Here is a 57070-nt window from a genome sequence, read left to right as displayed (position 1 = left end):
AAGGCCGAGGCCAAGGCCGCCGACGTCGCCGCCGGCCGCATCGGCGCCGCCGACCGCGCCCAGCGCCGCCTGGAGGCCGCCATCGTCTGGCGCGAAGTCGCCCGCCGCTCCGGCGACGCCTTGGCCCTGCGCAAGGCCGCCGCCACCGCCGAGGCCGCCGCCGATCTCTTCGACCGTAACCGCCGCCCCGACGGCTGGGCCCGCGCCCGCTGTGAGCAGGCCTTCTGCGCCATGCTGGGCGCCGAGCTGTTCGGCGATGACGGACTGAACGCTGCCGCCGATCTCGCCTTCCGCGAAGCCCGCGCCGCCGCGCGCGGTGGCCTCGCCCTGCCGCTCGCCGATGTCGGCATCGCCGCCCTCGAAGGCCGCTCGCGCATGGCCACGGGCGACGCCCAGGCCGCCCGCGTCGTGGCCGCCCGCTTCACCCAGCCGATCCAGGGCCTGATGGTGCTCACCAAACGCTGCCGCGCCGCCCGCCTGCTGGCCGTGGAGGCCCGCCTGGTGCGCGCCGACCTGCTGATGGGCTGGGGCGCGCGCCTGAAGGACCGCGACCTGCTGCAACAGGCGCTCGACGACGCCGACGCCGCGGTCGACGGCCTGGACGCCGCCTACGAACCCCTGACCTGGGCCCGCGCCGCGGCCCTGCGCGGCCAGGTCCTGGCCCTGCTGGGTGACGCCGCCGGCCAGATCGAGACCGTCGCCGAGGCAGTCAATGCGCTGGCTGATGTGCTGGGCGAACTCAATCGCGAGCACAGCCCCATGGACTGGGCCCGCCTGCAGACCGCGCTCGCCGAAAGCCTCCAGGCGCTTGGCGAAGCCGGCGCCAGCGAGCGCGCCTACGAACAGGCCGTCACCTGCTACGACCGCGCCGCCATGGTGCTGAAGGAGATTCCGGCGCTCGCCCTGCGCGCCGTCGCCGCCTCGAACCGCGCCCTGTGCCTGGCCCGCTCGGCCGAGCTTTCCGGCGACCTCAATGTGCTGGACGCCGCCGAGACCGCCTTCCGCATCGAGCTGACCGCCATGTCGCCGGGCCGCGATCCCACCGCCTGGGCCCTGCTGCAGGTGAACCTGGCGCGTCTGTACGAGGCCCGCCTGGACATCACCGGCCGCGACCGGGGCGAACGCGCCGCGGCCGCCCACGCCCTCACCGCCGCCCTCGATGTCTTCGCCGAGCAGGGCCTGCGCTCGCTGACCATCATCGCCGCCGACGCCCTGGACCGCCTGACCCACACGAGCCCGCGCCCGGCCTACTAGGGATGGCCCGATGTGGAGATCCGTTGGGATAGACTCCAGAAGGTACGAATTCGGCTTCTCAACCCTTGGGTGAGTGTGCAGGATGCCCCGCTCAAAGACGGGGGCGTCGGGATGCGATCATTAGGTTTTCTCGCCGTTCTGGCCGCATTGGCTTGCGGCTATGGGTCCCCGGGCTTCGCGGCTCCCGACGTGATCACGCCGCCGGATTGGCTGCGGAAGCCTACCCCCGAACAGCTCCTGGCGGTTTGGCCGACCAAGGACTTGGGGCAGGTGCGCACCGGCAAGGGCGTGATTAGCTGCTCCGTCTCGATCCAGGGCGCTCTGTTCGACTGCCGGGTCGTCTCCGAGGAGCCGGTCGGGTCCGGGTTTGGCGCCGCGGCTCTCGCGGTGGCGCCCCAATTGTTGCTGAAGCCCGGCCTGCGGAATGGAAAGCCGGAGGTGACGTCGGACGTGCACATTCCTGTCAACTTCGGAGGTCGGCCTACCTCGTATCTAGGTAACGACGCCAAGACGTTGACCCGCCCGGTCCTGACGAACGTCATTTGGACCGAGGCGCCGACCTATGCCCAGGTCGTCGCCGCCTTCCCGGCCAAGGCCCGGATCGCCAAGACCGGCGGGAACGTGGTCCTTGACTGTTCCTTCAAGTCCGACGGCCGCTTGACCGGCTGCGAGCTCTTGGGCGAAACTCCAAAGGGTCTTGATCTTGGCCGGGCCGCCAAAACGCTCATGCCGCTTTTCATGGGTCCAACTCTGCGGAGCGACGGGGCCAGCACCCTTCGCGCGGGGGTGCAGATTCCAATCACCTTCCCCATCGAGATGACCTCTGCGACCCATCCCGTGACGGGCAAGCCCCGTTGGACCGCAGCCCCGAGTGCCGAGGCGTTGCTGGCGGCGATACCCGCGACGGCGGCGACTGCAGGTGTTCGCACCGCCCGGGTGGTGATGTCTTGCACCATCGCTCAGGGCGGCGGCCTTGAAGGCTGCAAGGTCTCCAGTGAGGACCCGGTCGGACTTGGGTTTGGGGCCGCCACCCTGGGGCTGGTTAAGGATATCCGCGTGAGCATCTGGACGGCTGAGGGCCTGCCGACCATCGGCGGTTCGATTAATGTTCCGATCCGCTACGATATCCCGCAGGCCTCGCCGCCCAAACCCTAGGCGGCCGCCACGTCGCCGGTCTGGCGGCGCATGCGCCAGAAGCGGATGGTCCGCTGAGCGGCTTCGCGGGGCAGGTTTTCGTAGAGTTCGCCATATTCGCGGGCCCGACCCATGGCGTTGGAATCGCGGTCCAGGATCAGGACGGCGAAGGTCAGGTACAGCGACCGATCAAATCCGGCTGCCTTGCAGACGATGGACAGGGCGTCCAGTTCGCGGCGTTCCAGGATCCGCCGGGCGGTGTGGAAATCGATGTCGGCCAGTTCCGAGAGCGCCACCAGGAACTTGGTGGTCTCGCGGTTGCGCAGGAAGCCCGCCAGCACTGGCGGGGTGATGGCGCCCCGCAGACGCAGGATGCGGACGGCCTTCTCGGCCTCGATATAGTCGCCGGGCAGGGCGCCGTCGCGGGCGGCCAGGGTCTTGCGGCCGGCAGCCAGGGCCTGGTCCAGTTCGTCGGGATCGATGTCGCGGTTACGCTCCAGGATCTGGTCGCGCAGCCGGGCCTCCACCACGAAGTACATCTCGTTGAGCAGGTCGGCGGGCATCGCCTTGCGGGCGACGACGGCGGCATGCAGGGCCGGGTTCTCGGTGGCGCGGTCGATGACCATCTCGTGGGTCTCACGCGACATCTCGGCGCCCTGGTTGGCCAGCAGGGTCCCGAGCGTCTCGTCGTCACCGCGTTCCACGATGGCCTCGGAGAGCGCTTCGGAGACAACGGGGCGCTGGCTGATGGCGCGCAGGTGGTCCTGGCCCCGGGTGCGGGCCACCGACAGCAGGTCGTCCTCGGTGAGCGCGGTGGAGCCTTCCAGCAGCGGCCGGGCCACATCGATGGAGGCGTCGCGGGCCAGGCTGCGGATCAGGCCGGCGGGGGCCGGATCGACGCTGGCCATGCGTTGGGCGAGTTCGGCGCGAACCGCCACCTCCATCTCGCCGGCGAGCTGGGTCAGGACGTCGTCGAACAGGGAAAGCTCGCCGGGCGCGCGGGGCTCATCGGTGGTGAAGAACAGGTCGGTGACGCCGCGCAGCAGTTCGCGCCGCCGGGAGCTGGAGGGCTCCTGGGCCAGCTCGATCAGGTCGTGAAGCTTGGTGCGCGTCATCGGGATCTCAGAACGGGCGGCCGTCGTCGGCCTTGCTGTCGTCGTCATTGTCGTCGGTCTTCTTCACCGGCGGATCAGGCGGGCCGATGAACACGTAGCGGTCGCCGCCTTCCACCTGCGGGATGGCGTCCGGCTCCAGGCCGTAGGCCCGGTGCATCGAGTAGAGCTTGGAGCCTTCCCCGGTCCGGCGGGTCACGGCCGAGGCGTCGGCCACCTTCTGGCTGGCGGGGACGGCGGCCTGTTCGGGCAGGGGCGGGGGGCCGCCATAGAGGCTGGAGGGCGGCGGCGCATAGACCGGCGGCGACGGCGGGGCCTGGTCCAGGGAGGGCGCGGGCGCGCTCGCGCGCGGCGCCTGATAGGGCGCCTGGGGCACGAAGGGGGTGTAGGCCGGCGGCTGGTAGGTCACGCGGCGGCTCTCGCCGGGCGGCGGGGGCAGGTCACGGTCCTGGGAGGCCTCCTGGCGGCCGCGGGTGAACTGGCCGGCCAGGGCCATGGGCTCGGGGCGGGCGATCATGCCCGGCTGGCCGCCGGTCGCCGCGCGCTTGTTGGCCCAGCCCAGCATCGGGCCGGTGGGCGCGGGGGCCGGTTGCTGGACGGCCGGAGGCTCATAGTATCGGTCCCGGTCATCCTCATGGGAGCCGGGGGTGACCGCACGGACGACGGCGGCGATGGCGAGGCCTAGGCGCATCATGCGACGACGCTAGTCGCGGTCGCTTAACCCTGAGCTAACGACCTAACTTAACGCCCGCGCCACCAGGCCAGGCCGATCTTCTCGGCGCGCTCAAGCAGGGCGTGCAGCACGACCCCCATCAGACCCAGCACGACGAGGGCGGCGATCATGCGGGCGGTCTGCAATTTGTTGCCGGCGTCCAGGATACGCCAGGCCAGGCCGCGCACCCCGCCCGACCCCGCGCCGAACTCCGCGACGACGGCCCCGATGACCGCCAGTCCGGCGCCAACCTTATGACCTTCCAGGAGAAATGGGACGGCCGAGGGCAGGCGCAGGCGCAGAACCCGCTGCAACCGGCTGGCCCCGTACAGATCAAACAGCCGCTCCAGATCGGGGTCGGCGGCCTTCAGACCCGTCACCGCGCCGGAGAAGATCGGGAAGAAGGCCACCAGGACGGCGAGCGCAATGATCGCCCGTTCGGGGTGGTCGATCCCCGCCCAGATCAGCACCAGAGGGGCGATGGCCACCACCGGCGTCACCTGGAGAACCGAGGCCAATGGCCGCACCGCGCGATCGATCAGCGGGCTGAGCCCCACCAGCAGGGCGACGGCCTGGGCCGCGAGGCTGGCGATCACCAGCGAGATCAGCGCCACCGACAGGGTGTTCCAGGCGGCCTGCATCAGGCTGCCGGTGTCGGTGGCCAGGGCCACGGCGACATCGGACGGGGCGGGCAGGAAATAGGCCGGAACCCCCGTCACCCGGCAGGCGATCTCCCACCCGGCCAGCAGCAGGGCGATCAGGGCGAAGGGCGCCAGGGCGTCGATCACGCGGTTCACGCCGCCATCTCCGAGCCCTTGAGCAGCAGGTCCGACACCGCCTCGGCGGCTTCGCGGAACTCCGGTGTGGCGCGGTAGCCGATCAGGCGGGGCAGGTCGCCTGCGACCGTGACCTCGCCGGCGACGCGGCCCGGCCCTCGGGTCAGAACGGCGACGCGCGCGGCCATGTAGGCGGCCTCCTCGACATTGTGGGTCACGAAGATGATGGCCGGCTTCGTCTCGCGCCACAGCTTCAGCACGTCGTCGGCCAGGGACCGCCGGGTGATCTCGTCCAGCGCCGCGAAGGGTTCGTCCAGCAGCAGCAGGCGCGGCTCGGTCACCAGGGCGCGGGCCAGCGAGGCGCGCATGGCCATGCCGCCCGACAGCTGGGCGGGGCGGGCCTCCTCGGCGCCGGCCAGGCCCACGCGGGCCAGGGCCGCCGCGGCCCGCGCCCGGGCGAGGGGCTTGGGCACGCCTGACAGCTCCAGGGGCAGGGCGACATTGGCCACCGCCGTCATCCAGGGCGCCAGGGTCGGGGCCTGGAACACCACCGAGGTTTCGCCCCGCCCGGCGGTGCGGGTGACGGTCCCTCGCGTCGGCTGTTCCAGACCGGCCAGCAGCCGCAGGGCGGTGGACTTGCCGCAGCCGGACGGCCCCACCAGGGCCACGATCTCTCCGGGCGCGATGCTCAGGCTGAAAGGCCCCAGCGCGCGGCCGCGCTTGGCGTAATCGACTTCAACGGCCTCTAGGGCGACGACAGGCGGCACGTGGGCTTACTTAACCGCCGGGGTCACGAACTGCAGGGTGTAGGCCTTCTTGTAGTCCAGGGTCTTGGGATAGACCCCTTGCTCGGAGGCGATCTTGAAGAACTCCGCCCAGCGGGCGTCGCTCATCGTGCCGATCCCGGCGGTCTTGGCCTCGCCGCCGTCGACGATGCCGTAGGACTTCATCTTCTCGCGGGCCTGGTCCAGCACATCCTGGCTCATCTCCGGATTGTCCTTGCGGATCAGGGCGTCGGCGGGCTTGGCGTCGCCGTAGAGATAGTCGTGCCAGCCCTTGGCCGAGGCCTCGACGAAGGCCTTCACCGCCGCCGGATTTGAGTCGATCAGGCTTTGGGGGACCATGATCATGGTGGCGTAGGAGGGATAGCCGTTGTCGGCCAGCAGGAAGACCTTGGCCTTCAGCTTGGCTTCCTTCTCCAGGGTATAGGGCTCGCTGGTCACATAGCCCTGCTGGGCCACGCGCTTGTCGGCCAGGAACGGCGCGGAGTTGAAGGTGTATTTGCGGATCTGGTCGTCGGTGAAGCCGTACTTCGACTTCAGCCATACCCAGAAGGCGGTGACCGAGGCGTCCGACAGCAGGATGGGGTGGCCCTTCAGGTCGCCGATGGTCTCGATCCCCTGATCGGGGTGGGCGATCAGCACCTGCGGGTCTTTCTGCATCATGGCGGCGACGGCCTTCACCGGCACGCCCTCCTGAGCCATGTTCAACGCGATGAAGCTGTTGGAGCCCATGCCGGCCTGGACCGCGCCCGAGGCCAGCAGTTGCGGCACGTTCACGCCGGGGCCGCCCTGGACGATCTTCACATCCAGGCCGCGCTTGGCGTACTCGCCGTTGGCGACCGCCTCATAGAACCCGCCATGCTCGGCCTGGGCGCGCCAGTCGGTGGCGAACTTGATGACTGTGGGCGCGCCGGCGGCCGGCGCCTCGGCCTTCTTGGCCGGCGAGCAGGCGACGGCGAGAACCGCGAGGGCGGCGAACGCGAGGGTGCGAAGGGCGTGCATGATCTCTCCCCAACTTGGATCGCCGCGAGCCTAGGCGCTGGCGGCTCAGCTTCCAAGATGGGGCGATAAAGTTAGAAGCTGGAACACGCCCAAACCCCACACATCGTCATCCTCGGGCTTGTCCCGAGGATCCATGATCTCCGTCTTGCCGCAGATCGCGCGACGTCGCCGCTGAGGACCCTCTCGACCACGGAGTCTATGGATCCTCGGGACAAGCCCGAGGATGACGGTCAGGGGCGTGAGCTGAGCTTGACCTTAAGCCGCGGCTTCCCGCGCGTGGTCCAGCCACTTGGCCAGCACCGCGTGCAGGGCCTCGATCTGGATCGGCTTGCCGACGGCGTCGACCATGCCGGCCTTCAGGCAGCGCTCTTCCATCTCGGGCATGACGTCGGCGCTCATGGCGATGATCGGTATGGTGGCGCAGGCGCCGCCCAGGCCACGGATCAGCCGGGTGGCTTCCAGCCCATCCATGCGCGGCATGTGCACGTCCATCAGGATCAGGTCGCAGGTCCCGTCGCGGGCGGCGGCCACGGCCTCCTCGCCGTTCTCGGCCAGCACCACCTCGCAGCCCAGCAGGGTCAGGACGGTGGCCCCCAGCTCGCGGTTCACCGGGTGGTCATCCACCAGCAGCACCTTGGCCCCCAGCTCGCCGATCTTGCGCATGCCCGGGGCGGGCGCCGCCTCGGCCTGCGCGTGGGGCGCGTCGATCTCGAACCAGAACACCGAGCCGAAGCCCGCGGCGCTGTCGAGGCCGATGCGACCGCCCATCAGCTCGGTCAGGCCCTTGCAGATGGCCAGGCCCAGGCCCGTGCCGCCATGGCTGCGGCTGACCGTGGAGTCGGCCTGGCTGAAGCGTTTGAACAGTTTTGTCGCCTGCTCGGTGGGGATGCCGATCCCGGTGTCGGTGACCACGAAGCGCAGGGTGGAGACGCCGCCCTCGACGGTGACGTCAAGGTCCAGCCGCACCCGGCCGCGCTCGGTGAACTTCAGAGCGTTGGACAGCAGGTTCAGCAGGATCTGGCGCACCCGCTGGTCGTCGATCATCACCTGGCGCTCGGCTTCGCCGCTGGTGTGGAACTGCAGGTCCAGCCCCTTGCGGCGGGCCACCTCGGCGACGATGGCGAGCGTGTCCTGGGCCACGGCGCGCGGCTCGACGGAGCGCGGCGACAGGTCCACCTCGCCGGCCTCCATCTTGGAGAAGTCGAGAATGTCGTTGACCACGGTGAGCAGGGAGGAGCCTGCCCTGTCGATCAGGGTCAGCTGGCGGCCGGCCCCCTCGGGCAGGTCGCTCCGCTTCATCAGCACCTCGGTGAAGCCGATGATGCTGTTCATCGGCGTGCGGATCTCGTGGCTCATGGTGGCCAGGAATTCCGACTTGGCCTTGCCGGCGGCCACGGCGCGGGCCTGGGCGGCGCGCGCCACCCGGGTGCGGCTGGCCCACAGGCGCTTCAGGCGCTTCTGGTCGGCGATGGCCAGGGCCGTGGCCAGGCTGGTGAAGAAGTTGACGCCGATCAGGAACTGGATGCCGCGGGTCTTTTCCAGCAGGCTCCAGGTGGCGCCGGTGTGGGTTTCCTGCGCGCCGAGCACCAGGCTCGATGAGATCGAGGCCAGCATCATGGCTGAGACCGCCGCGCCGCGCGGACCCAGGCGGAAGGCGATCAGGGCCATCATCGGGAAGATCACGATCGGGGTCGGGAACCGCACCGGCACGAAGGCCAGGACGCTGACCGCCGCCATCAGGCAGTAGAGGCCGAACTGCTCTGGCCATTCGCGGTGGAAGTCACGCACCGCGTCGGCGCGGGCGATCAGCAGCACGGCGGGCAGGGCGATCGCCATGCCCAGGCCGTGGGCGTAGAACCAGGTGCTCAGCACCACATTGAAGCTGCGGTCGAACAGGGTCAGCACGTCGGCCGCCACCACGGAGCTGGCGGCCGTGGCCGGGACGATGGCGAACAGCAGCAGTTGGGCCACGCGCTTGAGGCTGGTGAGCCGCATGGTCTGGCCGCAGGCCTTGCGGGCCAGCCAGGCGGCGGCGAAGGCCTCGGTGAAGTTCAGCACCGGGAAAATCAGGCCGAGGCTGAGCGGATTTCCCATGAGCAGGCCGCCCAGGAAGTTCGCCAGGAAGCAGACGGCGGCGGCCGGAGCGCTCCACCGCCAGGGCAGCAGCAGGAACATCGCCGCCAGCACCCCATTCGACAGCCAGATCGCGGCGACCCCCGACTCGCCCTTCGACAGGGCGAGGCTGAACAACGTGGCCGCGACGAAGGTCACGGTCAGGCTGACGGTCAGGATCAGATCGCGCGAAGGCTTGGCCAGCATCGAGGGTCCTTACGAAGCCGCGCGATGATGCCCTATTCAGATGGCGAAAGACTTAAGCTGTGCCAAGTCGGGACAGATTGCCGCACCAAAATGGGGAAAGCCCATAGCAAGAGGGCGGCGCGGCGGTTTCCCGCTGCGTCGCCCTCTCATCCAGATCCGTTGGGGGATCTGTGCCCAAAGGTCGGTTTGCGACTTCGAACGCGGGGTTACCCGCAGGTTTCCGTCGCCGACCGTTGTCCCGCGGAGATGAAGGTCCCGGCTTGCGCCGCTTCCCATCCTCCGAGAACCTTCTGCCCGCTTCGCCGAACCCGTTTCCGTGTCCGTCAGCGCCGCAGTCCCTCTCGACCCCTTGATCTTTCCCCCGAACCCTCTATCAAGCAAGCGCCGCGATCTGCCCCGGTGTGAGCGAGGCGCCCAATTTCCGGGGATAACCTGTGGATGATTTGGGGATTTCGCGGCGTTTTCCCTTTAGAATCAGCGCGTGAAGATATCCACAGCAAAGCTGCTTGGGTGCGAATCGCCGCCGCGCCTTCTCCCGTCATCCTCGGGCTTGTCCCGAGGACCCATAGACTCCGTGGTGCGGGGAGTACTCAGCGGCGAAGTTCACGTCCTCTGCGGAAATGCGGAGATCATGGATCCTCGGGACTAGCCCGAGGATGACGGCGTTTGGATAGGGCTATCGACCCGACCGCAAGGGAAGAAGAACACCCCTACCGGCCCGCCTCCAGCGCCTCGCGCATTTCTTCCAGCGCCATCCAGTCCTGCTCGGCCTTGGCCAGTTCGGCCTGGGCGTGCGCGTGGGACTTGGTCATCCGGTCAAAGCCTGAGGGATCGCGGGTGTAGAGGGCCGGATCGGCCATGTCGGCCTCCAGCTTGGCGATCTTGGCCGGCAGGGTGACCATCAGCCCTTCGGCCTCCTTCAGCCGGTGCTGATCCTTGAACGACAGCTTGGTGGTCTTCTTCGGCTCGGGCGGGGGCGGCGGCGCCTTGGCCGCGGCCTTGGGCGCCGACGGGGCCGGGGGGGCCTGCGCGATCGCGCTGAAATAGCCGGGGTTCTGCCGCAGGAAGTCCTGCCAGCCGCCCGGCGTCTCCACCACGTCGCCGCGTCCGTTCAAGGCGATGGTGGAGGTGGCCAGCCGGTCGATGAAGTCGCGGTCGTGGCTCACCAGGATCAGCGTGCCTTCGAAGTCGGCCAGCAGGTCCTCGAGCAGGTCCAGCGTGTCCATGTCCAGATCGTTGGTGGGCTCATCCAGGATCAGCAGGTTGGCGGGGGTGGCCAGGGCGCGCGCCAGCAGCAGGCGGTTGCGCTCGCCGCCGGACAGGCTGCGCACCGGCTGGCGGATCTGGGCGTCGGTGAACAGGAAGTCCTTGGCGTAGGCGTTCACGTGCTTGGGCAGGCCGCGCACCATCACCTGGTCGCCCCCCAGCGGGGTCAGCACGTCGCGCAGCATCATGTCGGGCTTGAGGTCGGCCCGGGCCTGGTCGATATAGGCGATCTCCAGGTTGGCTCCCAGCTTCACCGAGCCCTCGTCTGGCGGGATCTGCCCCAGCAGCATCTTCACCAGGGTGGTCTTGCCCGCCCCATTGGGGCCGACGATGGCCACCCGGTCGCCGCGCAGGATGCGGGTGGAGAAGCTCTTCAACAGGGTGCGCTCGCCGAAGCCCTTGGCGATCCCCTTGGCCTCGATCACCCGCTGGCCAGACAGGCCGGAGGAGGCGATGCCCATGTTCATGTCGCCGCGCACCTCGCGCAGGCGTTCGACCTTGACCTGCCGCAGGTCCATCAGGGCTCGCCTGCGGCCTTCGTTGCGGGCCCGGCGGCCGGTGACCCCGCGCTGCAGCCAGTGCTCTTCCTGCTCCAGCTTCTTGTCGATCTTCCGCCCTTCCTCGGCCTCGGCGGCCATGACCTGCTCGACCCACCCATCGAAGGCGGCGAAGCCCTTGTCCAGGCGGCGGACCTTGCGGTGCTCCAGCCAGAAGCTGCGCTTGGTGGTGCGCTCCAGGAAGGCGCGGTCGTGGCTGACGATGACCATGGCCGCGCGGCTGGAGGCGAGCTCGGCCTCCAGGGTCTCGATGGCCAGGATGTCCAGGTGGTTGGTGGGCTCGTCCAGCAGCAGCAGGTCAGGGTCCTCGGCGAAGGCGCGCGACAGCGCCACGCGGCGGATCTCGCCGCCGGACAGGCCCGAGGTCGACTTCTCCGGATCGATGCCGAAAATGTCCAGGGCCGCCTGAGCCTGGTACTCGGCCGCACCGCCGGCGATGCAGTGCTCCAGCAGGGTGGCGCCGACGATCTCCGGCTCCTGCGGAACATAGGCGATGCGGGTCGCCGGCTGCACGGCGCGTTCGCCGTCGTCGGGCTGGATCTGGCCGGCCAGCATCTTCAGCAGGGTGGTCTTGCCCGCCCCGTTGCGCCCCACCAGGCAGGCGCGCGAGCGCGGATCCACCGACAGGTCGACCCCGTCGAACAGCATTTTCGGCCCGTCGGCCAGACGGACATTCTTCAAGGCGAGGATGGGTGGCTTCATGCGGCGTCCGACATAGCGACGCGAGGCGCGGAAGCAAGGGCTAGAACCCAATACCGCTCATCCCGGCGAAGGCCGGGACCCAGATTCACCTCCGACCTTCGGTCAGAATCCCGATGTTCCTGTGGTTCGTGTGGTTCGTGGACTGGCGGAAGGGCCTCGACGCCGCTCGGTCCAAGGAAGGGAACCCCACGAACCACACGAACAGTGGATCATGCCCAACCCTAGGGGATGAATCTGGGTCCCGGCCTTCGCCGGGATGAGCGGTGGATTAGAACGGAATGTCCTCGACCACCGGCTTCTCCGCCTCGGGCTTCGGCGCCACCGGATCGGGCGGGATCGCGGCTTCGGCGTCGCGGGCGGCGGCGGAGAATTCGTCGGACAGGCCCTGGTAGAAGTCGTTGCGGGGATCGGCCTCCAGCTCGGGCTCGGGATCGGGCAGCAGCCAGTCGAAGTCGCGGATCGGCAGTTTCTCGTGGGCCACCACCATGAACTGCCGCCAGATGGCCGCCGACATGACGCCCCCGGTGATGCGGTTCATCGGCTTGTCGTCGTCGTTGCCCACCCAGACCCCGGCCACATAGTCGGGCGTGAAGCCGACGAACCAGGCGTCGCGCCAGTTCTGGCTGGTGCCGGTCTTGCCCGCCGCCGGACGGCCGAAGTTGGCCCGCGTGCCGGTGCCGCCCGTGATCACCTTCTTCATCATCTTCACCATCATGCTGGCGCGGGCGATGTCGTAGGCGGGCACAGGCGACGAGGTCTGGTGCAGGAAGACCGGCTGGCCGCCGACGGTCTTGATCTCGTCGACCATGTACGGCGTGATCCGGGCGCCGCCGGTCTGGAAGACCTGGAAGCCGGAGACCATCTCGATCAGCGGCACCTCGTAGGAGCCCAGGGCCACCGACAGGTTCGGATTGGCCGGGATGGTGGTGATGCCGAAGCGGCGGGTCAGCTCGCTGATCGCCGGGCCGCCGACCTCCTGGGCCAGCTTCACCGCCACGGTGTTGATGGAGTGGGCCAGGGCCGTCTCCACCGTCACCGCGCCGCGATAGCCGCCGCCATAGTTCTCGGGCTTCCAGTCGCCGAACTTCACCGGTCCGTCGATGCGCACGTCGGTGGGCATGACGCCCTTTTCCAGCGCCGCGGCATAGACGAAGGGCTTGAAGGACGAGCCGGGCTGGCGCCTGGCCTGGACCGCGCGGTTGAAGACGCTGGCGTTGTAGTCGAGGCCGCCCACCATGGTGCGGATCGCGCCTTCCGAGGAGAGGGCCACCATGCTGGCCTGCGACGCGCCGGCGGCCTTGCCCTCGGTGGCGATCACCTGCCGCAGGATGCCCGCGCCGGTGGCCTGCAGCTTGGGATCGATGGTCAGGCGCACCATCAGGTCGGGCGAGTTGGGGCCGACGAGTTTCAGAACTTCGTTGGTGGCGTAGTCGAGCGCGTAGCCCATGTCCCCGTCATTGGCCAAGGCGTTGGGGCTGATCAGCGGCGGCCGCGCGGCGGCGGCGGCGGCGTCCGCCGCGGTGACCCAGCCCTCGCCTTGCATGCGCTCCAGCACCAGGCGCTGGCGTTCCAGGGCGCCGGCCATGTTGCGGTTCAGCGCCATGCGCGACGGCGCCTTGGGCAGGCTGGCCAGCAGGGCGGCTTCCGACAGGGTCAGCTGGCTGGCGGGTTTGCCGAAATAGGTGCGGCTCGCGCCGTCGATGCCGAAGGTGTTGGCCCCGAAATAGATGCGGTTGAGGTAGAGCTCGAGGACCTCGTCCTTGCTGAGCATCTTCTCCAGGCGCTGGGCCATGACGGCCTCCTGGATCTTCCGCGTCATGGTCTGGTCCGGCGTCAGGAACAGGCCCTTGGCCAGCTGCTGCGACAGGGTCGAGCCGCCCTCCACCACCCGGCCGGCGGCGTAGTTGGCGCGTGCGGCGCGTACGATGGCCCAGGGGTCGACGGCGCCGTGCTGATAGAAGCGGCGGTCCTCGGCGGCCAGGAAGGCGCGCGGCACATAGTCGGGAAGCTGGGTCAGGGTGACCCGGTCGCCGTACTTCGGCCCGCGTGCGGCGATCAGCGCCCCGGTCTTGTCGAAGAACTTGATCGCCGGCGCCCGGTTGATCGCATAGAGCGCCTCGCGCTCGGGCAGGGGCGGGATGTCCTTCAGATAGACCTGCTGGACATAGACCGCGCCCCCCAGCACCAGCAGGGCCCCCACCGCGGCGATGACCGCCAGCGTGGTCCAAAGCCAGTTGAGGCTCTTGGCCTTGCGGGGGCCGCCGCCGCCGAAGGTGAAGCCGCCGCCACCGGAGCCGCCGCCGCCGCGCTTGGCTTTCGGCGGCTTCTCGGCCTTCACCTTGGCGGTCTTCGGCTTGGGCAGATCGGCCCGGAAGTGCTCGACCGGCTCATCCACCGGCGCGGGCTCGTGCGCCGGCTCAGCCGGCGACGGCTGGCCGGGCTTGGAGTCCGGGAACTTGTAGGGGTCGAGATTCCAGTCGGGCACTTGGTCAAACGAATAAGGGGCGGCAGGGACGCTTTTGGTTTAGGACGCCTCTAGCATGGCGACGAGACCTTACTGGGAAACGAAATCACTCCGCCAGATGACGGGGCCTGAGTGGGAGAGCCTATGTGACGGCTGCGGGCTTTGCTGTCTTGTTCGCTTCGAGGATGAAGATTCCGGAGAGATCATACCCACCCGCGTGCATTGTCGCCTGCTCGACGCCCAGACCTGCGCCTGCAGTAACTATGCTGGGCGAAAGAAACATGTCCCCGACTGCATAAAATTGACCCCGCAGAATGTCGACCAGCTCGCCTGGATGCCGCTCTCCTGCGCCTACCGCCGCATTAATGAGGGCCGCGGCCTGGCCGACTGGCACCCCTTGATCTCCGGCGATCCCGAGAGCGTCCACCGCGCCGGCGTCTCGGTGCGCGGCGAAACCATCAGCGAGGACGAACTCAAGGACCCCGAGGACGCCATGGCCTATGTCGCCTACGACCTCATGGAAGAGCGCGGCGACGACTAGATATCAAGACCGTCATCCCCGGTCTTGTCCCGGGGACCTATGATCTCCGTCTCGCCTCAGATCGCGCGGCCTGGGCCGGGGACAATTGCTGCGCCACGGAGATCATGGGTGGCCGAGACAAGCCCGGCCATGACGATCAGGAGGGGCGGGGCTTCAGGAGCCCGATCCACAGCGTCGATCCCAGGAACACCACAATCCCCGCCACCGGGCCGATGACGCCGAGCATAGTGGTTGGGGCAGGGCTTCTCCCGTCCAGCGCGCCCACCAGGAAGGCCACGCAGGCCAGGCCGGCGATCAGCAAGGCCGCCGGGATCGCCGCCAGGAACCGCGAACGTCCGGCGTCCTCCAGCCGCTTGGCCGCCAGGCACAGCCAGCAGAACAGGCAGAAGAGTCCGAGATAGAACCGCATCTGCAACGGATGCAGCCCGCCCGCCACATAGTTGGCGAGATCAACGGCGAAGAGCACCAGCAACAGCACCAGCAGGGCGCGCCAGAAGCTCAAGGCTCCGATGCGGCCGCGCGGCCAGAGGAAGAGTTTGACAATGCTCATGGCGCCCCGATCCAGATGGCGCGAGGCTAACGGCTCGCCGCCGCCGCACGCATGTGGCATTTATACCACATCGGCTCTTGCGCGCCGGTTCAAACAGCCTAATTGAGGGCTGCGCGTTATCCCTGCGAACAGGAAGGTTTTTCTCTCTTGGCTGGCGATCCCTATCAGGAACTCGGTGTGTCCCGCGGCGCGAGCGCCGACGAGCTCCGCAAGGCGTTCCGCAAGCTCGCCAAGAAGCATCACCCCGACACCAATCCGGGCGACAAGGCCTCGGAGGAGAAGTTCAAGCGCGTCAGCGCGGCCTTCGACATCGTCGGCGACGTCGACAAGCGCAAGAAGTTCGACGCCGGCGAGATCGACGCTGACGGCCGTGAGACCGCGCGAGGCTTTGGCGGTGGGGGCGGCGGTCCCTGGGGTCAGCAGGGCGCTGGCTTTGGCGGCGGTGGCGGCTGGAGTCCGCGCGGCCAGGCTGAAGGCCCCGACATCGACCTCTCCGACATTCTGGGCGAAATGCTGGGCCGGGGCGGGCGCGGCGCCCAGGGCGGGCAGGGCGGCGGCTTCGGCGGCTTCTCCCAGCGCGGCGGCGACGTGCGCGCCAAGCTTGAGATCGACCTCGAAGACACCATCCACGGCCCCAAGAAGCGCATCGCCTTCTCCGACGGCCGCACCATCGACGTCTCCATTCCCAAGGGCGCGGAAGAGGGCCAGACCCTGCGCCTGAAGGGCCAGGGCTCCCCCGGCCGCTCCGGCCCCGGCGACGCCTTCATCGAAATGACCATTCGCCCGCACCCGCTTTACCGGCGGGAGGGCGACAACCTGGTGATGGACCTGCCGGTCTCCATCCCCGACGCCATCCTGGGCGGCAAGGTCCAGGCGCCCACCCCCGACGGCCCGGTCAATGTCTCGGTCCCCAAGGGCGGCGGCTCTTCTCTGCGGCTCAAGGGCCGGGGCCTGTCGGACGCCAAGGGCAAGCGCGGCGACTTGCTGGCCCGCATCGTCCTGGTGCTGCCCGAGACCATCGATCCCGAGCTGGAAGCCTTCGCCGAGACCTGGCGCGCCGAGCGGCCCTACACGCCGCGCCGCCGTTAGCGCTGATCTAGCCGTCTGGCCGACCCGTGTTATTCTGGCGCGAGAAGGGGACGGTCTGATGCTCCACGACAGCAAGATCCAGCCGATGCTGGCGACCACGAACCCCGAGGCCGCCAAGCGGTTCTATGGCGACCTGCTGGGCCTGCGCCTCCTGGAGGAGGATCGGTTCGCCCTGACCTATGACGGGGCCGACGTCCCGCTCCGCCTGAGCAAGGTGTCCGCCTTCTCGCCACAGCCCTTCACGGCCCTGGGCTGGCGCGTGCCCGACGTCCGCGCGGCGGCCAAGGACCTCGCGGCCAAGGGCGTCGTCTTCGAGCGCTTCGAGGGCATGGACCAGGATGAGGTCGGCGTCTGGACCCCGCCGGGCGGCGCGGGCGGCGTCTGCTGGTTCAAGGACCCTGACGGCAACCTGCTGTCCCTGTCCCACTAGGCGGCCCGATGCGTGATCCCGCCGCCGCCCTGCAGGCGCACCTCGACGCCAAGCCCGGGGCGGTGGGCGCCCCGCTGCCCTCGGCCAAGGGCGTCCTGCTCTACAAGCTCATGGGTAAGATGTTCGCCATCCTGACCGTGCGCGGCGATCCCTCCGTCATCCTGAAATGCGACCCCCACCTCGTGGAGATCCTCAAGGAACAGTACCAGGGTGTCGGCCACCGCAGCCACCTCGACCGCCGCTTCTGGATCTGCGTGACCCTGGACTCCGACGTGCCGCCGCAGGAGATCGAGCGGCTGGTGGGCGGCTCCTACGACCTGGTCCGCGCGGGCCTGACCCGCAAGCAGAAGGCCGAGCTCGACGCGCTCTCCTGAGCGCCCGATCCCTGGGCGTATCCCGCGCGCGCCGTGGTTGCATCCCGCACGCGGTTGCCTCTAAACCTTCGGCCCTTGGCGGGAGCCATCGGGAGATGACAATGTGGGCGGTTCTCGCAACTCTGGCGTTCGCGCTTCAAACCCCGTCCGAAGGCGGCGCCGCCCCGGAGCCGGTGACGGCCGCCATGGCTCAGGCGAACAAGGCGCGGGTCGCGACGCGGCCGGTCTACAAGTCCGGCCCGTCGCCTGACATCCCGGAAGCCGTCCGCGCCACCGGGGCGCACGGCAAGGTCGTGGTCTCCGGCGTCATTGGCGCCGATGGCCGGTTCACGGAGACGAAGGTGGCTGTGAGCAGCCGCTCCAGCCTGCTGGACGCCGCGGCGCTGGAACAGGTCTCCGCCATGATTTTCGAACCGGCGCGCGATGCCGAAGGGGTGGCCTTGAGTCTGCCCGCCAGAACCCCGCTGGAGTTCACCAACGCCAAGTCGGAAGGCAAGGGCGGTGGCGTGCTTCGCTACGGCTGCAGTCAGTTCGCCCGCGATTACGACTGGTGGTATGCGACCTGGCCCGCCACGGAGCATGACGATTTCTACTATCTGGTCCTCGGCCTTTCGGCCCTCAGCACGGCGTCCGCGAGCGGGCGGTTCGACGTCGCTTCCTTCGGCAAGGGCTACGAAGGCTTCGAGCCGCGCTGGAAGGCGGCGGTGGAGGCTTGCCGTAAGGCCCCGCAGCGGCTGTTCATCGACGTGTTCAAACCGGAAGGCGACTTTCTGCGGCGCGGCGCGGCCGGCCGCTGAGACCCGCCCATTCGCCTCCCACACGTCTCGCACGTGACAGACCGCCGCACCGCCTGCATAAACCCCTTATTCAGGCTGGGTTCAGTCGCGGGCCTTTAAACCGTTGGGCATGAAGCGTTCCATCGCCATAGCCGTCCTTCTCCTGGCGCTCACCCCGGTGGCGTCCCAGGCGCAGGGCTATCCGGACTACGGGCGGCCGTCCTACGGCGTCCACGGGGACCAGGATGAGGCCCGCGCCGCCGTGCGCGGCGGCCGTCAGGTGCCGCTGTCGCAGGTGATCGCCAGGATCGCCGCGCGCACGCCTGGCCGCCAGCTCAACACCACCATGGGCGACTCTTCCGGCCGCCCGGCCTATTTCGTTCAGTGGCAGACCCCCGACGGCCGGGTGATGATCTTCATCGTCGACGCCGAGAGCGGCCAGATCCTGTCACGCGAAGGCGGATAAGAGGAACACCATGCGTATCCTGCTGGTCGAGGACGACCCCGATCTGTCGCGGCAGCTGAAGGCCGCCCTCGGCGACGCCGGCTACGCTGTCGACCACGCCCCCGACGGCGAGGAAGCCCAGTTCCTGGGGGAGACCGAGCCCTATGACGCGGTGATCCTCGACCTCGGTTTGCCCAAGGTCGACGGGGTCTCGGTGCTGGAGCGTTGGCGGCGCGGCGATGTCGCCACCCCGGTGCTGATCCTGACGGCCCGCGGCGCCTGGAGCGAGAAGGTGGCCGGCTTCGACGCCGGCGCCGACGACTACCTCACCAAGCCCTTCCACACCGAGGAGCTGCTGGCCCGCCTGCGCGCCCTGCTGCGCCGCTCGGCCGGCCACGCCGCCCCCAGCCTGTCGGTGGGCGGCCTGCGCCTGGACCCCCGCGCTGCGCGGGCCACCGTCAACGGCGAGCCCCTGCGGCTCACCTCGCTGGAGTACCGCCTGCTGCACTATCTGATGATGCACCAGGGCCGGGTGATCAGCCGCACCGAGCTGGTGGAGCACCTCTACGACCAGGACTTCGACCGCGACTCCAACACCATCGAGGTGTTCATCGGCCGGGTGCGCAAGAAGATCGGCGCTGAGCGCATCGATACCGTGCGCGGCCTGGGCTACCGCCTGACCGCGCCGCCGGAAGAGCTGGAGGCCGGAGCGGCCGGCTCGTGACCTTCGAGGGCCTTCGGCGGCAATTCGAGGTGCTGCGCCGGCCCTCCCTGGTCCGGCGGCTGGTGATCCTGGCCGCCGGCTGGTCGCTGGCGGTGCTGGTGGTGACGGCCCTGGTGCTGGCCATGCTGTTCCAGCAGGCGGCCATCAAGCGCTTCGACCAGGGCCTGGCCGAGCTGATCGACAACCTGACCGCCGGCACCACCATCGACGAGAAGGCCGAGATTCTCGCCCCGGCCCTCACCGACCTGCGGGCCCTGCGCGCCTATTCCGGCAAGTACTGGCAGATCAGCGAGCCGGTGAACGGCGTGCTGAAGTCCCGCGTCCGCTCCCGCTCCCTGTGGGACAGCGAGCTGAAGACCCCGCCGGACCTCGCCCTTCGCCTGGCCGCCGACCCTGGCAAGCCGATCTTCTACGACACTCGCGGCCCCCTGAACGAACCCCTGCGGGCCATGGCCACCCGGGCCGAGCTGCCCGGCGGCAAGGCGCCGGTGGTGTTCATGGCCGCCGAGGACCGCAGCCCCGTCGACCGCGACATCCGCAACTTCGTCACCGCCACGGCGCTGGCCTTCCTGCTGCTGGGCGTCGGCATGGTGGCCGCGGTGGTGATCCAGGTCCGGGTGGGCCTCACCCCGCTGTTCGCCCTGCGCCACGAGGTGGCCTATGTCCGGCGCGGCAAGCGTGAGCGGATCGAGGGCGCCTATCCCACCGAACTGAAGCCGCTCGCCGACGAGCTCAACGCGCTCATGGCCCACAACCAGGAGGTCGTGGAGCGTCAGCGCACCCACGTCGGCAACCTGGCCCACGCGCTGAAAACCCCGCTGTCTGTGATGCTCGCCGAATCTCAGGCCCAGCCCGGCCCGCTCGCCGAGGTGGTGACCCGCCAGTCGGAGGCCATGCGCCAGCAGGTCGACCACCACCTGCGTCGCGCGCGCGCGGCGGCCCGCACGCAAGGCTCTGGCGAACGAACTTCGGTGGCCGATGTGCTGGACGAATTGTCGCGCACTTTGGAGCGAATCTTCCAGGACAAGGGGGTCACCATCGACTGGGACGCCGAGGACGACCTCTATTTCCTGGGGGAACGGCAGGACCTGTTGGAGTTGGCCGGCAACGCCATGGAGAACGCTTCCAAGTGGTGCAAGTCCCGCGTCCGCGTCCGCACCGAAGTGATTTCCCCCGAGCGGCTAAGGCTTTCCGTCGAGGATGACGGCCCGGGCCTGACGCCGGAGGAACGCGAGGCGGCAATCCAGCGTGGCGCCCGGCTGGACGAAAGCGCCCCCGGTTCGGGCCTTGGCCTCAACATCATTGATGAGCTGGCCCGCGCCTATGGCGGGTCCCTGACCTTGGCCCAGGCCCGCCTTGGCGGCCTCGCCGTGATCCTGGAACTTCCCCGGGCCGAGGCTTGATTCCTCAGCCTTCGGAAAGCCTTAACCCGGCTGGAACCATGTTCTCCATGACGCGTGCCCCCGATCGCGTCTGGAGCGTTGCAATGCCCGGTCTGTCCGACCGCAAGATTGAAATTGTCCGCCATCTGGTGGAGTCCGCCCCCGACAAGGTCGTGGGCGGTCTGCAGAACGCGCTCGCCGCCGCGTCGGGTGACTCGGTGCTGGCCGGTGTCCGCCGTCTGGTGGAGACCGAGGTCGCCGACCGCCGCCTGCGCAACGCTGTCCTGTCGCCCATCGCGCCCCTGTGTGTGGCCGGGATCGACAAGGACCACATCAGCTTCCCGCCCCGTGTCCTGGCCCTGATCTGGCATGGCCTGAAGGCCAGCTGCCCGGCCGAGGTCGTCAGGGCCGAACGCGCGCTGGCCGACTACCGCCCCGACGAGAGCTCCGCCGAACCCTTCGACATCCTGGTGACCGCCGCCGCCGACGCCCTGCGCGAGCGCGAGCCGCGCGACTTCGGCGCCGCCGCCGACCTGGCCGACGCCAGCCGCGCGGGCGGCGCCGAGCTGCTGCTCTCCTGCCTGGCGCTCGCGCCCATCATCCGCGAGGCCACCCTGCGGCTGCCCGACTGGATCAGCCGCACCACCGAGGAGCGGGCCGCCGCCGCCCGCCTGGCCTATAAGGACGCCGTGGTCATCTCCGATGACGCCGGCCCCCGCTTCTTCGAGATGCTGGCCGCCCAGCTCGCCGAGCCCTGGACCATCCTGCGCATCGTCTCGGCGGTGATGGACCACCCGACCGAACACTATCTGGCGGCGTCGGAGTTCTCGGTCTTCGCCGAGCGGCTCATGGACGAGATCGACAAGAACCTCGGCAAGGTCGTCAGCTTCGACCTCTCCGGCGGGGCCCAGGCCGGCCGCGACGCCGGCGCCGTCGTCGAACTGATCACCCTGCAGATCGCCGAGATCGAGAACTCCGTCGAGCTCGGCAAGGAAGGCGGCTGGGGCGGCCGCGTCCAGAAGCAGAAGAAAAGCCTGGCCGGCGTCGTCGAGGGCCGCCTGCGGGAGTGCGACAAGGTCATCGGCGCGGCCCTGCCGTCCCACGCGGTGCGCGTCGCCCGCGCGATGAAGAGCCTGCCCCGTTTCACCGGCCCGCCGGAGGAGATCGCCGTCACCCGCGCCGTCACCCTGCTGACCTTCATCGAGTCTGTCCGCTCCAGCGCCAACTATGGCGGCTTCGCCTCCAGCCGAACCAAGACCGTGGAGAAGATCGGCGAAACCATCGACGATTACGTCGAGGAGGCGCTGTCCCTGATCCGCGAGGGCGAAGTCGCAGACCCGGAGATCGCGCGCGCCTTCCTCACCGTCGCCGCCGACTGCTCGACCCTGCTGCGCGACCCCCGCTCCGGCGACGTCATCCGCCGCCGCGCCACCGCGGCGCTGGGCGCGATCAAGCCGGCCGCGGATAGCGCGGCGGCTTAGTCCGGCCGACCGCGCGCCGCCCGGTCTCCGATACGCCTTGAGGCCGGCGCCCGGGCCGTTGAGTTCGCCGCCGGCGGGGCTAAGCTGCCCCCGACCTAGACCCTACGGAGACCACGACATGGCTGACCTCCAGCGCCTGCCGGCCAATGCGCCCATCGCGGCGGTGATGGCGGTTCTGGACCGTGACGGCGCCCTGATCCTGGAGGGGGTGATTTCGCCCGAGCAGGCCGCCGTACTGGCCGATGAGTTGCGGCCCTATGTGGCGGCGACCCAGCCGGGTCAGGACGCCTTCACCGGGTTCAAAACCACCCGGACCGGGGCCCTGGTGGCCCGCTCGCCGGGGTGCCGCACAGCCATCCTCGACCCCCGCATCCGGGCGATCTGCGATGCGGTGCTGCTGCCCAACTGCACGAGATACCAGCTGCACCTGGGCCAGCTCATCCGCATCATGCCCGGCCAGCCGGCCCAGCCGATCCACCGCGACCGCTGGGCCTGGGGCCAGTACCTGAAGGGCGTCGAGCCGCAGCTCAACACCATCTGGGCGCTCACCGATTTCACCGCCGAGAACGGGGCGACCCAGGTCGTTCCCGGCTCCATCGACTGGCCCGACAACCGCAAGGCGAGGCCCGAGGAGATCTGCCGGGCGACGATGAAGGCCGGCTCGGTGCTGGTCTATACGGGCACGGTGTTCCACGGCGGCGGGGCCAATACCGGCGACAGCGACCGCTGGGGCCTGAACATCACCTATGCCCTGGGCTGGCTGCGCCAGGAGGAGAACCAGTATCTCTCCTGCCCGCCGGAGATCGCGCGGACCCTGGACCCCGAGCTGCAGCAGCTGATCGGCTATGCCATGGGCTCCTACGCCCTGGGCTACTATAGCCCGCCCCTGCCCCCCGGCGAGGGCCCGGAAGTCGTGCCGCCGGACTACGCCCTCACCGGCGATGCGGCCGGGTCGCAGCTGGGATCGGCCGAGTTGCTGGGGGCGATCAACGCCCAGGTGCGCGGCGGCTGACGCGCCGCCTCAGCAGGTGGCCAGGAAGGCGTAGCGGTTGAGGCTGAAGAAGAATTCGTCGCGGGCGATCAGGGCCTGCTGATCGGCTCCCCAGGCCTCGACCTCCTCGGGGGCCAGACCGGCGCGTTCGGCGTTGGCGCGCACGAAGTTCGAGATGCTGCGCATCATGCCCCCGGCATAGCTGACCGGCTGCCAGCGGGTCGACAGCATGGGCAGGATCTCCACCCGGCGGACGGTGAAGCCGGCGGCGCGCAGCAGGGGGCCCAGCCGGGCCGGCAGGTGCGGATCGGCCAGGTGGGCGTCCCAGCAGGCCAGGACACGGGCCATGCGGGCCTCGTCGGAGGAATGCCAGACGAGACTGCGCCAGTCGGTGTCGAGGATTAGGGCCCGGCCGCCGGGAACCAGGACCCGGCGCAGCTCGGCCAGGGCGGCGGGCATGTCGGCGACATACTCATAGACCTGGGTGGAGACCGCCGCGTCGAAGCAGGCGTCGGGGCCGCCCAGGGCGGTGGCGTCGGCCTGGCGGCAGCTCGCCTGCGGGAAGGCCGCCAGCCGCTCGGCGGCGGCCGCCACCATGGCCGGCGACAGGTCCAGCCCCACCAGCGTCCCGCCTTCCCCCACCAGGCGGGCGAGGTCATAGGCCAGCAGGCCGGGGCCGACGCCCACATCCAGCACCCGCTCGCCGGCCTGGGGGGCCAGCAGGTCGAGCACCCGGGCCCGCTGGGCGATGACATCGGGGGTCAGGTAGATGGCTTCCAGCGCCTTGGCGGCGGCGGCGTCAAAGGTCAGTTGGGCCACGGGCGCCTCCAGGGATCGGCCCAGACCTACACGGGGTCTCGCCCCGGGCCCAGACCTCAGTCGACCTCGACGGAGGTGTCTCCGCTCTTGCGGTCGTAGCTGATCTTCGCCACCGAGATCTTGCAGAGGCTCAGGGCGTCCCACTCGGCGGACTCCCCGTTGTCATAGACCACCTTCAGATCCCAGAGGCAGGCGTCGGTGTCGCGGGAGAAGGTGATCTCCGTGCGATCGCCGTCCGCCAGCACGTCGCGGCCCAGGACGTCCTCCTCCCAGTCCTTGGCCCGGGTCGGGGAGACGAAGACCTGGTTGAGGGTGTAGCCGGTGGCGTTGACCAGGGTGAAATCCTGGTCGCCCGCGACCGCCGGACTCCCCAGGGCGAAGGCCGCGACGGCGGCCAGGACCAGACGCTCAATCCTCATACCCAGACCCCATGCTCCAAATCCCCTCGCCAAGCGCCCCGCGGCGGCCCGCCCAGAGCCTGGCCGCCATCAGGCTGAAGGCGCGCCGGTCGCCGCCATCCTGTTCATAGCCCAGGCAACCGTAGGGCAGGCATCCCTGTCAATCATGATCCGCGACCCCATTCCGGTGACAGAGCATTCAATACTCAACTTGATCAGTGAATGCGGTGACAGCATAGCAATTACATAATTAAGCTGGTCCCGATCCATGCAATCGATAACGCGTCACCGTAATCCGGGCGGTCCTACGCAACTCGTTGCTGCCCGACCGATCTTCCAACATGAACTTCCATCGGGACGGCGGTCAGGATGCATCCCGTTGTAGATGCCAGCAGCGCCGACCAAGGCGATGAGGAAAATAGCCAGTGCCGCGACCATGATGTTGACCAAGGCATGGCGTCCACGGGGGTATCGATCCATGACGTCAAGCTGAGGCCCGTTCGCAGGGGAGGGCAAGGTCTCCTTCCCACCCATCTGCGACCTCGACGGGGTCCGCTATCCGGCAATTTAGGACGGCTGTTTGCGGCGACGGCGCTTCGGGCTGACGACCCATAGCGGACGTTGAAGGCAAAGCTGACTAACGTCGCCTCACCTCGTTCACACGGGAGCGCTCACCGGCTCAAATGCCCTGATTTATACGCATGCAAGAAGGAGCAGGCCGATGCCTAGCGCAGGCGCGCCACCATCACCGCGGTCATCTTGGAGCCGGGTAGGATCGGCGCTTCCTGGATTGCCACCAGACGGAGGCTATGGGCTTTGCGGCCGCGCAACTGTTTCATCGCCTCGCCTATAGGGATCCCCTGGCGTGTGCCGTCGGGCCGCTGCTCGAAGACGAAACCACTCTGCTGCTGGGTCAGAGCCTGGGCGGCGCCCACGCCCAACATCGCTGCGGTCCGCGTCGGCATGTCATCTACCGACGGGTGGGCGGCTATCGCGCAGATATCTACGAGCCCTTCGGGTCGCTGGATCGTGCCGACCATCAGGACCCACAACTCCCCCTCGGCGACCTTCCACAGGGCCCGGGCGCTTGTGCCACCTGACTGGGCCATAGCCGCCTCCAACGAGGCCGGCGGCGAAACGAACCCGTCGGCCCTTGCCCGCGTCAAGGTCTGTTCAGCGTCAGGCGCGCCTAGGCAATAGTATTCCGTTCGCGACAGAAGGCCCTGGGCCATCTCGCCCTGCTCCTGGCTTGGCGTGCGAGACTGCGCCTCGGCTGCGCCCGCGCCCATCAACACGCTCGCGAGCGTCAGCCCTGCGAGAAAACCTGCCCGCCCCATGTCGCTCTCCCCCGATCCCAGGCGCCAGTTAGCGTGCGCCGGCTCACGGAGCAACGCCACGGGCGAGATCGGCCCGGGTTGGTGGGACTCTAAAGAACTCCAGAGATTGAGGGGGCAGCGCCCCAATGTCCGCTTCGTGGCAGGATGCCGAGGTCGCCTGCTGGCGCAGATTTGAAATTGACCGAGATCAGTTCGAACGCTCGCTTCCCACCCTTTGGAAAAGTCGGCGGGGTCCGGTTTCCGGCGATCTGGCGGAATGTCTGCTTCCGGCGGCCTTGCTCGGGACCGCTCGCGACCCCCTACGCGACTCTCTGAGCGCCTCCCAACGGCTCCGCATTGCGCTCGGTAAAGCTAAAGCGGACTATGCGCTGAAGCTTGTCGAAGTTGGGCTCGGTTATGGCTGCGAGGCTTCTCAAGGCAGTGTTTTGGGGAACATTCGCTGCCGCGATACTCCCGGTGCTCCTACTCATTTATACTTCCGTTTCAGACCACTGGAGATCACCAGACGCGCTCCCGCTTTATGCACAGCTCGGGATCGCCTTCCCCGTCTCGCTGGGCCTCGTTACGACCGCCACCTTACTCGTCGGAGTACCCGGCAGAATGGCCTTACGCCGCCTCGGCATGGAGAGCACAGCGTCTTACGTGATCATCGGCGGGCTGGGAGGAGCCGGCTTCGTCACGGTGCTGCTCGCGCTCATAGGGGCGGGCCTGCACATAGAAGTCCTGTCCATAGCCACGTTCAGCGGGGCGGTGACGGGCTACATGTGGGAGCATTCGCGTCCGGGCGGTGAGCGAATTGCGCAGATCGCCATCGGGATCGGTCGTCACGCTGTCACGCCACGGCGCGTGTCGAGGGCTGAGATCGCAACGCCGCGTTGGCCGCCAACCACGATTCCAGCCGGCGAAATCAGAATCCCGCCAGTCGCGTTCGTGATGACACTGTGCGTCATGGCGCTGACGATGATCGTCGCGGCCGGGGCGGAGGGCCTTTTCGATTGGCTTCCCCGCCAGGACTATTTCCCGCCCCACTACCGAACAACGCGCGTCCAGTGTCTCGCCGAGCGCCGCGTCGAGGCCACAGAACCGACCTTGATCGTCGATGATATTGAGGCGGAATGGTACCAGAAGTTTTGGCGCGCCGCTCAGGAGCCCTCGCTCTACCTAGCCTCTCGTACATCGCCGAAGACGACGTTGACCTATCGCTTCACTTGGCTTCGCACCTTCCACCAGCCGGTCATCGTTCGCGTGGACGAAACCGCCGACGGGGGCTGGAGGCTGCGGGCGAAGCAATTATCCGGACACGGCGGCTACAGTCCGGGCGGGGTGCAGAAAGTCGTTGATCGGCGGCTCTCGGACGCGGAGGCTGCCAAGCTTCGCCTCACAATGTCGGCGAGCCGCGTCTTTGAGCAGCCGCAGATTGGCTGCCAGGAAGGCACGGACGGCTCGCGCTGGCTGCTCGAGGCGAACGACCACGGCCGCTACCGCTATTTGAACCGATGGACTCCGGAGAGCGGCTCGGTCCGCGAGACCGGACTGATCATGCTCGGCTTCACGGGGTGGACGTTCGAACGGGTCTATTAGGTTACGGTGACAGTGCATTTAATTCCGCGAGGAGTTGGACGCACTGTCCCGGCAAAGGCCTGCGCGGGGGCCGACTCCTCAACCCCTGCTGCGCGACCCCCGCGCCGGCGACGTCATCCGCCGCCGCGCCCTTGTGGCGATGGGCGCGGCCAAGCCCGCCGCCGATAGTGCCGCTGCGTCGTCTTACGGACCTCGCGCTCGCGCGCGGTTTCGTCTAGACGCTCCCTCATGATCGCCTTTTGGGTGGCCGCCGGTCTGATCTCCGCCGCCGCGGCCGGCCTTGTCCTGCACGCCGCCGCGCAAGCCGCGCTGAACGCCGGGTCGCAAGACCCGACGCTGGCCCTCTATCGCCGCCAGCTCCGCGAGATCGACGATCTCGCCGATCGCGGCCTGATCGCCGATGGCGAGCGCAAGGGGGCCCATGCCGAGGCCGCGCGGCGCCTGCTGCACGCCGCCGACATGGAGGCCAAGCCCTGGAACGCCGACGCGGGTCTGCGCAAGCCGGTGCTCGTCGTTGCGGCCCTGGTCCCGCTCGTGGCGCTGGGGCTCTATCTGTGGGTCGGCTCGCCCGGCTATCCCGACCAGTCGTTCAAGTCGCGGCTGGCGACCTGGCGATCCTCCGACCCTGCGACCCTGTCGCCCCCTGAAATGGCCGCCGTCCTCCAGGCCATGACGGTGGAGCGGCCAAAGGACGTGGAGGGCTTCCACTACCTGGCCCTGGCCTATGCCGCCTCCGACAATCCGTCCGGGAGCGCGCGCGCCCTGCGCCACGCCATCGAGCTGGCGCCGAAACGCGCCGACCTCTGGGAGCTGCTGGGCGAGGCCCTGATCGCCCAGGGCGGCGGCGAGGTCACGCCCCAGGCGGCCGCGGCCTTCGAGCGGGCCCTGAAACTCGATCCCAAGGCCGTCGTGCCGCGCTTCCACCTGGCCCGGGCCCGCATCGCGGCCGGCGACAAGGCGGGCGGGATCGCCGCCTGGCGCGCCCTGCAGGCCGACCTGCCGGCCACCGATCCGCGCCGCGGCGCCCTGGCGTCGGCCATCTCCGAAGCCGAGAACGGCCCCGCGCCCTCGACCCGTCCGGCCCCGCCGCAGATGGACGCCATCCGCGGCATGGTGGCGGGCCTCGCGGCCAAGCTCGAAGCCGACCCCAGCGACGGCGCGGGCTGGGTGAAGCTGGTGAAGTCCTATGCCGTGCTCGGCGAGAGCGCCAAGCGCGACGCGGCGCTGGCCACCGCCCGCAAGCGGTTCGCCGCCGATCCTGATCTGCTCAAGGCGCTGACCGCAGCCGCCGCAACGGAGCCCATGCGATGAGCGGCTGGCTGCCCAAGTCCCCCAAGGCGCGTCGTCGCCTGACCCTGCTGGCGGCCATCGCCCCGGTGCTGGCCCTGGCCGTCGGCCTGACCCTGTGGGGCCTCTCGGACTCCATCTCGTTCTTCTACACCCCCAGCCAGGCCGCCGCCGCCAAGCCCCCGGCCGGCCGCACCGTCCAGCTGGGCGGCCTCGTCCAGACCGGCAGCGTGGTCAAGCATCCCGACGGCCGGGTGGAGTTCACGGTCCGCGACCAGACCGCCGCCGACAAGGTGGTGTTCCAGGGCGACCTGCCAGACCTGTTCCGCGAGGGCCAGGGGATCGTCGCCACCGGCGCCTATCGCGAAGACGGCGTCTTCCAGGCCAAGCAGGTGCTGGCCAAGCACGACGAACGCTACATGCCCCGTGAGGTCTCCAAGGCCCTGAAGGCCCAGGGCGAATGGCGCGGCGACGGCGAGACCCCCAGCTACGACACGCCCGCCAAGGCCCCCGTCACATGATCGCCGAGACCGGCGCCTTCGCCCTGATCCTCGCCCTGGTGCTGTCGGTGGCCCAGGTCTGCCTGTCCGTGGCCGGCCGCTGGCGGCGCTCATCGGTGCTGGCCGGCGCGGGGGCCGGCGCTGGGCTCGCGGCCTTCGCCAGCGTGGCGCTGGCCTTCGCCGCCCTCATGCACGCCTTCGTCACCTCCGATTTCTCGGTGGCCAATGTCGCGGCCAACTCCCACACCGAAAAGCCCATGCTCTACAAGGTGGCCGGGACCTGGGGCAGCCACGAGGGCTCCATGCTGCTCTGGTGCCTGGCGCTCACCGGCTTCGGCGCCGCGGTCGCGGGTTTCAAGCGCGGCCTGCCCCTGGGGCTGAAGGCGGTCACCGTGGCCACCCAGGGCGCGCTGGGCACGGTGTTCCTGGCCTACACCGTCTTCGCCTCCAACCCCTTCGCGCGCCTGGTGCAGATCCCCATCGAGGGCCGCTCCCTCAACCCGCTGCTGCAGGACCCGGCGCTGGCGATCCACCCGCCGTTTCTCTATGCGGGCTATGTCGGCATGTCGGTGGTCTTCTCGCTGGCCGTCGCCGCCCTGGTGGAGGGCCGCGCCGACGCCGCCTGGGCCCGCTGGGTGCGGCCCTGGACCCTGATGGCCTGGAGCCTGCTCACCGTCGGCATCACGCTCGGCGCCTTCTGGGCCTATTACGAACTGGGCTGGGGCGGCTGGTGGTTCTGGGACCCCGTCGAGAACGCCAGCTTCATGCCCTGGCTGATCGCCACGGCCCTGCTGCACTCGGCCATCGTGACGGAGAAGCGCGGGGCGCTGGCCGGCTGGACCATCTTCCTGGCGTTGTCGGCCTTCACCTTCTCCATGCTGGGCGCCTTCCTGGTGCGCTCGGGCGTGCTCACCAGCGTCCATGCCTTCGCCGTCGACCCGACCCGCGGCGTCCTGCTGCTGATGATCCTGGGGGTCACGGCGGGCGCGGGTTTCGCCCTTTTCGCCTGGCGCGCCCCGGCGCTCAGCCCCGGCGGCGTCTTCGCCCCCGTCAGCCGTGAGAGCGCGCTCGTGCTCAACAACATCCTGCTGGCGGCCGCCACCGTCACCGTGCTGCTGGGCACCCTCTATCCCCTGATCCGCGAGGCCGCGACGGGGGAGGCGATCTCGGTGGGCCCGCCCTTCTTCAACCTCACCTTCACCCCGCTGATGGCCGCCCTGCTGATCCTGCTGCCCGCCGGCCCCCTGCTGGCCTGGAAGCGGGCCGATGCGCTGGGCGCCGCCCAGCGCCTCTGGGTCGCGGCCCTGATCGCGGCGGGCGCAGGCCTGCTGGCCTTCGCCCTGGTCAGCCCCCGCAAGGCGCTGGCCAGCGCCGGTCTGGCGATGGGCGCCTGGCTGATCCTCGGCGCCCTGGTGGAGCTGGCCGAGCGGACCCGCGCCTTCCGGGGTTCCGCCGCCGAGACCTTCCGCCGCCTCACCGGCCTGCCGCGCGGCGCCTGGGGCATGACCTTCGCCCACCTGGGCCTCGGCGTCTTCGTCCTGGGCGCCTGTTTCGAGACCGGCTGGAAGTCGGAGGCCGCCGAGACCCTGTCGCTGGGTCAGACCCTCAATGTCGGCGCCTATGAACTGACCCTGGACAGGATCGAGGGCGTCGACGGCCCCAACTACGACGCCGAGCGCGCCACCATCACCGCCCGCAAGGCCGGCGCCGTGGCCTGCGTCGCCAGGCCCGAGCGCCGCTTCTACCCCAGCGGCGGCCAGACCACCTCGGAGGTGGCCATCTGCACCAAGGGGACGAGCCACCTCTACATCGTGCTGGGCGAGCGCCGCGACGGCGAGGTCTGGCTGGTGCGCGCCTACTGGAACCCCTGGGCCCTGCTGATCTTCCTGGGCCCCGCCATCATGGCGCTGGGCGGCCTCATCTCGCTCTCCGACCGCCGCCTGCGGCTGGCCGTGGGCCGCCGGGCGATCGCCGAATGAAGAAGCTGCTGCTCCTGCTGGCGGCGGTCTTCTGCATGGCCGCGGCCTCCGATCCCGCCGAGCGCCTGCCCGACCCTGGCCAGGAGGCCCGCGCCCGGGCGATCTTCGCCCAGGTCCGGTGTCTCGTTTGCCAGAACGAGTCCATCGACGACTCCCAGGCCGAGCTGGCGGGCGACCTGCGCCGCCTGGTCCGCGACCAGATCGCGGCCGGCAAGTCCGACGGCCAGGTGAAAACCTACCTCACCGACCGCTACGGCGAGTTCGTGCTGCTGAAGCCGGCCTTCTCGTGGGGCAATGGCGCCCTGTGGGGCGCGCCCTTCCTGGTGGTGACCCTCGGCCTACTGCTGTGGCTGAGGAACCTTCGCACCCCCCGCCCGGACGCTGAACTCTCCCAGGACGAGGCGGCCCGCGTCGCCGATCTCGCCGACAAGGACCAGACGTGACACGATTGCGCCCAACATCGGTCGCCTTGCTGCGCGCAGCGTGACCTAAACGTAACTTGCACGCAGGTTGCGCTCTAAGGCATCGAACCTAGGTTTGTTGGGACCCGACAGGGCCCACAGGGAAATTGAAGGCATTATGACCTCGAAGAAGAACGGCTATCTCTGGGGCGCCATCGCCGGCGTCAGCATCGCCACCGCCGCCGTGGCCGGCGCCGGTGTCGGCAGGCCCGACGCCACCCTCGACCGCTCGATGCTGCTGAAGGCGTCCACCGCGCCGATCTTCGCCCCGCCTCCTGGCGCGCCGCTGTCCTTCGCCGACATCTTCGAGCAGGTGTCGCCCGCGGTGGTCTCCATCAACGTCACCTCCAAAGTCGACGCCGCCTCCCTGCGCCGCCAGATCCCCGGCCTGCCCTTCGACATCGTCCCCCGCTCGCAGCCGGATGGCGCGGACGGCGAGGACGGCGACAAGGGCGGCACGACCGAAAAGGGCCAGCCCCGCCTGCCCACCCAGCAGTCCTCGGGCTCGGGCTTCTTCATCTCCTCCGACGGCTACATCGTCACCAACAACCACGTCGTGGAGAACGCTGACGAGATCAAGGTCGTGCTCAAGGACGAGCGCGAGCTGGACGCCGTCGTGGTCGGCCGCGACGAGGGCACCGACCTGGCCGTCCTCAAGGTCAAGGGCGACAAATTCCCCTTCGTGAACTTCGAGAACTCGGCCAAGCCCCGCGTGGGCGACTGGGTGATCACCGTCGGCAACCCCTTCGGTCTGGGCGGCACCGCCACGGCCGGGATCATCTCGGCCTATGGCCGTGACATCGGCGAGACCTTCGTCGACTACATCCAGATCGACGCCCCCATCAACCGGGGCAATTCCGGCGGCCCGACCTTCGACGTCTATGGCCGGGTGATCGGGGTCAACACCGCGATCTTCTCCCCCTCGGGCGGTTCGGTGGGCATCGGCTTCGCCATCCCCGCCGACGTGGCCGACGCCATCACCAAGCAGCTGATCGCCGGCGGCAAGATCACCCGGGGCTATATCGGCGCCTCGATCCAGAACTTCACCACCGAGATGGCGGAAGCCCAGGGCATGTCGGGCCAGAAGGGCGCCATCGTCGCCGACCTGGTCCCCGGCGGCCCCTCGGCCAAGGCCGGCCTGGTCCCCGGCGACGTGGTGGTGGCCGTCAACGGCGTCACCGTGAAGACCTCCTCGGAACTGACCCGCGAAGTCGCCAAGGCCCAGGCCGGCGACACCCTGCACGTCGAGGTTCTCCGCGACGGCAAGCGCAAGACCGTCGACATCCGCTCGGGCGTGCGCCCCACCGAGAAGGAGCTGGCCGCCAACGACAACACCGGCAGCCCGCGCAGCTCCGGCGGGACCGCCGGTCCCTCGGCCTCGCTGCCCGCCGTCCTCGGCCTCAAGCTCTCGCCCCTGGATGAGGCGGCCCGCACCCGCCTGAACATCGACACCCCCCTGCGCGGCGTGGTGGTGGACAGCGTCGACCAGTCCTCCGACGCCGCCCAGCGCGGTCTGCGCAAGGGTGACGTCATCACCGTGGCCGGCGGTCGCCCCGTCACCACGGCGTCTGAGTTCTCCAGCGCCGTCGAAGCCGCGAAAAAGGGCGGCCGTCCCAGCATCCTGATCGGTGTCTACCGCGCCGGCCGCACCACCTTCCTGCCGATCAAGGTTTCCGGCTAAGCTGCCGGGGATTCTTCAAGGGGTGAGGCAATGCGGATTCTGATCGTCGAGGACGACCTCGAGGCGGCCGAGGCCATGGACCGCGGCCTCACCGAGGGCGGCCACACCTGCGTCCGCGCCGCCGACGGGGAGGAGGGCCTCACGGTCGCCCGCGACGGTGAGTTCGACGTGATGATCGTCGACCGCATGATGCCCAAAATGGACGGAGTCACCCTGGTGGAGACCATCCGCCGCGAGGGTGACCAGACCCCGGTGCTGTTCCTCTCGGCGCTCGGCGAGATCAACGACCGCGTGGCGGGCCTCAAGGCCGGCGGCGACGACTACCTGGTCAAGCCCTACGCCTTCGCCGAGCTCAGCGCCCGGGTCGAGGCCCTGTCGCGCCGCCGCGAGACCGGCTCGGTCCAGACCCTGCTCCGCGTCGGCGAACTGGAGATGGACCTCATCGGCCGCGCCGTGCACCGCCAGGGCAAGGAGATCGACCTCCAGCCCCGGGAGTTCCAGCTACTGGAATTCCTCATGCGTCACGCCGGCCAGTCGGTGACCCGGACCATGCTGCTGGAGAAGGTCTGGGAATACCACTTCGACCCCCAGACCAACGTCATCGACGTCCACGTCTCGCGCCTGCGCTCCAAGATCGACAAGGGCTTCGACCGCGCCATGCTGCAGACCGTCCGCGGGGCGGGCTACCGCCTGGAGCCGTAGGGCTCCGATGGCGACTCCTTCGCTCTCCTTCTCCCCTTGCGGGAGAAGGTGGCCGGTCGGAGACCGGTCGGATGAGGGGTCGAAAACCCTATCCATTATAAGCTCGTCATCCTCGGGCTCGTCCCGAGGACCCATGATCTCCGTCTTGCCGCAGATCGCCCAGGCGTCGCCGCAGAGCCCTATCTTCACCGCGGTGTTTATGGGTCCTCGGGACAAGCCCGAGGATGACGGATCAAAGGGACAGTTCGGCGCGACCCCTCATCCGACCCTGCTCCGCAGGGCCACCTTCTCCCACAAGGGGAGAAGGACCGTAGAAGCGGCATCCTGATGGCCCCCGGCATGCGCCTCCCGCGGCTGTTCCGCACGACGCCCTTCCGGCTGACCCTGCTGTTCCTGGCCCTGTTCGGCGCCGCGGCCAGCGCCTTCCTGGCCTATATCTATGTCGCCACCGCCGGCGAGGCGACGCGGCGCACCGACCAGGACATCACGCGGGAGATGAACTCCCTGGTGGCGGCCTATGACCGGGCCGGGGTCGACGCCGTCAACCAGTCGCTGATCGAGCGGGCGGCCAGCGAGCGGCCCTTCCTCTACCTGCTGATGAAGCCCGACGGCACGCGCATCTCCGGCTCCATCGCCGAGTCGCCCCTGGAGGACATCAACGCCGTCCCCGCCCGCGCCAGCTTCTCGGTCACCGATTTCGACCCCCAGGGCCGCCCGATCAAACACCCGGCCCGCGGCTTCCAGGAGCACCTCAAGGGCGGCGAGATCCTGTTCGTCGGCGCCGACGTCAGTGAAGACCAGGCCTATGTGGGCAAGATCGTCAACGCCCTGCGCGGCGCCGGCACCCTGGTCGTCGTGCTCGGCCTGATGGGCGGGGTGCTGGTCAGCCGCAATGTCAGCCGCTCCATGGCCGGCCTCACCGACGTGGTCACCGCCGTCCGCAACGGCGACCTCGGCGCGCGGGCCCCCGTGCGCGGAACCCGCGACGAGTTCGACGAGCTGGCCGAAGGCCTCAACGAGATGCTCGACCGGCTGGAGCGCTCCATGGCCGGCCACCGCCACGCCGGCGACGCCATCGCCCACGACCTGCGCTCGCCGCTCACCCGTCTGCGGGCGCGGCTGGAGGTGGCCTATCTCGACGTCGAGGCCGGCAAGGGCGACCCGGAACAGGCGCTCGGCCAGGCCCTGGAAGACACCGACGGGGTGCTGAAGACCTTCGGCGCGGTCCTGGCCATCGCCCGCCTGCAGGCCGCGGGCTCAGCCCCGGACCAGATCCTCTTCGACCCCGCCCAGCTCGCCGCCGACATCGCCGAACTGTACGAGCCCCTGTGCGAGGACGCCGGCCTCGACTTCAAGGCCGAGATGGCCGACGGCCTGCAGGCGCGCGGCAACCAGGAATTTCTGGCCCAGGCCCTGGCCAACCTGCTCGACAACGCCGTGAAATACACCCCCTCCGGCGGCGCCATCATGCTGCGCGTGCGCCGCCGCTCCTCGGGCGAGATCGAGTTCTCCATCACCGACACCGGCCCCGGCGTGCCCGAGGAAGACCGCCCCCGCGTGGTCGAACGCTTCGTCCGCCTCGAAAACAGCCGCAGCCAACCCGGCGCGGGCCTCGGCCTCTCCCTCGTCGGCGCCGTCGCCGAAGCCCACGGCGGGAGGCTGGAGCTGGCCGAAGGCCCCGGCAAGGTCGGCGAGATCGGCCCCGGCCTGCGGGTGGCGCTGATCCTGCCGCGGGCGGGGTAGGGGTATGCGCTATCGCACCCCCACCGCTCATCCCGGCGCAGGCCGGGACCCAGATTCATCCCAGGCGGTTCGGGGTGATCTCCAACCGAGCCTAGGTTTGCTATGAAATCGAAGCGGGTGTCACCTGGGTCCCGGCCTTCGCCGGGATGAGCGGGTTTGGATAACCAAGGGGAGGGCTGGAAATGATCGCCTATACGACGCTCGGCGTGAACGACATGGACCGGTCGATCGCCTTCTACGACGCCGTGTTCGCGCCGCTCGGCGCGGTGCGCGACACCACCAGCCAGACCTGGACCGGCTATGTCCGCGCCGGGGACCGGGGACGCTTCTTCCTCACCCGCCCCTTTGACCGCCAGCCTGCCACCGCCGGCAATGGCGTCATGCTGTCGTTCCTGGCCGAAGACCGCGCCGCCATCGACGCCTTCCACGCCGCCGCCCTCGAGATGGGCGGTTCCGACGAAGGCCCCCCCGGCGTTCGCGAAGGCATGAACCCGGTGTTCTACGCCGCCTACGTCCGCGACCCCGACGGCAACAAGCTCTGCGCCTTCGTCAGGAAGTAGAGCCGCCCCGACGCGGGCTGCGCCTTAAGGACCTCCCGCCCCGTCATCCCCGGGCTTGTCCCGGGGACCCATGATCTCCGCCTGTCCGTAGATCGCTCGGCGCTGGCCGGGATGCTTGCTGAACCCCGGAGATCATGGGTGGCCGGGACAAGCCCGGCCATGACGATCCGGAGGGGAGGGCGGCCACCACCTCCCCTCGCGGGGGATTACGGTGAGGCCCTCCCCCCAGGCGCTGGCTCAGGACAACCGTTGCAGCCTTGTGCGCAGCGCGGCCACGGGGTTGCGCGTCGGGCGATGGCGCTCGGCCGAGGCGAGCTCCGGACGCCCGGTGGCTGGGGCGGTTTCGCCGATCTGGAAGCGGCCAACGAGTTGACCGAGGTCAGCGGCCTCGCCCTTCAGGCTGGTGGCCGCGGCGGTGGTCTGCTCCACCATCGCGGCGTTCTGCTGGGTCACCTGGTCCATCTGGTTGACGGCCGCATTGACCTGGTTGAGCCCGACGGCCTGCTCCTGGGAGGATTTCGAGATCTCGGAGATGAGCAGATCGATCTGAGCGAACTGGGTGACGATGTCGCTCAGCGCCTCGCCCGTGTCGCCCACCACCTTGACGCCGCGCTCCACCTGCTGCCGGCTGGCGGCGATCAGCTCCTTGATCTCCTTGGCGGCGCTGGCCGAACGCTGGGCCAGGGCGCGGACCTCGGAGGCGACGACGGCGAAGCCGCGGCCCGCCTCGCCGGCCCGGGCGGCCTCGACCCCGGCGTTGAGGGCCAGGAGATTGGTCTGGAAGGCGATCTCGTCGATGACCCCCACGATGTTGCTGATCTTCCCGGAGCTCTCGGCGATCTCGCCCATGGCCAGGACAGCGTCGCCCATGACCAGGCCGGAGCGTTCGGCCTGACCCTTGGCCTCGCTGGCCGCCGACGCCGCCTGTTTAGCGCCCTGCGCGCTGCGCTGGATGGTGACTGTGACCTCGTCCAGGGCCGCGGCGGTCTCCTGAAGACTGGCGGCCTGCTGCTCAGTGCGGCGGGAGAGATCGTCGGCGGCCGCCGAGATCTCATCAGATCCGCCGTTCAGTCCACGGACCGAATTGGAGATCGCGCCGATCGCCTCGCGCAGGCTGTCCACGGCGGCGTTGAAGTCCGTCTTGATCTGCAGGTACCGACCTCGGAACTCGACCTCGATTCGCGTCGTCAGGTCGCCCTGGGCGAGCCGCCCGAGGCTGGCGGCCAGGGCTGTCACCACGGCGTCCTGCTCAGCCTCCACCTCGCGCCGCTCGGTCTCGGTGCGGCCCCGCTCGGTGTCGGCCGCGGTGCGCAAGCGGCCCGCCTCGGCTTCCAGGGACTGGGCCTGCAGGCCCTTGTCCTTGAACACCTGGACCGCCCGGGCCATGGCGCCGATCTCGTCGCCGCGCTCGGCGAAGCCGACCTCGACGGTGAAGTCGTCATGGGCCAGGTCGCCCATCACTTTCGTCAGGGTCCGCAGCGGCCGGATGGTCACCAGCGCCCAGACGGCGATGAAGCCGCCGATCCCCACGGCGCCGGCGCAGAGCAGGATGGTGAGGACCTGGAAACCCTCGGCGATGGCGCGGGCGTCGCGGGCCACGATCTTGTTCTTGGCCTCTTGCAGGTCGATGAACTGGTTGATCTCTTTCAGCCACTGGATGAAGGCCGGCCGGGCCTCGCTCATCAGCAAGGCGTGGGCGGCGGCCAGGTCGCCGGACTGGCGCAGCCGGACGACTTCGGTGATCAGGGGCAGGGTCTTTGCCTCGGTCGCCTTGATGGCGGCGACGATCTCAATTTCGTCGGGCGTGACTTGCCGACCCGACGCCAGGATCGCATCCAGGGGTTTGGCCGACGCCGCGTAGTTGGCGCCCAGCCGGTCTATGTCGGCCAGGACGGTCGCCAGTTCGGCGGGATCGGAGACCAGGACCACGTCGCGCAGGCGGATCGCCCGGTCATGGACGCTGCCGCGGAAGTTGATGGTGTAGCGTTGCTTCACGCTGTTGACATCGTTGATCGTCTTGAGCTGCCCATTGATCGTGTTAACGCGATTAATGCTCACAGCCGCCATGGCGATCATTAAGAACAACAGGATCATATAACCTGCTGTGAGGCGCGTCCCGATCTTGAAATTGCTGAACACGACGAGAAACTCCACGCGATACCAAGGTTGACTGTGGAGCTTCGTAGTTTTGATAGGTTAACCACCACGTCTCTTCGAACTCTGATTTCCTCAAAGAGACTTGGCTGCGACGATTTGAGCCCGGCGCTTTCCACTTCACAATCGTCATCCCCGGGCTTGTCCCGGGGACCCATGATCTCCGCCTGCCCACACATCACGGGGCGCTGGCCGGGATGCTTGCCGCACCTCGGAGATCATGGGGGGCCGGGACACGCCCGGCCATGACGATCAAGCGGCGCCCGCCGCCACCTCCCGCCGCGCCCCACGCGGCTTCCCCTTCAGCCCGAACAGGAACCGCATCACCCCGAACGGGGCGATCGCCACCTCGTAGATCGCCAGCGACCCCAGCCCCGTGATCGCCACCAGTGTCAGCCCCTCCACCGGCAGGGCCAGCCTCAGCGGGAACACCCAATAGGCCGCCAGCAGCAGGATCGGCTGATGCAGCACATAGACCGGCAGCACCGCCTCGTTCAGGTGGCTCAGGAGGGCCGAGCGCTGGTTCAGATACCGGTAGGCGAAGCCGCAGACCGTGCAGATCGCCGCCCAGCCGTAGAGGCCGGAGACCGCGCTCCACACCAGGCCACTCGACGCGAACTGGGCGCCCAGCAGCAGGGCCGCGGCGGCGGCGAACCGCCAGCGGTGATCGCGCAGGGCCGCCCAGAAGGCCGGCTGGTGCGCGCAGGCCACCCCCGTCGCGAACAGGCCGATCCACTTGATGTGCCCGCCCCAGTCGTCCACCAGAGCGTGGGTCAGGGGATGGCCTGCGTCGATCCAGACATTGGTCGCCGCCAGCCACAGGGCCGGCCCGATCAGCAGCAGGGCCAGCGGCAAGGCCGGCGCCTTGGCCGGAACCAGCCGCATCAAGCGCCCCAGGGCGACAACGCCCGCGAACAGCAGGACATAGACCTGCAGATAGACCAGGAACCACAGGTGATCCCAGGTCGGGAAAGTCTTGCCCGAGAGGTGCGCCAGGGTCTGGTCGGCGGGCAGGTAGGACGTCCACCAGAAGTGCAGGTAGCTGTCGCTCGTGATCCCCTTGGAATAGAGCTCGATCCACACCTGCGGCGGGATCACCACCAGCATCCCGAACAGGATCACCGGCTGCAGCCGCCGGATGCGGTCCAGGGCGAAGCCGCCGGTCCCCAGCTTGCCGATCAGGAAGGTCGAGGCCACGCCGGAGATCAGGAACAGCAGCGGCATGCGCCAGACGCTGAACACCAGCAGCACCTGCTCGATCCCCGGCACGAGGCGCGGGCTCTTCAGGTTATAGCTCCAGGGCCCGTACAGCAGGCCGGCGTGGAAGCAGATCAGCAGGCAAAACGCGATGACGCGCAGCCAGTCGAGATAGTATTTCCGGGTCTCCATCGGAACCTCCTGTTCGAGACGACAGGTCGCCGTCTGACAGGGTGGGCGGGCGCTCCGCGCGCCGATTTCTGCAAACCCCAGCCGATTGCAGAATTTGGTGCTGTTATTTCGCGGCCAGCGCGGCGGCGCGCCATTCCGAGGGGGCGACCCCCAGGATCTCCCGGAAGCCCCGGTTGAAGGTATTGACCGAAGCATAGCCCACCGACAGCGCGATGGTCAGGATGGGCGTGCGCGCCAGGGCTGGATCGCTGAGCTGGCGGCAGGCCTCGGCGATGCGGTGCTCATGCAGCAGGGCGTTGAAGTTCCGGTGGCCCAGTTCCTCGTGGATCAGCCGGCGTAGCCGGTATTCCGGCAGGCCGACCTTGGCCGCCAGCCCTCTCAGCGACAGGCCCTCCTCTTCCCAGACCCGCTCGGTCTCCAGCAGGGCGACGAGCCGCGCGAGCGCCGGGTCCGGCGGCGCGACGCCGGGCGGCTTCCGCCGCGCGGGCGTGGCGTCGAAATCCAGCCGCGCGCCGACATCGCCGCTGGTGAGCTGGAAGAGGACGCTGGCCAGGATCGCCAGATAGGCGCCCGTCAACCCGATGTGGACGGCGTAGTTGGCCGGGCTCTCCGGCGCGATCACCACCCGGGTCAGCAGCCCGGAGACCAGGGTCACCAGGCCGATCACCACCAGGGTCACAGCCCGCGCCCGGCGGCGACTTTCCACCAGGTCCGCGCGCCAGTCGGCCACCGTCCAGTAGACCGCGATCGCGGCGAACAGGGTCTGCATCAGGGCTGGCAGCGGGGCGAGCCTTGGCCACACCGTCCAGGTCGCCACCTCCAGGCCCACCTGCAGCGCGAACATCGCCAGCAGCCAGCGCGGAAACCGCCGCCGGTCGGTGAACAGGGAAAAGCACAGCAGCATGATCAGGCCGGCCGTGGTGTTGCGCGCCAGGTTCAGCACCCCCGCCCAACCTCCGACCTCGATGCCGAACGCCGCGGGCGCCCAGGCCCCGTACTCCTGGTGAGCCAGCACCACGGCGCAGGCGGTGTTCACCGCGATCAGGGCCGTGAGCTGCGCGGTCCTCAGCCGCGGCCGGCTCGCCACCACGCGGCCCGCCAGCAGCAGCGCGCAGACCACCGTCGCCACCTCGATCGCCAGGAACATCAGCGGGCCGTTCACGCGTGTCCCTCCCCAGGGCGTGGGGCAGTTGACCTCACCCGACGCGGGAAGATCAACACCTGGCGGGACCCTGACGGCCACTTGTCGGCCATCGTGGGTTCGCCACGCCCGCCGCAATCCCTTGGCCGCCAAGACTCCGTGGTCTCGCACCGGCCCGTAAACGGCCTTGTCTTCCATCCGTGGCCACCGACAATGTGCCGATGACTCGTCTGATCGAGGTTCTGACCCCTTGCGGCCCCGTCGCCGACGTGAAGGCCGCCGAGCGCTTCCACACCGTCGTGGCCGCCGCCGCGCAGGAGGGCGGCTGGTCTGATCTGCTGAGCCAGGCCTGGCCCGCTCTGGCCCCGGTGTTCGGCGCGTCGCCCTACCTCACCAGCCTGGCCCGCCGCGACCTGCCGCGCCTGCGCGCCCTGCTGGAGGCCGATCCCAACCCCCGCTTCGAGGGCCTCCTGGCCCGCACCGCCGCCCTTGCGGATGTGGGCTACGAGGCCGCCAAGGTGGGCCTGCGCAAGCTCAAGGCCGAGGCCCACCTGCTGATCGCCCTGGCCGACCTGGGCGGGGTCTGGGACCTCGACGCGGTGACCGGCGCGCTCACCCGCTTCGCCGACGCGGCCCTCACCACCGCCCTCACCGTCGCCGCCCGCGGCGAGGTCGAGGCTGGCCGCCAGACCGCCGTGGGGGAGGGGCCGGCCGGTCCCGTCCCCGGCTATTTCTGCATCGCCATGGGCAAGCAGGGTGCCTACGAACTCAACTATTCCAGCGACATAGACATCTCGGTCTTCTACGAGCCCGAGGCCCTGCCGCTGGCGCAAGGCGTTGAATCCCAAGGCTTTGCGGTCCGCCTGACCCACAGGCTGACCGAGCTGATGGCCGACAAGACCGGCGACGGCTACGTCTTCCGCACCGACCTGCGCCTGCGCCCAGACCCCTCCTCGACGCCGCTGGCCGTGCCGGTCGCCGCGGCCATGGACTACTACGAGAGCGTCGGCCAGAACTGGGAGCGGGCGGCCTTCATCAAGGCCCGCGCCTGCGCCGGCGACGTCCCCCGCGGCCAGGCCTTCCTGGCCGAACTAACCCCCTTCATCTGGCGCAAGAACCTCGACTTCGCCGCCATCGCCGACATCCACTCCATCAAGCGCCAGATCCACGTCCACAAGGTCGACGACCGCCTCCAGGCCAAGGGGATGGACCTCAAGCTGGGACGTGGCGGCATCCGCGAGATCGAGTTCTACGTCCAGACCCAGCAGCTGATCCTGGGCGGCCGCCACCCCGACCTGCGCTCGCCGCGCACCCTCGACGCGCTCGCCGCCCTCCACGCCGCCGGCCACGTGGCGCCCAAGGCGGCCGAGGAGATGACCGAGGGCTATGGCGTCCTGCGGTCCATCGAGCACCGCATCCAGATGCTGGCCGACGAGCAGACCCACAAGCTCCCGGAGTCCGACGCCGAGCGAAACCGGGTCGCGGCCCTGGCCGGCTATCCCCGGCTCAAGGCCTTCGACACCGCGATCGAGAAGACCCTGAAGACCGTCAACCGCCGCTACGGCGAGCTCTTCCCCGACGAGGAGCAGCTGTCTTCCCGCTTCGGCAGCCTGATCTTCACCGGGGTCGACGACGATCCCGAAACCCTCGCAACCCTGGCCCGCATGGGGTTCTCGCAGCCGGCCAAGGTGTCCCAGACCATCCGCGGCTGGCACCACGGCCACATCTCGGCGACCCGCACCGAGCGGGGCCGGGAGCTGTTCACGCGCCTGGCGCCTCGGCTGCTGGAGGCGGCCAACGCCACCGGCGCGCCGGACGTGGCCTTCCACCGCTTCAGCGACTTCTTCGGAAAGCTGTCGTCCGGCGTGCAGCTGCAGTCCCTGTTCCTGGCCCAGCCGCAGCTGTTCGAGCTGATCGTCCAGGTCATGGCCTACGCCCCGCGCCTGGCCAACACCCTGGCCCGGCGGCCCGCGGCTCTGGACGCCATGCTGGACGGCGACTTCTTCTCCGACATCGCGATCGACGAGGACCGCCGGGTCATGGCCGCCGCCGTGGCCCGCGCCGACGGCTTCGAGGGGGCCATGGACGCGGTGCGCCGGGTGCACCGCGAGCAGGCCTTCCGCATTGGGGTGCAGGTGATGAGCGGCTCGGCCAGCGCCGAGATCGCCGGCCGCGCCTTCGCCGACCTGGCCGACCTGTGCATCGACACCCTGGCCCCGGTCTCGCTGACCGAGGCCGAACGCCTGGGCGGAACCTTCCCTGGCCAGGTGGCCGTGGTGGCCCTGGGCAAGTGCGGATCGCGGGAGATGAGCGCCGGCTCGGACCTCGACCTGATGACCGTCTACCGCGCCGACGAACCGGCCGCGGCCTCGTCGGTGAAGGCGTGGAGCGCCGACGTCTTCTACGGCCGCTTCACCCAGCGCCTGATTGCGGCGCTGTCCACCCCCACCGGAGAAGGCGAGCTCTACGAGGTGGACATGCAGCTGCGCCCGTCGGGCACCAAGGGTCCGGTGGCGGTCAGCTTCGTGGCCTTCCAGGACTATTACGACCGCGAGGCCGAGACCTGGGAGCTGCTGGCCCTGACCCGCGCCCGCGTCGTCTGGGCCAGCTCGCCCGACTTCGCCCAGGCCACCGGCCAGGCGATCGACGCCGCCCTGCGCCGACCCCGCGAGGCTGCGAAGACCGCCGCCGACGTCCGCGAGATGCGCCAACTGCTGGAGCGGGAACGGCCGCCCAAGGGCGACTGGGACCTGAAGCTTTCCCCCGGCGGCCTGGTGGACATCGAGTTCGCCGCCCAGTTCCTGCAACTGGTCCACGCCCCCGGCGGCGGCCCGCTGGCGCCCAACACCGCCGAGGCTCTGGGCGCGGTCCTCGCGGCGGGCCTGGCCGACAAGGGGCCGCTCGCCGACCTGCAGGAAGCCTGGCGGCTGCAGCAGAACCTCACACAGCTGCTGAAGGTGGCCCTGCCCGACGGTGAAGATCCGGGCGAGGAACCCAAGGCCTTCAAGGCGCTGCTGGCCCGCGCTGGCGGCGTGAAGGACTTCAAGGCCCTGCGCGCTAAACTGGCCCGCGCCCGCGTCGCTGCGCGTCGCGCCTATGACATCATTGTGCAAACTTGAGCGACGGATATGGCTCGTCGGCCCGTTGAACGCCTGACGGTCCGCGACCCCGCCTGAAAGGACCCTATGAAACACTTCCTGATCTCTGCCGCCTTCCTGACCATGGCCGGTTCCGCCCAGGCCCAGATGGGCCCTCCCAACCCGGACCTCGACCGTGACGGCAAGGTGACCTGGGCCGAGTACAAGAAGGTCCAGGCCGACTCGATGCTGGACCGCCTGGACGCTGACAAGGACGGCAGGATCACAAAGGTCGAGAGCAAGCCCATGGAGGACATGATGGCCCGCTTCGGCGGGGCCAAGGCCACCGCCCGCATCGCTGAGATGTGGACCAAGGGCGACACCAACAAGGATGCCGCCCTGTCGCGGGCGGAGCTGGACGCCGGGTCAAAGCGCCGCTTCGACGCCGGCGACGCCAACCATGATGGCTGGCTTAGCAAGGACGAACTGGCCACCATGCGCCAGAACCGGGGCCGTGGCGGCTAGCCCGCCCACCACCGCCGCCCGGGGCGAGGTCAGGTTTGGACGCCGATCCGGACGAGGAGCTGCTGACGCGCGTGGCGCGGGGAGATCCCGCGGCGGTGCGGGCGCTCGCGGCCCGCAAGCTGCCGCGCCTGCTGGCCCTGGCCGGTCGCATGCTGGGCGAGGTGTCGGAGGCGCAGGACGTGGCCCAGGAGGCGATGATCCGCGCCTGGCGCCAGGCGCCGGTCTGGACCCCGGGCGCGGCGCGCTTCGACACTTGGCTGCACCGGGTGACCCTCAACCTCTGCTACGACCGGCTGCGCCGCCGCCGCGAAATCCCCACCGAGACGCCGCCCGAATGGCCCGACGAGGGACCGGCGCCCGATCGTGGCCTGGAGGCCGCCGATGTGGGCCGCCGTGTGGCCGCCGCCATGGCGGCCCTGCCGGACCGGCAGCGGGAGGCGGTGGCGCTCTGCCACTATCAGGAGATGACCAATATCGAGGCCGCCGCGATCATGGGGATCAGCGTCGACGCCCTGGAGAGCCTGCTGTCGAGGGGCCGTCGGGCGCTGCGGGCCGCCCTTTCGGATATGAGGGCGCCATGAGGAGGCAGCCGTGACCCGAGACCGTTTCCTGGAACTGGCCGACGCGCATGGCGGCGCGGTCGCCCGCTGGCCCGCCGACGAACGCGAGGCCGCCGCCGTTCTGATGGCCGCCGAACCGGACTTCGCCCGCGAGGCCTTGGACGCCGCCGCCCGCCTCGACATGGCCCTGGACGCCTGGGCGCCGATGAGCGTGGGCCACGACTTGCGCCAGGCGGTGATCGCCGCCGGGCCCGTCGCGCGCCCGCACCGAGGCCTGCGGGCCTGGCTGCTGGGGGCGGGTGTCGGCGCGGGCCTGGCCGGGGCCTGCGCCGCGGGCCTGGCCTTCGGCGTCGCCCTGTCGGGAAACCTCACGTCTGCGACCGACGGCTCCGAGGCGGTGAGCGCGGTGATGACCGGCTATGACGATCTCTCCGAGACGAGCGAAGGCGCCTGATGCCGAGCCAACGAACCCTGACCCTGGCCCTGATCGCGTCGGTCGCCCTCAACCTCTTCGTCATCGGCACGGTGGTGGGCGGTGTCGTGGTGGCGCACAGGTTCCGCGAGGCCGCACCGGCCGCCAACCGCCCGCGCCAGCCGCTGTGGACCGCCGCCGACAACCTGCCCGCGGAGCACCGCCGCGCCTATCGTCAGCTGCTGCGCGGCGAGGCCGGTGGGGTCGGAGGCCAGATGCGTCTTGCTCGCCAGGCCCGGCGGGACGCCTGGAGCGATCTCGGCGGCGAACCCCTGGATGGTCCGGCCGTCTCCAAGCGTCTGGCCGAGGCGCGGACTCTGGAAATGACCGCCCGAGGCGGCGTGGAGGATCGGATCGTGGCGTTCGCCGCGACACTGCCGGCGGCGGAGCGGGCCGAACTGGCCAAGGGCCTGGCCCGCAGCGGACCGGGTGGTGGTGGGCGTCGCGGCGATCGCGGCTCGCGCGAGCCGCGTCAGCCCTAAGCCGCCGCGATCGCCGCCAGGGCGGCGCCGGTCTGGCGGATCGGCAGGGAGAAGCTGACCATGGTGCCCTCGCCAGGCGCGCTCTGCATGTCCAGCGCCCCGCCATGCATCTCCACCAGCGACTTGGTCAGCGCCAGGCCCAGGCCCGTCCCTTGGGTGGTCTTGGAGTGCTGGTTTTCCACCTGCTCGAAGGGCCGGGCCAGCCGGGCCAGGTCGTCCTGCGCGATGCCGATGCCGGTGTCCTGCACACTGATACGGATGCGCTCGCCCAAGGGGTCGTGGCGTCCCTCGGCGCGGATCGTGACCCGGCCGCCGCGCGGCGTGAACTTGATGGCGTTGGAGAGCAGGTTCAGCAGGATCTGCTTCACCGCGCGATAGTCCGCCTCGATCTCCGGCAGGTGTGGCGGGAAGTCGATGGCGAGCGCCAGACCGGTGGCCTCGGCGCGATTTCGCACCAGGCGCACGGCGTCCTCGGCCACCTCTTCCAAGGCGATGGGCTCGAACCTCAGGCTCATCTTGCCCGCCTCGATCTTCGACATGTCGAGGATGTCGTTGATCAGCGCCAGCAGGTGCTGGCCTGACGACAGGATGTCCTGCGAGTAGCCCTTGTAACGGGGATCGCCAACGGGCCCGAACATCTCCTGCACCATGATCTCGGAGAAGCCATTGATGGCGTTCAGCGGGGTGCGCAGCTCGTGGCTCATATTGGCCAGGAACTCGGACTTGGCCTTGTTGGCGCCCTCGGCCCGCACCTTTTCCATCTCGTACTTGCGGGCCAGTTCGGAGAGCTGCTCCTGGCTGCGCTCCAGGCCGACGACAGCCTTCTGAAGCGCCTCTTCGTTCAGGCGCCGGGCCTCTTCCTGGGTCTTGATGGCGGTGATGTCGGCGGCGCTCATCACCAGGCCGCCCTCGGCGGTGCGGCGTTCGGAGATCTGGATCCAGCGGCCGTCGTTGAGCTCGGCCTCGCGCACGCCCTTGCGGCCGTCGGAGCTCTCCATCTCCTGCTTGATGGCCAGCTGGGCGAAGCGGTTGACCTGCTCGCGCGAGGCGCCGGGCTTCAGCAGCCGGGGCTCCAGCGAGAAGAACGCGCGATAGTTCTTGTTGCACATCAGCAGGCGGCCGTTGCGGTCCCAGAGGACGAAGGCCTCCGACACGCTCTCAATGGCGTCGCGCAGCCGGTTCTCGGCGGCCTGGGCGCGGGCCTGGGCCATGCGCTCCTCGGTGACGTCCAGGGCCACGCCGATGATCCGGGTGTAGCCGTCCCGGCCCTTGTCGCCGAAGGCCTGGCCGCGGGCGTCGATCCAGGTAGGCCGCCCGCCCTGCAGGGAGGGCACCCGGAACGAGACGTCGAAACCGCCATAGATGGCGGCGGTGGACAAGGCCTGGCGCAGACGGTCGCGGTGGTCGGCGGAGACCCGCTCCAGCACCGCCTGACCCTCGACGATCCCGCCGCCGCCCCAGCCAAAGATGGCCCCGGTGACGTCGGACATGAACATCTTGTCGTTGGAGAGGTCCCACTCCCAGATGCCGCAACGCGCCGCCTCGACGGCCAAGCGGAACCGCTGCTCGGAATCGACGAAGGCCTTCTGGGCGTTCTCCACCCGGTTGCTCTGGTTGAGCAGCAGCAGGCCCAGCAGGAAGGCCGCCGCCAGCGGCGCCAGCAACCAGGCCAGCTGCTCGGTGGAGGTCTGGATCTCCGTCGGCGCGGAACTGGCGCCGGCCAGGACGTAGAGGCCGCCGCCCAGCGCCGGGCGGGCGGCGAGGTCCAGCGAGACGCCGTCCGGTCCCTGGGCGCGGCTCAGGCCACCGTCGAGCTTCAGTTCCTCGGGCAGGGTGGCGAAGGCGGCGTTGACGGTGTCGGCCGCGCCGACCCCGTTGACCGGACTGGCGGCCAGGATACGGCCCTCCGGCGTGGCGATGGCCTCGGGCTTGGATTTGGAAAGCCAGGCGCCGAGATGGGTGGGGTCTCCGGCCACGACGATCCAGCGTTGGCCCTTGTTGGTGGCGGCGGGCGTGGCGGCGGCCAGGGCCGGCGCAGTCTGGCCGGTGACTCCCTGCCAGACTTCGCGCTTGGAGCCGGAAGCGGTCTTGGCCAGCTCCAGCCAGTCGAGGCCGCCCGCGGGGCCGGCGACCGCCACGACCTCCTCGTCGGAGATCACCGCGACGGCGACGGCCGCACCGGCTGCGGCGCGCAGGCCGCTCTCGGCCGCGGCCATCGGCTGGTCGCCGTCTCTCTGCAGGGCCTCGCGGGCCGCCAGCAAACCGCCGCGCAGGGCCGCGGCCTCGGCGTCGAGATGGGCGGCCACGGCCTCGGCCCGGCTGGGCAGGGCGGCGTTGGCGGCGGTGGTGATCTGCGGTTCGCGCTGGATGCGGGCCACCGCGAAGGCGGTGTAGACCGCCAGCAGCAGCAGGGTGGAGAGGATGGCGATGCGCGCGAAGGTCTGGGTCGGCAGCGCTCGGACGCCGGGCGCGTTGTCGCGCCCCTGAGGCCGATTGGCCTCGGCGTCCTCACCCCCGCGTCTGGCCAACGCCCATCGCTCCCAAAACCCGAGTCACCCAATGTCGGAGTCTAGGCGAGCGGCCCCCGCGCGTCACGAGAGTCATAGGGTCACAGAGGATGTAAGCGCGGCTAATTGCGCTTGCGGTCCTTGCGGCGCTCCGGACCCTTGTATTTCGGGTCATCGACCCGCCGCCGGTCGGGGCCGAAATAGCCCGAGCTGGAGCGGACATAGGACCTGGGATGGTCGATCACCGCCATGATCCGCTTCATCAGGTCCGAGGGCGTGAACGGCTTCACGCAGAACTCGTTCACCCCGGCGTCGCGCGCGGCATAGACCCGCTGCCGGTCGGCATGTCCGGTCAGCATGATGATCGGAATGTAGGGCGCGGGGCTGGTGTCCTCTCTGCGTAGCCAGCGGGCCAGGGTCACGCCCTCTTCCTCGCCCATCATGTAGTCCAGGATGATGATGTCGATGACGGCGGCGCCGGGCAGGGTGGACTGCTTCAGCTTGACCTTGGCCTCGGTGATGGTCTTGGCCTCCACCACGGAGTCCACGCCAAAGCCGCGCAGCATCGTCTTGACCAGATCAATGGCGTGGATGTTGTCATCCACGACCATGAAGTTGATGCGGGCGAGCGAGATAGAGGACATTTATGGCGGTTTCCCTGGGCCGGCCTGTGGGCGCCGGTCTTCGCCAACATCGCCACAGCTCTGAATTCTCAACAAGATTCGGCTCGGCGCAATCGCCGATAGGCCGCCTAGTCCGCCAAGGCCTTGGTGGCCAGTTCGTAGACGTTCTTGGAAAGCCCCTCCGTCGCCGCGATACGCTGGAGCTCGGCCTTCATCAAGGTCCCCAATTCGGGTGTATATCGCCGCCAGCCGCCCAGCGGTTCCACCAGGCGCGCGGCGGTCATCGGGTTGAACCCGTCGACCGCCAGGATGGTGTCGGCCAGGAAGCGGTAGCCCGAGCCGCTGGGATCATGGAACTGCGCCTGGTTGGCCGCGAAGTTGGAGATCAGCGCGCGCAGTCGGTTCGGGTTGGTCTGGTCGAAGGCGGGGTGCGCCGTCAGGCCCATGACCCGGCCGAGCGCGCCGTCCGAGGGATCGCGACCCTGCAGGGCGAACCACTTGTCGATCACCAGGGGCTCGCTCTTCCAACGCTCGTAGAAGTCCACCAGGGCTGAGTCGAAGGCCTCGCCGCCCAGCAGCATCAAGGCGTTCAGCCCGCCCATGGCGTCGGTCATGTTGATGGCCGCACGGTAGTGACCGTCGGCCAAGGTGATGACCTCGGCGCGGGGATTGGCGGCCAGCAGGTCCAGGGTGGCGTTGCGCAGCGCGCGGCGGCCGGCGCTGGCGGCGTCGGGCGAGAACTCCCCCAGCTCCTGCAGGCCGATATGCAGGCGCTTCAGGTCGTCTTCCAGGTGCAGGGCCAGACGGGTGCGCAGGGCTTCGCGGGCCTCGTGGATGGCGCCGGGGTCGGCAGGCTTCATGGCGAGCGCCAGGTCGGCCTCGGAAGGCAGCGACAGCAGCAGGGCCTTGAAGGCCGGATCGGCCGCCTGGTCGGCCAGGCCGCGGCCCAGGGCCTCGGCGTAGCGCTCCTCGCCCACCTCGTCGGGCCGGCCCGACGCGCGGCTGCTGATCAGGGCGCGCGCCAGATCCTGGCCGGCCTCCCAGCGGTTGAACAGGTCGGGGTCGCCGGCCAGCTGAACGTAGCGGTCCTTGGCCTGGGCGTCGGTCTCCAGGGTGACGGGGGCGGAGAAGCCGCGCAGGGCCGAGACCACAGGGGCGGCGTCCACGCCGGTGAAGGTGACGCTGGTGGCCTCGCCGTTCAGTACCACGACGGTCTCGTCCAGGGCGGTCCCGTCGCGCAGGAAGGCCTGGGTGCGGCCTTCGCCGTCCAGCAGGCCGATGCGGACCGGCAGCGGCAGGGCGCGCTTGGTGGGCTGGCCCGGGGTCGGGGCGGTAGCCTGGGTCAGGTCCAGCTTCAGGATGCGGGTGTCGGCGTCGTAGCTGTGCTTCAGGGTGACGTTCGGCGTGCCGGCCTGTTCGTACCAGGCGAAGAAGTCGGTCAGGTCCTCGCCGGTGACGTCGGCGAAGCAGCGGATGAATTCCTCCACCGTGGTGGCGTGGCCGTCCCAGCGGTCGAAATAGAGGTCCATGCCCTCCCGGAATTTCTCATCCCCGATCAGGGTCTTGAGCATCCGGATCACCTCCGCGCCCTTCTCGTAGATGGTCGCGGTGTAGAAGTTGTCGATCTTCAGATAGCTGCCGGGGCGCACCGGGTGGGACAGCGGCCCCTGATCCTCGGAGAACTGGCGGGCGCGCAGGGTCTTCACGTCCTTGATCCGCTGGACGGCGGCCCCGCGCATGTCTGCCGAGAAGCTCTGGTCGCGGAAGACCGTGAGGCCTTCCTTCAGGCACAGCTGGAACCAGTCGCGGCAGGTGATGCGGTCGCCGGTCCAGTTGTGGAAGTACTCGTGAGCCACCACGCTCTCGATCCGCTCGTAGTCGAGGTCGGTGGCGGTGGCGGGGTCAGCCAGCAGCAGGGAGGAGTTGAAGATGTTCAACCCCTTGTTCTCCATGGCCCCGAAGTTGAAGTCGCGCACGGCGACGATCATGAACAGGTCCAGGTCGTATTCGCGGCCAAACACCTCCTCGTCCCACTTCATGGCCCGCTTGAGCGAGTCCATGGCGTAGGCGGCGCGGTCGGACATGCCGGGGTCGACATAGATCTTCAGGTCGACGGTGCGGCCGGTCATGGTGACCAGCTTGTCGGCCAGTTCGTCCAGCTCGCCGGCCACCAGGGCGAACAGATAGGCCGGCTTGGGGAAGGGGTCGTTCCAGACGGCATAGTGACGTCCGCCGGGCAGTACGCCGGATTCCATCAGGTTGCCGTTGGAGAGCAGGCGGTGGAATTTCTTGTCGGCCTCCACCCGCACGGTGAAGCGTGACAGCACGTCGGGACGGTCGGCGAACCAGGTGATCTTGCGGAAGCCCTCGGCCTCGCACTGGGTGCAGAACCGGCCGCCGGACATGTAGAGGCCGTCCAAGGCCTTGTTGGCCTCCGGATCGATCTCGACCTCGGTCTCCAGCACAAAGGCGTCGGGGAGGTTCGGCACCGTCAGGTATTCCGCGTCGATGGTGCGCTCACTGTCAGCCAGGAGCTTGCCGTCCACCGCCACCGAGATCGGCTTCAGCCGCTCGCCGTGCAGCACCAGGGGCTCGGCATGCTCGCCGTTGCGCCGGATCGTCAGCCGGGCCTTCACCCGCGTGGTGTTGGGCTCCAGGGCGAAGACCAGTTCGGTGGTCTCGATCAGGAACGCCGGGGGGCGATAGTCAGTGAGCCGGATGGGCTGGGGAGTCTCTGTGCGCATCCCTAGGATTTAAGCGATCCGCGCGCGAAGGGCGAGCTTTGCCGCGAGCGAAAAGAAACTGTCACGCCCCGGACATCGGTTTCGCCGCGATGGAACTCAGGACCGACCTCGCACGAGGCGAGAGCTGTGGGGACTGCGCGCTGTGCTGCAGGCTGATCGGCGCATGTTGGTCGGACCGGTGCGGGTTGGTGATGCGCAACGCCAGCGGCGGCCGCCGGCTCTGGCTGACCGAATTCAAACAGATGTTTGACTTCGGTCAAGGCCGCGCCTGGCATGACGCGCGATGTCCCGGGTCAGCACGGCGCTCCCTCCGTGCGTTGAGGGGACAAGAACATGAAGGCCGCCACCTATGCGCTCGCCCTGGGCGCTGCGCTTGCGCTCACCGCAACCGCCCAGGCCCAGGACTATCGGCCCAAGGAAAAGGGCCTGCTGATGCTCAATGTCCGGGCCACGGCGATCTCGCCGACCGCGGATGACGCCATCACCACGGCGGCGGGTACGGCCACCGGTCTGCATGTCGATGTCGGGGACGACTACAAGCCGTCTCTCGGCCTGTCCTATTTCCTCACCGATCATGTCGCCGTCGAGGTCATCGCCACCACCAGCCAGCACACCATCAAGGCCCAGGGGCCGGGAGTGGACGTCACCGTTCACAAGACCTGGGTCCTGCCGCCCGTGGTCTCGCTGCAGTACCACTTCGCCCCGACCGCCAAGGTCAGCCCCTATGTGGGCGCGGGCGTGAACTACATGCTGTTCCACAGCGGCAAGGACGAGAACGGCTTCACAGTGAAGCTGAAGGACGGCTTCGGCTACGCCCTGCAAGCCGGCGTCGATGTCGCGGTCAAAGGGCCGTGGAGCGCCAATCTCGACGTCAAGAAGGTGTTCTTCGAGACCGACGCCAAGATCAATGCCGGCGCCCTGACGTCCAAGGTGAAGCTCAACCCGTGGGTCGTCTCGGCGGGTTTCGGCTACAAGTTCTAGGCCGCTACTCGGCGGCGTGGGTTGTTTCTTCCCGCATGGGCTCATCCACGCCGGCCGGCACTTCCTTAAGGTACTGGTCGATCTTCATGGCCTGCTCGGCCAGGTGCTTCAGTTCCGGCGGCGCGCCGGGGGTTTCCTCGATCATCGCCATCAGCCGGCGGGCCACCGAGAGCAGGCGCGGGGACGAGGCGATCAGCCGGGCCTGGAACTCGATCTTGTGGGGGTCGCGGTCGTATTCCGCGCCTGGCGTGCGCCAGCCGCCCCAGTCGTTGGCGTCGGTGACCACCACCGGATAGCTGCCCGGATAGGGATGGTGGCGGCAGTTATCGGGGGTCTGCCACTTGTTGCGCGCCCGCAGCAGCCGCCAATGGGCGCCGTCTTCGGCCAGGATGTCTTCGCTTTCCTGCTCGGGCTTCAACTCATGGGCGGCGAAGTCGCGGCCCAGGCCGACGTCGTAGCTGACCCGCACGGGCTCATCGAAGCCGCGGGCCCAGACCGGCACCAGCTTCTCGATGACCGCCCAGGCGCCAACGCTCTCGACCCAGACCCGCTGGTTCTTCTGGAATATCGCCTTGGCCATCCGTACGCCCTTCGAGCTCGCCCACAGGTGCGCATAAGACCCTGAAATCCTTGACGCGAGGTCAATCTTTCCTCGGTCGAGAAGCCGCGTATGTTGACGCGCGAGGAAACTTCAACCGGCCGAAATCGGCGGATGGGCGAGCATGAATTTCGATTTTTCGGACGACCAAAAATTCCTGAAGGGCGAGGCGCGCAAGTTCCTTGAGGCCAACAGCCCACTCGGCCGCGCCCGCGGCGTGCTGGAGAACCCCGCCAAGGGCTACGACGCCGACCTCTGGAAGGCCGTCGCCGGCCAGGGCTGGCTGGGCGCCGCCATCCCCGAGGAATTCGGCGGCCTGGGTCTGGGTCACCTGGAGCTCTGCGTGATCGCCGAGGAACTGGGCCGCGCGGTGGCGCCCATCCCCTTCGCCTCGACGGTCTATTTCCTGGCCGAGGCCATCATGCTGGCCGGCAGCGACGAGCAGAAGGCTGACCTGCTGCCCAAGATCGCGGCCGGTGAGATCATCGGCGCCATCGCCACCTCCGAAGGTCCCGGCGCGACGACGGCCGCCACGCTGCAGGCCACCGTCACCGACGGCAAGCTGACCGGCGTGAAGATCCCGGTGACCGACGGCGACATCGCCGACGTCGCCCTGGTGCTGGCCAAGGAGGGTGGCAAGCCTGGCCTCTTCCTGGTGGACCTGGCCGGCGAAGGCGTGGCCCGCGAGGCTGTCAAGACGCTGGATCCCACCCGCGACGCTGCCAAACTGGTCTTCAAGGATGCGCCCGCCCGCCGGGTCGGCGCGGCCGGCGCTGGGATGGAACTGGTGGAACAGGTCTTCGACCGCGCCGCCGTCCTGATCGCCTTCGAACAGTGTGGTGGGTCTGATCGTTGCCTGGAGATGGCCAAGGACTACGCCCTGGAGCGTTACGCCTTCGGCCGGGTGATCGCCTCGTACCAGGCCATCAAGCACAAGCTGGCCGACATGTACGTCAAGAACGAGCTGGCCCGCTCCAACGCCTATTACGGAGCCTGGGCGCTGAACACCAACGCACCGGAGCTGCCAGTGGCGGCCAGCGCCGCGCGGATCGCGGCGTCGGAGGCCTACTGGTTCTCGTCGAAGGAAAACATCCAGACCCACGGCGGCATCGGCTTCACCTGGGAGATGGATTGCCATCTGTTTTACCGCCGCTCGCGTCAACTCAGCCTGGTGGCCGGCGCGCCCCGGGTCTGGAAGGAACGCCTCGTCAGCCACCTCGAACGCCGCAACGCGGCGGCCGCCTAAGGGAATTTGGTCATGGATTTCAACGACAGCCCCGACGAAGCCGCCTACCGCCAGCAGGTCCGCGACTGGCTCGACGCCAACGCCCCCAAGGCCCGTGTGGCTGGCGATCCGGAGGGCGGCGACGGCATGGCCGCCTCCAAGGCCTGGCAGGCCACCAAGGCCGCCGCCGGCTACGCCTGCATCACCTGGCCCAAGGAATGGGGCGGGCAAGGGGGCTCCCCGGTGCAGAACGTCATCTTCAGCCAGGAGGAGGCGAAGTATCCGATCCCCGGCAACCCGTTCCAGATCGGCCTGGGGATGTGTGTCCCCACGGTGATGACCTTCGCCGACGAGGCGACCAAGCAGCGCTTCGTCGGTCCCGCCCTGCGCGGTGAGGAGATCTGGAGCCAGCTGTTCTCCGAACCCTCCGGCGGCTCGGATGTGGCCGGCGCGCGGACCAAGGCCGAACGGGCGCCGGACGGCTCGGGCGACTGGCTCATCTCGGGCCAGAAGGTGTGGACGACGGGCGCCCAGTTCTCGGACTTCGGGATCGTCATCACCCGCACCAGCCCCGACAAGCCCAAGCACAAGGGCCTGACCATGTTCTGGGTCGATATGAAGGACCCGGGCATCGAGGTGAAGCCGATCCACCAGATGTCGGGGGGATCGGGGTTCAATGAGGTGTTCTTCACCGATGTGCGCGTGAAGGACAGCCAGCGCCTCGGCGCGGTCGACGAGGGCTGGAAGGTCAGCCTGGTGACCCTGATGAACGAGCGGCTGGCGGTGGGCGGTCAGACCGGCGCGGGCTGGCAGCAGTTCATGGAGGCGGCGCGCAACACGCCGGGCCTCGACGGTGGTTCGGCCCTGAAAGACGGGGCGCTGCGCGAGAAGCTGGCGGACTGGTACGTCCAGGCTGAAGGCCTGAAGCACACCCGCAACCGCACGATGACGGCCCTTTCGCGCGGTCAGACGCCGGGCCCGGAGAGCTCCATCGGCAAGATCATCTCGGCGGTGCAGATGCAGGAGCTGGGCAATACGGCTATCGAGATGCTGGACCAGTACGGGATCATCGACGATCCGGAACTGGCCTCGCTGAACGGCGCCTTCCACTTCTCGCTGATGTTCGGGCCGGGCTTGCGGATCGCCGGCGGCACCGACGAAATCCTGCGCAACATCATCGCCGAACGAGTTCTGGGCCTGCCCGGCGACATCCGGGTCGACAAGGACGTGCCCTTCAAGGACATGCCGACGGGTCGTTAGGCGCGCCAAGCCTGGGGTTGCGGCGCGGCCGAGCTCATGACGAGTTCGCCATAGAGGCGGGTAAGGCCTTCGAAGGTCCGCTCCCAGCTATGGCGAAGCTCGGCCCGCGCGCGGGCGGCGGCCGACAGAGCGCCGAGGTCGCGGGCGAACAGGGCCTCTATGGCCTCGGCCAAGCCCCCGGGGTCGACGTCGTGGGCGATCTGGCCGACCTCGTTGTCGATCAGTTCGGAGACCCCGCCGCGTCGCGGGCCCACCACCGGCACGCCGGCGGCCAGGGCCTCCAGCACCACCAGGCCGAAGGGCTCGTTCTCGTTGGCGTGGACGCAGGCGTCGCAGCTGGCGATCAGGGTCGCCAAGGCCACGGGATCGGACTCGTAATCCAGGCTGATGACGTGGGGAGAGATGCGCACGTCCTTGCCTGCGCCCACCAGGATCAGGTGATAGGGCTCGCCCAGGCGCTCCACGGCGCAGACGATGGAGTCGATGTTCTTCTCCCGTGCGGGGCGTCCGGCGAAGACCAGGATGCGGGCGTTCCAGGGCAGACCCAGGCGTTTGCGCAGCGCGCCCGGATCGGCGCGCCGGGGATGGAAGAGCTCGGTGTCGACCCCAAGCATCTGGACGGTGACCTTTTCAACCCCGGCCTCGGCCAGGCGCAGGGCCATGTGGCGGCTGGGCGCCACCACCCGGTCGAAGCGCCGATAGATGTCGGCCCAGCGCTTCATGGCCGGGGCCTGCGCCCAGTCGCCGAAGTGCAGGGCCGCCAGCGCCGCGGCGTCGGTGTGGCAGAAGCCCACCACCGGCACGCCGAGCGCCTCGCCGGTGTCCAAGGCCGCGTGGCCGGGCACGAAGATGTCGCCAGCCTCCAGGATGTCGGGCTCCAGCATCCTCAGCACCGTCTCCCACTTGGCCGCATTGGCCGGCATCCGGTAGCCGTCGCCGAAGGGCAGGCGGGCGGCGGCCACGGTGACGACGCCAGGCTCGGACGATCCGGTGGCGGCGCCTGGTGTCACCAGGGTGTGGCGGATGTCCGGGCGGCGCTTGGCCAGCCAGGCCTGTTTGGCGTTCAGGTAGCGCTTCACCCCGCCTGAGCGCGGCGCATACATCATGGTGGTGTCGATCAGGTGGAAGCCCACGCGGCCCGGCGCGCCGAAATAGGGCGCCTCGGCGGGGTCCAGGCGGATCAGGTTGTCCTGGTCCGGAGCGGTGACGTCATACACGCGAGCGCCCTCATGGGTCGGGGTGGTACTCATCAGGCAACGAACGGCGCGGCCGTTTGTTGCGGCCGCGCCTCGCCTTGACGGCGGAACTCAGGTCACGAGCTCTAGTTTCCTGATTCGTTGACGGTTTTCGTCTCGCCGGCGGCGCGCGCCAACTGCACGAACTCCGCCCTCAGGCCGTAGGGGTCGGCCCCCCGCGCGCCC

At 69.2% G+C, this 57070-nt stretch carries 50 protein-coding genes (2 of these 50 only partly in view); 29 read left to right on the top strand and 21 right to left on the bottom strand.

The window, feature by feature from the left end; genetic code table 11:
• A protein-coding gene (locus JKL49_RS15950) for a hypothetical protein (protein WP_215341608.1) crosses the window boundary here: on the top strand, positions 1-1254 show its 3' portion. The gene continues 114 nt to the left of window position 1, outside the view; the window shows 1254 of its 1368 coding nt (coding positions 115-1368); its start codon lies beyond the left edge, outside the window; the stop codon is at positions 1252-1254.
• Between the two features lie 12 nt (positions 1255-1266).
• Positions 1267-2409 carry an energy transducer TonB gene (locus JKL49_RS15945; protein ID WP_215341607.1) on the top strand — a complete coding sequence of 381 codons (1143 nt, stop codon included), beginning with the start codon at positions 1267-1269 and terminating at the stop codon, positions 2407-2409.
• On the opposite strand, the gene JKL49_RS15940 is transcribed toward JKL49_RS15945, so the two are convergent.
• The 8 genes from JKL49_RS15940 to pbpC all read right to left on the bottom strand — a co-directional run bounded on the left by JKL49_RS15940 (position 2406) and on the right by pbpC (position 14101).
• Positions 2406-3503, bottom strand: a complete 1098-nt coding sequence (locus JKL49_RS15940) for a DUF2336 domain-containing protein (RefSeq protein WP_215341606.1) — start codon at positions 3501-3503, stop codon at positions 2406-2408. The two genes, JKL49_RS15945 and JKL49_RS15940, sit on opposite strands and share 4 nt — an antisense overlap.
• A 7-nt stretch (positions 3504-3510) precedes the next feature.
• Positions 3511-4194: a hypothetical protein gene (locus tag JKL49_RS15935; RefSeq protein WP_215341605.1), complete on the bottom strand. Its 684-nt coding sequence runs from the start codon at positions 4192-4194 to the stop codon at positions 3511-3513.
• 47 nt (positions 4195-4241) lie between these two features.
• Positions 4242-5000: an ABC transporter permease gene (locus JKL49_RS15930; protein ID WP_430700834.1), complete on the bottom strand. Its 759-nt coding sequence runs from the start codon at positions 4998-5000 to the stop codon at positions 4242-4244.
• Between the two features lie 5 nt (positions 5001-5005).
• Positions 5006-5755, bottom strand: coding sequence for an ABC transporter ATP-binding protein (locus JKL49_RS15925; RefSeq protein WP_215341603.1), 750 nt, complete (start codon positions 5753-5755; stop codon positions 5006-5008).
• Positions 5756-5761: 6 nt separating this feature from the next.
• Positions 5762-6772 (bottom strand): ABC transporter substrate-binding protein, encoded by a 1011-nt coding sequence (locus JKL49_RS15920; protein WP_215341602.1) that lies wholly within the window; start codon positions 6770-6772, stop codon positions 5762-5764.
• A gap of 255 nt (positions 6773-7027) precedes the next feature.
• Positions 7028-9091 (bottom strand): ATP-binding protein, encoded by a 2064-nt coding sequence (locus JKL49_RS15915; RefSeq protein WP_215341601.1) that lies wholly within the window; start codon positions 9089-9091, stop codon positions 7028-7030.
• Between the two features lie 710 nt (positions 9092-9801).
• On the bottom strand, positions 9802-11616 hold the full coding sequence (locus JKL49_RS15910) for an ABC-F family ATP-binding cassette domain-containing protein (protein WP_215341600.1): 1815 nt from the start codon (positions 11614-11616) through the stop codon (positions 9802-9804).
• 268 nt (positions 11617-11884) lie between these two features.
• The gene (pbpC, locus tag JKL49_RS15905) at positions 11885-14101 is read right to left on the bottom strand and encodes a multimodular transpeptidase-transglycosylase PbpC (protein ID WP_215341599.1); all 2217 of its coding nucleotides are present in this window, start codon (positions 14099-14101) and stop codon (positions 11885-11887) included.
• A gap of 55 nt (positions 14102-14156) precedes the next feature.
• Here pbpC and JKL49_RS15900 point away from each other — a divergent pair, with 55 nt between their 5' ends.
• The gene (locus JKL49_RS15900) at positions 14157-14621 is read left to right on the top strand and encodes a YcgN family cysteine cluster protein (RefSeq protein WP_215341598.1); all 465 of its coding nucleotides are present in this window, start codon (positions 14157-14159) and stop codon (positions 14619-14621) included.
• 136 nt (positions 14622-14757) lie between these two features.
• On the opposite strand, the gene JKL49_RS15895 is transcribed toward JKL49_RS15900, so the two are convergent.
• Positions 14758-15171 carry a DUF805 domain-containing protein gene (locus JKL49_RS15895; RefSeq protein WP_215341597.1) on the bottom strand — a complete coding sequence of 138 codons (414 nt, stop codon included), beginning with the start codon at positions 15169-15171 and terminating at the stop codon, positions 14758-14760.
• 147 nt (positions 15172-15318) lie between these two features.
• Between JKL49_RS15895 and JKL49_RS15890 the strand changes: the two genes are divergently transcribed.
• The 9 genes from JKL49_RS15890 to JKL49_RS15850 all read left to right on the top strand — a co-directional run bounded on the left by JKL49_RS15890 (position 15319) and on the right by JKL49_RS15850 (position 22884).
• A complete protein-coding gene (locus JKL49_RS15890) occupies positions 15319-16260 on the top strand; it encodes a DnaJ C-terminal domain-containing protein (protein WP_215341596.1) in 942 nt (313 codons plus the stop codon).
• A 58-nt stretch (positions 16261-16318) separates the two neighbouring features.
• Complete coding sequence (locus JKL49_RS15885; protein ID WP_215341595.1) at positions 16319-16690, top strand: VOC family protein; 372 nt, start codon at positions 16319-16321, stop codon at positions 16688-16690.
• Positions 16691-16698: 8 nt separating this feature from the next.
• The gene (locus tag JKL49_RS15880; RefSeq protein ID WP_215341594.1) at positions 16699-17064 is read left to right on the top strand and encodes an MmcQ/YjbR family DNA-binding protein; all 366 of its coding nucleotides are present in this window, start codon (positions 16699-16701) and stop codon (positions 17062-17064) included.
• 101 nt (positions 17065-17165) lie between these two features.
• Complete coding sequence (locus JKL49_RS15875) at positions 17166-17861, top strand: TonB family protein (protein WP_215341593.1); 696 nt, start codon at positions 17166-17168, stop codon at positions 17859-17861.
• A 109-nt stretch (positions 17862-17970) separates the two neighbouring features.
• Positions 17971-18306: a PepSY domain-containing protein gene (locus JKL49_RS15870; RefSeq protein WP_215341592.1), complete on the top strand. Its 336-nt coding sequence runs from the start codon at positions 17971-17973 to the stop codon at positions 18304-18306.
• A gap of 10 nt (positions 18307-18316) precedes the next feature.
• Entirely contained in the window at positions 18317-19009 is a 693-nt protein-coding gene (locus tag JKL49_RS15865) for a response regulator transcription factor (protein WP_215341591.1), read from the top strand.
• Positions 19006-20412, top strand: coding sequence for a sensor histidine kinase (locus tag JKL49_RS15860; protein ID WP_347340397.1), 1407 nt, complete (start codon positions 19006-19008; stop codon positions 20410-20412). Before JKL49_RS15865 ends, JKL49_RS15860 begins: the two co-directional genes overlap by 4 nt.
• Before the next feature lie 83 nt (positions 20413-20495).
• Positions 20496-21872, top strand: coding sequence for a hypothetical protein (locus JKL49_RS15855; protein WP_215341590.1), 1377 nt, complete (start codon positions 20496-20498; stop codon positions 21870-21872).
• A 118-nt stretch (positions 21873-21990) separates the two neighbouring features.
• Entirely contained in the window at positions 21991-22884 is an 894-nt protein-coding gene (locus tag JKL49_RS15850; protein WP_215341589.1) for a phytanoyl-CoA dioxygenase family protein, read from the top strand.
• A 9-nt stretch (positions 22885-22893) separates the two neighbouring features.
• Here JKL49_RS15850 and JKL49_RS15845 read toward each other — a convergent pair whose 3' ends face one another.
• The 3 genes from JKL49_RS15845 to JKL49_RS15835 form a co-directional block, all read right to left on the bottom strand.
• A complete protein-coding gene (locus tag JKL49_RS15845) occupies positions 22894-23682 on the bottom strand; it encodes a methyltransferase domain-containing protein (RefSeq protein WP_215341588.1) in 789 nt (262 codons plus the stop codon).
• A 56-nt stretch (positions 23683-23738) separates the two neighbouring features.
• Entirely contained in the window at positions 23739-24101 is a 363-nt protein-coding gene (locus tag JKL49_RS15840) for an argininosuccinate lyase (protein ID WP_215341587.1), read from the bottom strand.
• A 704-nt stretch (positions 24102-24805) separates the two neighbouring features.
• Positions 24806-25417, bottom strand: coding sequence for a hypothetical protein (locus JKL49_RS15835; RefSeq protein WP_215341586.1), 612 nt, complete (start codon positions 25415-25417; stop codon positions 24806-24808).
• A 600-nt stretch (positions 25418-26017) separates the two neighbouring features.
• On the opposite strand from JKL49_RS15835, the gene JKL49_RS15830 reads away from it, so the two are divergent.
• From JKL49_RS15830 to JKL49_RS15790, 9 genes are all read left to right on the top strand, one after another.
• Positions 26018-26998 carry a hypothetical protein gene (locus tag JKL49_RS15830; protein WP_215341585.1) on the top strand — a complete coding sequence of 327 codons (981 nt, stop codon included), beginning with the start codon at positions 26018-26020 and terminating at the stop codon, positions 26996-26998.
• A 228-nt stretch (positions 26999-27226) separates the two neighbouring features.
• Positions 27227-28309 carry a c-type cytochrome biogenesis protein CcmI gene (ccmI, locus tag JKL49_RS15825; protein ID WP_215341584.1) on the top strand — a complete coding sequence of 361 codons (1083 nt, stop codon included), beginning with the start codon at positions 27227-27229 and terminating at the stop codon, positions 28307-28309.
• Positions 28306-28806 (top strand): cytochrome c maturation protein CcmE, encoded by a 501-nt coding sequence (ccmE, locus tag JKL49_RS15820; RefSeq protein WP_215341583.1) that lies wholly within the window; start codon positions 28306-28308, stop codon positions 28804-28806. The genes ccmI and ccmE overlap by 4 nt, the downstream gene beginning before the upstream one ends.
• Positions 28803-30764, top strand: a complete 1962-nt coding sequence (locus tag JKL49_RS15815) for a heme lyase CcmF/NrfE family subunit (protein WP_215341582.1) — start codon at positions 28803-28805, stop codon at positions 30762-30764. Before ccmE ends, JKL49_RS15815 begins: the two co-directional genes overlap by 4 nt.
• Positions 30761-31207 carry a cytochrome c-type biogenesis protein gene (locus tag JKL49_RS15810; protein ID WP_215341581.1) on the top strand — a complete coding sequence of 149 codons (447 nt, stop codon included), beginning with the start codon at positions 30761-30763 and terminating at the stop codon, positions 31205-31207. The genes JKL49_RS15815 and JKL49_RS15810 overlap by 4 nt, the downstream gene beginning before the upstream one ends.
• A 136-nt stretch (positions 31208-31343) precedes the next feature.
• Entirely contained in the window at positions 31344-32906 is a 1563-nt protein-coding gene (locus JKL49_RS15805; protein ID WP_215341580.1) for a Do family serine endopeptidase, read from the top strand.
• Positions 32907-32936: 30 nt separating this feature from the next.
• The gene (locus tag JKL49_RS15800) at positions 32937-33608 is read left to right on the top strand and encodes a response regulator transcription factor (RefSeq protein ID WP_215341579.1); all 672 of its coding nucleotides are present in this window, start codon (positions 32937-32939) and stop codon (positions 33606-33608) included.
• A gap of 339 nt (positions 33609-33947) precedes the next feature.
• Positions 33948-35351, top strand: coding sequence for a sensor histidine kinase (locus tag JKL49_RS15795; protein ID WP_215342842.1), 1404 nt, complete (start codon positions 33948-33950; stop codon positions 35349-35351).
• A 182-nt stretch (positions 35352-35533) separates the two neighbouring features.
• Positions 35534-35911 carry a VOC family protein gene (locus JKL49_RS15790; RefSeq protein ID WP_215341578.1) on the top strand — a complete coding sequence of 126 codons (378 nt, stop codon included), beginning with the start codon at positions 35534-35536 and terminating at the stop codon, positions 35909-35911.
• Positions 35912-36148: 237 nt separating this feature from the next.
• Here the strand turns inward: JKL49_RS15790 and JKL49_RS21335 are convergent, their stop codons facing one another.
• The 3 genes from JKL49_RS21335 to JKL49_RS21330 all read right to left on the bottom strand — a co-directional run bounded on the left by JKL49_RS21335 (position 36149) and on the right by JKL49_RS21330 (position 40616).
• Positions 36149-38050, bottom strand: a complete 1902-nt coding sequence (locus JKL49_RS21335; protein WP_347340396.1) for a HAMP domain-containing methyl-accepting chemotaxis protein — start codon at positions 38048-38050, stop codon at positions 36149-36151.
• Between the two features lie 267 nt (positions 38051-38317).
• On the bottom strand, positions 38318-39454 hold the full coding sequence (locus JKL49_RS15780) for an acyltransferase family protein (RefSeq protein ID WP_215341577.1): 1137 nt from the start codon (positions 39452-39454) through the stop codon (positions 38318-38320).
• A 103-nt stretch (positions 39455-39557) separates the two neighbouring features.
• Positions 39558-40616, bottom strand: a complete 1059-nt coding sequence (locus JKL49_RS21330) for a helix-turn-helix domain-containing protein (RefSeq protein ID WP_215341576.1) — start codon at positions 40614-40616, stop codon at positions 39558-39560.
• A gap of 200 nt (positions 40617-40816) precedes the next feature.
• Between JKL49_RS21330 and JKL49_RS15770 the strand changes: the two genes are divergently transcribed.
• From JKL49_RS15770 to JKL49_RS15750, 5 genes are all read left to right on the top strand, one after another.
• Positions 40817-43714, top strand: coding sequence for a bifunctional [glutamine synthetase] adenylyltransferase/[glutamine synthetase]-adenylyl-L-tyrosine phosphorylase (locus JKL49_RS15770; RefSeq protein WP_215341575.1), 2898 nt, complete (start codon positions 40817-40819; stop codon positions 43712-43714).
• Positions 43715-43780: 66 nt separating this feature from the next.
• Positions 43781-44197: an EF-hand domain-containing protein gene (locus JKL49_RS15765; RefSeq protein WP_215341574.1), complete on the top strand. Its 417-nt coding sequence runs from the start codon at positions 43781-43783 to the stop codon at positions 44195-44197.
• Positions 44198-44232: 35 nt separating this feature from the next.
• Entirely contained in the window at positions 44233-44778 is a 546-nt protein-coding gene (locus JKL49_RS15760) for an RNA polymerase sigma factor (protein ID WP_215341573.1), read from the top strand.
• Between the two features lie 10 nt (positions 44779-44788).
• A complete protein-coding gene (locus JKL49_RS15755; RefSeq protein ID WP_215341572.1) occupies positions 44789-45211 on the top strand; it encodes a hypothetical protein in 423 nt (140 codons plus the stop codon).
• Positions 45211-45711, top strand: coding sequence for a periplasmic heavy metal sensor (locus tag JKL49_RS15750; RefSeq protein WP_215341571.1), 501 nt, complete (start codon positions 45211-45213; stop codon positions 45709-45711). Before JKL49_RS15755 ends, JKL49_RS15750 begins: the two co-directional genes overlap by 1 nt.
• Here JKL49_RS15750 and JKL49_RS15745 read toward each other — a convergent pair.
• The 3 genes from JKL49_RS15745 to pepN all read right to left on the bottom strand — a co-directional run bounded on the left by JKL49_RS15745 (position 45708) and on the right by pepN (position 51585).
• A complete protein-coding gene (locus JKL49_RS15745; RefSeq protein WP_215341570.1) occupies positions 45708-48239 on the bottom strand; it encodes a PAS domain-containing sensor histidine kinase in 2532 nt (843 codons plus the stop codon). The two genes, JKL49_RS15750 and JKL49_RS15745, sit on opposite strands and share 4 nt — an antisense overlap.
• A 101-nt stretch (positions 48240-48340) precedes the next feature.
• The gene (locus JKL49_RS15740) at positions 48341-48862 is read right to left on the bottom strand and encodes a response regulator (protein ID WP_215341569.1); all 522 of its coding nucleotides are present in this window, start codon (positions 48860-48862) and stop codon (positions 48341-48343) included.
• Positions 48863-48969: 107 nt separating this feature from the next.
• On the bottom strand, positions 48970-51585 hold the full coding sequence (gene pepN, locus JKL49_RS15735; RefSeq protein WP_215341568.1) for an aminopeptidase N: 2616 nt from the start codon (positions 51583-51585) through the stop codon (positions 48970-48972).
• 333 nt (positions 51586-51918) lie between these two features.
• Here pepN and JKL49_RS15730 point away from each other — a divergent pair, with 333 nt between their 5' ends.
• Positions 51919-52566: an OmpW/AlkL family protein gene (locus tag JKL49_RS15730; protein WP_215341567.1), complete on the top strand. Its 648-nt coding sequence runs from the start codon at positions 51919-51921 to the stop codon at positions 52564-52566.
• A gap of 4 nt (positions 52567-52570) precedes the next feature.
• Here JKL49_RS15730 and JKL49_RS15725 read toward each other — a convergent pair whose 3' ends face one another.
• On the bottom strand, positions 52571-53146 hold the full coding sequence (locus JKL49_RS15725) for a hypothetical protein (RefSeq protein ID WP_215341566.1): 576 nt from the start codon (positions 53144-53146) through the stop codon (positions 52571-52573).
• 142 nt (positions 53147-53288) lie between these two features.
• Here JKL49_RS15725 and JKL49_RS15720 point away from each other — a divergent pair, with 142 nt between their 5' ends.
• Complete coding sequence (locus JKL49_RS15720) at positions 53289-54410, top strand: acyl-CoA dehydrogenase family protein (protein WP_215341565.1); 1122 nt, start codon at positions 53289-53291, stop codon at positions 54408-54410.
• Positions 54411-54422: 12 nt separating this feature from the next.
• Positions 54423-55649, top strand: a complete 1227-nt coding sequence (locus JKL49_RS15715) for an acyl-CoA dehydrogenase family protein (protein ID WP_215341564.1) — start codon at positions 54423-54425, stop codon at positions 55647-55649.
• Here JKL49_RS15715 and JKL49_RS15710 read toward each other — a convergent pair.
• Together JKL49_RS15710 and JKL49_RS15705 are read right to left on the bottom strand one after the other, a co-directional pair.
• A complete protein-coding gene (locus tag JKL49_RS15710) occupies positions 55646-56866 on the bottom strand; it encodes a glycosyltransferase (protein WP_347340395.1) in 1221 nt (406 codons plus the stop codon). The genes JKL49_RS15715 and JKL49_RS15710 overlap by 4 nt on opposite strands.
• A 104-nt stretch (positions 56867-56970) precedes the next feature.
• Positions 56971-57070 carry the 3' end of a vWA domain-containing protein gene (locus tag JKL49_RS15705; RefSeq protein WP_249778099.1) on the bottom strand. The gene runs 1604 nt beyond the window's last position, so the window shows 100 of its 1704 coding nt (coding positions 1605-1704); its start codon lies beyond the right edge, outside the window; the stop codon is at positions 56971-56973.

The sequence above is a fragment of the Phenylobacterium glaciei genome (assembly GCF_016772415.1).
Taxonomy (GTDB): Bacteria; Pseudomonadota; Alphaproteobacteria; order Caulobacterales; family Caulobacteraceae; genus Phenylobacterium; species Phenylobacterium glaciei.
Note: the sequence above shows the minus strand (reverse complement) of the source record. Positions and strands in the feature narration are given on the sequence as shown.

Excerpts from the sequence above, each read along its gene's own strand:
- JKL49_RS15940 (WP_215341606.1), bottom strand. The coding sequence starts at position 3,503 with ATGACGCGCACCAAGCTTCACGACCTGATCGAGCTGGCCCAGGAGCCC.
- JKL49_RS15935 (WP_215341605.1), bottom strand. The coding sequence starts at position 4,194 with ATGATGCGCCTAGGCCTCGCCATCGCCGCCGTCGTCCGTGCGGTCACC.
- JKL49_RS15920 (WP_215341602.1), bottom strand. The coding sequence starts at position 6,772 with ATGCACGCCCTTCGCACCCTCGCGTTCGCCGCCCTCGCGGTTCTCGCC.
- JKL49_RS15915 (WP_215341601.1), bottom strand. The coding sequence starts at position 9,091 with ATGCTGGCCAAGCCTTCGCGCGATCTGATCCTGACCGTCAGCCTGACC.
- JKL49_RS15910 (WP_215341600.1), bottom strand. The coding sequence starts at position 11,616 with ATGAAGCCACCCATCCTCGCCTTGAAGAATGTCCGTCTGGCCGACGGG.
- JKL49_RS15900 (WP_215341598.1), top strand. The coding sequence starts at position 14,157 with ATGGCGACGAGACCTTACTGGGAAACGAAATCACTCCGCCAGATGACG.
- JKL49_RS15895 (WP_215341597.1), bottom strand. The coding sequence starts at position 15,171 with ATGAGCATTGTCAAACTCTTCCTCTGGCCGCGCGGCCGCATCGGAGCC.
- JKL49_RS15885 (WP_215341595.1), top strand. The coding sequence starts at position 16,319 with ATGCTCCACGACAGCAAGATCCAGCCGATGCTGGCGACCACGAACCCC.
- JKL49_RS15880 (WP_215341594.1), top strand. The coding sequence starts at position 16,699 with ATGCGTGATCCCGCCGCCGCCCTGCAGGCGCACCTCGACGCCAAGCCC.
- JKL49_RS15875 (WP_215341593.1), top strand. The coding sequence starts at position 17,166 with ATGTGGGCGGTTCTCGCAACTCTGGCGTTCGCGCTTCAAACCCCGTCC.
- JKL49_RS15870 (WP_215341592.1), top strand. The coding sequence starts at position 17,971 with ATGAAGCGTTCCATCGCCATAGCCGTCCTTCTCCTGGCGCTCACCCCG.
- JKL49_RS15865 (WP_215341591.1), top strand. The coding sequence starts at position 18,317 with ATGCGTATCCTGCTGGTCGAGGACGACCCCGATCTGTCGCGGCAGCTG.
- JKL49_RS15855 (WP_215341590.1), top strand. The coding sequence starts at position 20,496 with ATGCCCGGTCTGTCCGACCGCAAGATTGAAATTGTCCGCCATCTGGTG.
- JKL49_RS15850 (WP_215341589.1), top strand. The coding sequence starts at position 21,991 with ATGGCTGACCTCCAGCGCCTGCCGGCCAATGCGCCCATCGCGGCGGTG.
- JKL49_RS15840 (WP_215341587.1), bottom strand. The coding sequence starts at position 24,101 with ATGAGGATTGAGCGTCTGGTCCTGGCCGCCGTCGCGGCCTTCGCCCTG.
- JKL49_RS15835 (WP_215341586.1), bottom strand. The coding sequence starts at position 25,417 with ATGGGGCGGGCAGGTTTTCTCGCAGGGCTGACGCTCGCGAGCGTGTTG.
- JKL49_RS15830 (WP_215341585.1), top strand. The coding sequence starts at position 26,018 with ATGGCCTTACGCCGCCTCGGCATGGAGAGCACAGCGTCTTACGTGATC.
- ccmI (WP_215341584.1), top strand. The coding sequence starts at position 27,227 with ATGATCGCCTTTTGGGTGGCCGCCGGTCTGATCTCCGCCGCCGCGGCC.
- ccmE (WP_215341583.1), top strand. The coding sequence starts at position 28,306 with ATGAGCGGCTGGCTGCCCAAGTCCCCCAAGGCGCGTCGTCGCCTGACC.
- JKL49_RS15815 (WP_215341582.1), top strand. The coding sequence starts at position 28,803 with ATGATCGCCGAGACCGGCGCCTTCGCCCTGATCCTCGCCCTGGTGCTG.
- JKL49_RS15810 (WP_215341581.1), top strand. The coding sequence starts at position 30,761 with ATGAAGAAGCTGCTGCTCCTGCTGGCGGCGGTCTTCTGCATGGCCGCG.
- JKL49_RS15805 (WP_215341580.1), top strand. The coding sequence starts at position 31,344 with ATGACCTCGAAGAAGAACGGCTATCTCTGGGGCGCCATCGCCGGCGTC.
- JKL49_RS15800 (WP_215341579.1), top strand. The coding sequence starts at position 32,937 with ATGCGGATTCTGATCGTCGAGGACGACCTCGAGGCGGCCGAGGCCATG.
- JKL49_RS15795 (WP_215342842.1), top strand. The coding sequence starts at position 33,948 with ATGCGCCTCCCGCGGCTGTTCCGCACGACGCCCTTCCGGCTGACCCTG.
- JKL49_RS15790 (WP_215341578.1), top strand. The coding sequence starts at position 35,534 with ATGATCGCCTATACGACGCTCGGCGTGAACGACATGGACCGGTCGATC.
- JKL49_RS15780 (WP_215341577.1), bottom strand. The coding sequence starts at position 39,454 with ATGGAGACCCGGAAATACTATCTCGACTGGCTGCGCGTCATCGCGTTT.
- JKL49_RS15770 (WP_215341575.1), top strand. The coding sequence starts at position 40,817 with ATGACTCGTCTGATCGAGGTTCTGACCCCTTGCGGCCCCGTCGCCGAC.
- JKL49_RS15765 (WP_215341574.1), top strand. The coding sequence starts at position 43,781 with ATGAAACACTTCCTGATCTCTGCCGCCTTCCTGACCATGGCCGGTTCC.
- JKL49_RS15750 (WP_215341571.1), top strand. The coding sequence starts at position 45,211 with ATGCCGAGCCAACGAACCCTGACCCTGGCCCTGATCGCGTCGGTCGCC.
- JKL49_RS15740 (WP_215341569.1), bottom strand. The coding sequence starts at position 48,862 with ATGTCCTCTATCTCGCTCGCCCGCATCAACTTCATGGTCGTGGATGAC.
- pepN (WP_215341568.1), bottom strand. The coding sequence starts at position 51,585 with ATGCGCACAGAGACTCCCCAGCCCATCCGGCTCACTGACTATCGCCCC.
- JKL49_RS15730 (WP_215341567.1), top strand. The coding sequence starts at position 51,919 with ATGAAGGCCGCCACCTATGCGCTCGCCCTGGGCGCTGCGCTTGCGCTC.
- JKL49_RS15725 (WP_215341566.1), bottom strand. The coding sequence starts at position 53,146 with ATGGCCAAGGCGATATTCCAGAAGAACCAGCGGGTCTGGGTCGAGAGC.
- JKL49_RS15720 (WP_215341565.1), top strand. The coding sequence starts at position 53,289 with ATGAATTTCGATTTTTCGGACGACCAAAAATTCCTGAAGGGCGAGGCG.
- JKL49_RS15715 (WP_215341564.1), top strand. The coding sequence starts at position 54,423 with ATGGATTTCAACGACAGCCCCGACGAAGCCGCCTACCGCCAGCAGGTC.